The sequence below is a fragment of the Autumnicola patrickiae genome (genome assembly GCF_031846525.1).
Classification (GTDB): domain Bacteria; phylum Bacteroidota; class Bacteroidia; order Flavobacteriales; family Flavobacteriaceae; genus Autumnicola; species Autumnicola patrickiae.
In genome coordinates, this window is sequence record NZ_JAVRHM010000010.1 from 115,343 (window position 1) to 161,271 (window position 45,929).

At 37.9% G+C, this 45,929-nt stretch carries 36 protein-coding genes and 2 tRNA genes (1 of these 38 cut by a window edge); 20 read left to right on the forward strand and 18 right to left on the reverse strand.

All coding sequences use genetic code 11. The features are described from left to right. The 3 genes in view from ppk1 to RM549_RS10310 are tightly spaced (at most 24 nt apart) and all read left to right on the forward strand, a layout consistent with a single transcriptional unit that may run on beyond the window. Window positions 1–1,235, forward strand: partial view of a polyphosphate kinase 1 gene (gene ppk1, locus RM549_RS10300; RefSeq protein WP_311684430.1) — the 3' portion only. The gene continues 817 nt to the left of window position 1, outside the view; 1,235 of the gene's 2,052 nt are visible here — the last part of the coding sequence; the start codon falls outside the window, past its left edge; it ends in the stop codon at window positions 1,233–1,235. Continuing rightward, window positions 1,232–2,092, forward strand: coding sequence for a substrate-binding domain-containing protein (locus RM549_RS10305; protein ID WP_311684432.1), 861 nt, complete (start codon window positions 1,232–1,234; stop codon window positions 2,090–2,092). The genes ppk1 and RM549_RS10305 overlap by 4 nt, the downstream gene beginning before the upstream one ends. Before the next feature lie 24 nt (window positions 2,093–2,116). Then, on the forward strand, window positions 2,117–2,692 hold the full coding sequence (locus RM549_RS10310) for a hypothetical protein (protein ID WP_311684434.1): 576 nt from the start codon (window positions 2,117–2,119) through the stop codon (window positions 2,690–2,692). A 202-nt stretch (window positions 2,693–2,894) separates the two neighbouring features. Here RM549_RS10310 and RM549_RS10315 read toward each other — a convergent pair whose 3' ends face one another. Then, window positions 2,895–3,560, reverse strand: a complete 666-nt coding sequence (locus RM549_RS10315) for a uracil-DNA glycosylase (RefSeq protein WP_311684436.1) — start codon at window positions 3,558–3,560, stop codon at window positions 2,895–2,897. A 47-nt stretch (window positions 3,561–3,607) separates the two neighbouring features. On the opposite strand from RM549_RS10315, the gene RM549_RS10320 reads away from it, so the two are divergent. Together RM549_RS10320 and RM549_RS10325 are read left to right on the forward strand one after the other, a co-directional pair. After that, complete coding sequence (locus RM549_RS10320; protein WP_311684438.1) at window positions 3,608–5,791, forward strand: endonuclease MutS2; 2,184 nt, start codon at window positions 3,608–3,610, stop codon at window positions 5,789–5,791. A 106-nt stretch (window positions 5,792–5,897) separates the two neighbouring features. Continuing rightward, the gene (locus tag RM549_RS10325; protein WP_311684440.1) at window positions 5,898–6,317 is read left to right on the forward strand and encodes a thiol-disulfide oxidoreductase DCC family protein; all 420 of its coding nucleotides are present in this window, start codon (window positions 5,898–5,900) and stop codon (window positions 6,315–6,317) included. Between the two features lie 25 nt (window positions 6,318–6,342). On the opposite strand, the gene RM549_RS10330 is transcribed toward RM549_RS10325, so the two are convergent. Then, window positions 6,343–7,656 carry a dicarboxylate/amino acid:cation symporter gene (locus RM549_RS10330; RefSeq protein ID WP_311684441.1) on the reverse strand — a complete coding sequence of 438 codons (1,314 nt, stop codon included), beginning with the start codon at window positions 7,654–7,656 and terminating at the stop codon, window positions 6,343–6,345. Between the two features lie 25 nt (window positions 7,657–7,681). Next, entirely contained in the window at window positions 7,682–8,746 is a 1,065-nt protein-coding gene (aroC, locus tag RM549_RS10335; protein ID WP_311684499.1) for a chorismate synthase, read from the reverse strand. 178 nt (window positions 8,747–8,924) lie between these two features. Between aroC and RM549_RS10340 the strand changes: the two genes are divergently transcribed. Further along, complete coding sequence (locus RM549_RS10340; RefSeq protein WP_311684443.1) at window positions 8,925–9,764, forward strand: UDP-2,3-diacylglucosamine diphosphatase; 840 nt, start codon at window positions 8,925–8,927, stop codon at window positions 9,762–9,764. Window positions 9,765–9,767: 3 nt separating this feature from the next. Here RM549_RS10340 and RM549_RS10345 read toward each other — a convergent pair whose 3' ends face one another. Beyond that, complete coding sequence (locus tag RM549_RS10345) at window positions 9,768–10,145, reverse strand: response regulator (RefSeq protein WP_311684445.1); 378 nt, start codon at window positions 10,143–10,145, stop codon at window positions 9,768–9,770. A gap of 198 nt (window positions 10,146–10,343) precedes the next feature. Then, entirely contained in the window at window positions 10,344–13,292 is a 2,949-nt protein-coding gene (locus RM549_RS10350) for an FAD-binding and (Fe-S)-binding domain-containing protein (RefSeq protein WP_311684447.1), read from the reverse strand. 115 nt (window positions 13,293–13,407) lie between these two features. Here RM549_RS10350 and RM549_RS10355 point away from each other — a divergent pair, with 115 nt between their 5' ends. Further along, window positions 13,408–13,896 carry a hypothetical protein gene (locus tag RM549_RS10355; protein ID WP_311684450.1) on the forward strand — a complete coding sequence of 163 codons (489 nt, stop codon included), beginning with the start codon at window positions 13,408–13,410 and terminating at the stop codon, window positions 13,894–13,896. Window positions 13,897–14,013: 117 nt separating this feature from the next. Here RM549_RS10355 and bshA read toward each other — a convergent pair whose 3' ends face one another. The 7 genes from bshA to RM549_RS10390 form a co-directional block, all read right to left on the reverse strand. Continuing rightward, entirely contained in the window at window positions 14,014–15,156 is a 1,143-nt protein-coding gene (gene bshA, locus RM549_RS10360) for an N-acetyl-alpha-D-glucosaminyl L-malate synthase BshA (RefSeq protein ID WP_311684452.1), read from the reverse strand. Window positions 15,157–15,214: 58 nt separating this feature from the next. Further along, the gene (locus RM549_RS10365; RefSeq protein ID WP_311684454.1) at window positions 15,215–18,148 is read right to left on the reverse strand and encodes a serine hydrolase domain-containing protein; all 2,934 of its coding nucleotides are present in this window, start codon (window positions 18,146–18,148) and stop codon (window positions 15,215–15,217) included. After that, complete coding sequence (locus RM549_RS10370) at window positions 18,148–18,633, reverse strand: ABC transporter ATPase (protein ID WP_311684456.1); 486 nt, start codon at window positions 18,631–18,633, stop codon at window positions 18,148–18,150. Before RM549_RS10370 ends, RM549_RS10365 begins: the two co-directional genes overlap by 1 nt. 460 nt (window positions 18,634–19,093) lie before the next feature. After that, window positions 19,094–19,885, reverse strand: a complete 792-nt coding sequence (locus tag RM549_RS10375) for a (Fe-S)-binding protein (protein WP_311684458.1) — start codon at window positions 19,883–19,885, stop codon at window positions 19,094–19,096. A gap of 37 nt (window positions 19,886–19,922) precedes the next feature. Beyond that, window positions 19,923–21,266: a 4Fe-4S dicluster domain-containing protein gene (locus tag RM549_RS10380; RefSeq protein ID WP_311684461.1), complete on the reverse strand. Its 1,344-nt coding sequence runs from the start codon at window positions 21,264–21,266 to the stop codon at window positions 19,923–19,925. 11 nt (window positions 21,267–21,277) lie between these two features. Beyond that, window positions 21,278–22,228 carry an MlaD family protein gene (locus RM549_RS10385; protein ID WP_311684463.1) on the reverse strand — a complete coding sequence of 317 codons (951 nt, stop codon included), beginning with the start codon at window positions 22,226–22,228 and terminating at the stop codon, window positions 21,278–21,280. A gap of 53 nt (window positions 22,229–22,281) precedes the next feature. After that, window positions 22,282–23,391 carry an N-acetylmuramoyl-L-alanine amidase family protein gene (locus RM549_RS10390; RefSeq protein WP_432264712.1) on the reverse strand — a complete coding sequence of 370 codons (1,110 nt, stop codon included), beginning with the start codon at window positions 23,389–23,391 and terminating at the stop codon, window positions 22,282–22,284. Window positions 23,392–23,528: 137 nt separating this feature from the next. Between RM549_RS10390 and RM549_RS10395 the strand changes: the two genes are divergently transcribed. Together RM549_RS10395 and RM549_RS10400 are read left to right on the forward strand one after the other, a co-directional pair. Beyond that, window positions 23,529–26,243 (forward strand): putative LPS assembly protein LptD, encoded by a 2,715-nt coding sequence (locus RM549_RS10395; protein WP_311684467.1) that lies wholly within the window; start codon window positions 23,529–23,531, stop codon window positions 26,241–26,243. A gap of 48 nt (window positions 26,244–26,291) precedes the next feature. Continuing rightward, entirely contained in the window at window positions 26,292–26,675 is a 384-nt protein-coding gene (locus RM549_RS10400; RefSeq protein ID WP_311684501.1) for a RidA family protein, read from the forward strand. A gap of 159 nt (window positions 26,676–26,834) precedes the next feature. Here RM549_RS10400 and RM549_RS10405 read toward each other — a convergent pair whose 3' ends face one another. From RM549_RS10405 to RM549_RS10415, 3 genes are all read right to left on the reverse strand, one after another. Next, the gene (locus RM549_RS10405) at window positions 26,835–27,200 is read right to left on the reverse strand and encodes a methylglyoxal synthase (protein ID WP_311684469.1); all 366 of its coding nucleotides are present in this window, start codon (window positions 27,198–27,200) and stop codon (window positions 26,835–26,837) included. 3 nt (window positions 27,201–27,203) lie between these two features. After that, complete coding sequence (gene pfkA, locus RM549_RS10410; RefSeq protein ID WP_311684471.1) at window positions 27,204–28,190, reverse strand: 6-phosphofructokinase; 987 nt, start codon at window positions 28,188–28,190, stop codon at window positions 27,204–27,206. A gap of 1,124 nt (window positions 28,191–29,314) precedes the next feature. Next, window positions 29,315–33,721 carry a translocation/assembly module TamB domain-containing protein gene (locus RM549_RS10415; RefSeq protein WP_311684473.1) on the reverse strand — a complete coding sequence of 1,469 codons (4,407 nt, stop codon included), beginning with the start codon at window positions 33,719–33,721 and terminating at the stop codon, window positions 29,315–29,317. 100 nt (window positions 33,722–33,821) lie between these two features. Here RM549_RS10415 and tsaD point away from each other — a divergent pair, with 100 nt between their 5' ends. The 6 genes from tsaD (at window position 33,822) to RM549_RS10445 (ending at window position 39,134) form a co-directional block, all read left to right on the forward strand. Next, window positions 33,822–34,844: a tRNA (adenosine(37)-N6)-threonylcarbamoyltransferase complex transferase subunit TsaD gene (gene tsaD, locus RM549_RS10420; protein ID WP_311684475.1), complete on the forward strand. Its 1,023-nt coding sequence runs from the start codon at window positions 33,822–33,824 to the stop codon at window positions 34,842–34,844. A 3-nt stretch (window positions 34,845–34,847) separates the two neighbouring features. Further along, window positions 34,848–35,555 carry a 16S rRNA (uracil(1498)-N(3))-methyltransferase gene (locus tag RM549_RS10425; RefSeq protein ID WP_311684477.1) on the forward strand — a complete coding sequence of 236 codons (708 nt, stop codon included), beginning with the start codon at window positions 34,848–34,850 and terminating at the stop codon, window positions 35,553–35,555. A 125-nt stretch (window positions 35,556–35,680) separates the two neighbouring features. Then, entirely contained in the window at window positions 35,681–36,325 is a 645-nt protein-coding gene (locus tag RM549_RS10430; RefSeq protein WP_311684503.1) for a DUF4159 domain-containing protein, read from the forward strand. Further along, complete coding sequence (locus RM549_RS10435) at window positions 36,322–36,834, forward strand: TrmH family RNA methyltransferase (RefSeq protein WP_311684479.1); 513 nt, start codon at window positions 36,322–36,324, stop codon at window positions 36,832–36,834. Before RM549_RS10430 ends, RM549_RS10435 begins: the two co-directional genes overlap by 4 nt. 23 nt (window positions 36,835–36,857) lie before the next feature. Further along, window positions 36,858–37,946, forward strand: coding sequence for an AI-2E family transporter (locus RM549_RS10440; RefSeq protein WP_311684481.1), 1,089 nt, complete (start codon window positions 36,858–36,860; stop codon window positions 37,944–37,946). A gap of 9 nt (window positions 37,947–37,955) precedes the next feature. Beyond that, window positions 37,956–39,134: a THUMP-like domain-containing protein gene (locus tag RM549_RS10445; RefSeq protein WP_311684483.1), complete on the forward strand. Its 1,179-nt coding sequence runs from the start codon at window positions 37,956–37,958 to the stop codon at window positions 39,132–39,134. Window positions 39,135–39,206: 72 nt separating this feature from the next. Here RM549_RS10445 and RM549_RS10450 read toward each other — a convergent pair whose 3' ends face one another. The 3 genes from RM549_RS10450 to RM549_RS10460 form a co-directional block, all read right to left on the reverse strand. Further along, the gene (locus tag RM549_RS10450; RefSeq protein WP_311684485.1) at window positions 39,207–40,409 is read right to left on the reverse strand and encodes a DUF2062 domain-containing protein; all 1,203 of its coding nucleotides are present in this window, start codon (window positions 40,407–40,409) and stop codon (window positions 39,207–39,209) included. 69 nt (window positions 40,410–40,478) lie between these two features. Next, complete coding sequence (locus RM549_RS10455; protein WP_311684487.1) at window positions 40,479–40,844, reverse strand: ApeI family dehydratase; 366 nt, start codon at window positions 40,842–40,844, stop codon at window positions 40,479–40,481. A gap of 154 nt (window positions 40,845–40,998) precedes the next feature. After that, complete coding sequence (locus RM549_RS10460; RefSeq protein WP_311684489.1) at window positions 40,999–41,448, reverse strand: hotdog family protein; 450 nt, start codon at window positions 41,446–41,448, stop codon at window positions 40,999–41,001. 415 nt (window positions 41,449–41,863) lie between these two features. On the opposite strand from RM549_RS10460, the gene RM549_RS10465 reads away from it, so the two are divergent. From RM549_RS10465 to RM549_RS10485, 5 genes are all read left to right on the forward strand, one after another. After that, window positions 41,864–41,945, forward strand: a tRNA-Ser gene (locus RM549_RS10465). A 32-nt stretch (window positions 41,946–41,977) separates the two neighbouring features. After that, a tRNA-Pro gene (locus RM549_RS10470) sits at window positions 41,978–42,052 on the forward strand. 227 nt (window positions 42,053–42,279) lie between these two features. Further along, window positions 42,280–43,533 carry a site-specific integrase gene (locus RM549_RS10475; RefSeq protein WP_008612815.1) on the forward strand — a complete coding sequence of 418 codons (1,254 nt, stop codon included), beginning with the start codon at window positions 42,280–42,282 and terminating at the stop codon, window positions 43,531–43,533. A 351-nt stretch (window positions 43,534–43,884) separates the two neighbouring features. Then, the gene (locus RM549_RS10480; protein WP_008612814.1) at window positions 43,885–44,292 is read left to right on the forward strand and encodes a hypothetical protein; all 408 of its coding nucleotides are present in this window, start codon (window positions 43,885–43,887) and stop codon (window positions 44,290–44,292) included. 248 nt (window positions 44,293–44,540) lie between these two features. Then, a complete protein-coding gene (locus RM549_RS10485; RefSeq protein WP_268224940.1) occupies window positions 44,541–45,377 on the forward strand; it encodes a DUF932 domain-containing protein in 837 nt (278 codons plus the stop codon). Window positions 45,378–45,929: the final 552 nt, after the last annotated feature.

Below are 45,929 nucleotides of genomic sequence, written 5' to 3' on the forward strand. Positions count from 1 at the left end.
TTAGAAAACTTCTTGGTCTTGGAAAAATAGATATGATGCCGGGCGGCAAATATCATAATTTTAAAGATTTCTTCTCCTTTCCAGATCCCACAGCCAATCCAGAACTTCATTTTAAGAAGCTCCCTCCTATTCCACACAAAGTACTCGAAAAATCTGAAAATTATTTCACTGCAATAGCCAAAAAAGACCAGTCGTTACATTTTCCCTACATGTCTTTTGATTATGTCGAGAATTTTCTGAAACAGGCGGTTCAGGATAAAGATGTAACTGATATCAAAATTTCCCTTTATCGTGTTGCAGATGAATCCAAACTCACTTCCTGTCTCTTGCAGGCGCTCGAAAACGGAAAAAAAGTCACTGTTTTTGTAGAAGCAAAGGCTCGTTTTGATGAAAAGAACAATATAATATGGGGAAGAAAATTCGAAGAAAAAGGAGCCAATGTAATTTACAGTTACCCAAAAATCAAAGTTCATTCCAAGATAATGCTCATCCAAAGAAGGGAGAATGATGAAATCGTAAATTATTCATATATCGGGACAGGCAATTTTAATAGTGAAACTTCAGAAATTTACTGCGATCATGCAATTTTTACTGCTAATCAAAAAATCGCAAAGGAGTTGCTGCGGCTATTTAAAGTTCTTGAAGGTGAACTTATAGTTCCCAGGGAAAAGAACCTATTAATTTCACCATTTTCAACCCGGCAGGAGTTTACAAAACTTATCTATAATGAAATTGAAAATGCAAGAGAAGGTAAAAAAGCCAGGATAACTGCTAAAATGAATAGTCTGGAAGATCTTGAAATCATTGAACTTCTCTATAAGGCAAGTAACGAAGGTGTAAAAATAAGATTACTAGTGAGAGGATTTACCTGCCTGATTCCCGGAATTAAAGGAATGAGCGAGAATATCTACATCACTAGCGTGGTAGATCGATATCTGGAACACGGCAGGATCTATGTTTTTGAAAATGGTGGGGACGAAAAAATTTATTACGGAAGTGCAGATCTTATGGGTCGTAATCTCGATAGACGCATAGAAGTTATTTCCCCGGTTTTGGATAAAGATATTGCACAGGAGTTTAAAGAATTACTGGATATACAATTGAAGGATAATGTAAAAGCCAGGATCCAGGATGCTTCCGAAGAAAATAAATATGTAGAGCGCGCTGAAGGGGAAAAGCCCATACGTTCACAGTACGAAATGTATAATTATTTAAAAGAAAAACATACTTCATGAAATCTATACGAATAGGCGGTGTGCCGGAACATTTTAATCTTCCGTGGCATCTGTGCATAGAGGAAAATGAGTTCAACAAAGAAGAGATAAACGTGATCTGGAAAGATTTCCCGGGTGGTACAGGTGCCATGAATAATGCGCTTCGTTCCGGAGAAATAGACGCAGCCGTTATTTTAACTGAAGGAATTACGAGGGATATCATTAATGGAAATGAAGCAAAAATAGTACAGACGTATATAGGTTCACCCCTTATTTGGGGAATACATGTAGCCGCAGATTCCCGTTACAGAAATTTAAAAGATCTGGAACATACTAAAGCTGCGATTAGCAGGGAAGGTTCCGGATCCCATTTGATGGCATATGTAAATGCCCAGAATAATGGCTGGAATTTCAATAATCTCGATTTTGAAATTGTTAAAGATCTTGATGGTGCTGTAGAAGCTTTAAAAGAAGATAAAGCACAATATTTTATGTGGGAACATTTTACCACAAAGCCGCTGGTAGATAACCATACCTTTAGATTAATTTCTGACTGCCCTACCCCATGGCCATGTTTTGTAATTGCTGTTAGAGATGAAGTCTTAAAATATGATTCCCAGCGAATCCATACGATGCTAAAGGTCTTAAACAGAAAAACTTCAGGTTTTAAAGATATTCCCGGAATTGATGAAATTTTAGCCCAACGTTATGATCAAAAGCTGGAAGATATCAGGAAATGGTTAAAGGTAACCACCTGGAGCAATAGTCAATTATCTGAGAAAGAACTTAATGAGGTTCAGTCGAAATTGTTACAGTTAAAATTAATTCCCAAACAAGTCGAAAGTTCAGAAATATTATATAGTTTGCAGCCGTTTTAACATCATCAATCAAAAACGCTACAAATGAAAAAATCTCTTTGCCTCCTGGCATTGCTATGCCTTAATTTTACTGCACATGCACAAACTTCTGAAGAAGAAGAAAACCTTCCTGTAGACAGACGTGACATCACAAACAATGAATTAAGCTTTAATGCATTTAATCTTGTTGCATTTGGAATTTTTGATCTGTCTTACGAGAGAGTGATCAACGAAAATTCTACCTGGTCTACCGAATTATTTCTGCACCTTAACAAAGATGATTATTATGACGAAGCTTATTACAAGGACGTTTCTGTAACCGGAAAATACAAGCACTTTTTTAGCTCAAGTTATGCACGTGGATTCTATGTGCACGGTTTTGGAATGTTATCCTCCGGGGAATACGAATCTACCTATTACTTCGACTCTGTTACAGGAGAATCCAGCTGGGATAGAGAAGATTATACCGATTTTGCCATTGGTTTTGGTTTAGGTGGAAAATTCATTTCTTCAGGAGGTTTTCTGCTTGATCTTAGCGGTGGAATCGGACGAAATATATTTACTAGTTCTTCCCCGGAAATAATTGGTCAGTTTATGGTTAATTTCGGCTACAGGTTTTAGGTAAAATAAAAATCGAAGTATAAATAAAGGATCGAAAATTGCCATTTTCGATCCTTTATTTTTCTACTAGTTCGTCATTTAAACGTGTCAGGTTTTCAAAACCTGACACGTTTTGCTTCACAAAACTTCCAAAGCTATTACAAAGGTGGACGATAATTGCCAAATTTCGGGTTAGACTTTTGACAATTATATTTAAAAAAAGTCACCAATCTATAGGCTCTTTTCCTTTGCTTTTCAGGTATTCATTGGCTTTACTGAAGTGTTTATTGCCAAACCAGTAACCTCTGTTGGCACTTAGTGGCGAAGGATGTCCGCTGGTGAGAATAAGGTGCTTAGAAGCATCAATTTTTTTCGCTTTTTTCTTGGCATAGCCGCCCCAAAGCAAAAAAACCACATTTTCCTTCTCTGCAGAAACAATTTCGATCACCCGGTCTGTAAATTCTTCCCAACCTTTGTTTTGATGAGAGCCTGCTTCATGGGCTCTTACTGTTAAAGTTGCATTGAGGAGCAAAACTCCCTGTTTAGCCCATCGCTCCAAATTGCCATTATCGAGTACAGGTTTTCCGAGATCTGTTTCAATCTCCCTGAAAATGTTTTTAAGCGATGGCGGAACCTGCACATCTTCTTTTACAGAAAAAGCGAGTCCGTGGGCTTGTCCTACTCCGTGGTAAGGATCCTGTCCCAGAATGACCACTTTTGTATCTTCAAAACCGGAATTTTCAAAAGCAGCAAAAATATTCTTGCCGGAAGGGAAACATTTATGTTTTGCGTATTCATCTTTTACAAAAGCAGCAAGATTCTGAAAATAAGATTTTTCGAACTCTTCATTTAACTTTTTTTTCCAACCCGGGGCTATTTCTACCTTCATTATAATTGAGTAAATTTGCAGTGCCTCAAAAGTAGGGAAAAATTACTATGATTAAAATCACATCAAAGAGTCTTCTTGATCTTGAATTTCCGGTTGTTCGCGAGCAAATCAGCGCACTTTGCATTACCGGAAAAGGGAAAGAAAAGGCCCTGGAAATAAAACCATATTCCACTTATAAAAAAACGTATTTCGGACTCAATCAGACGAACGAGTACGTAAAATCCAAAACTCAGGAAAGTCCGATTCCCAATCACGGATTCGATAATATCGAAAATGAAATAAAGCTTCTAAATATTGAAGATTCAATTCTTGAAGTGAGCGGCTTCAGGAAAATTGCTTCAATTTCTGAAACTGTAAATATGCAGTTGCGGTATTTCAGAAAATTCAGGGAAGTTTATCCTTCGTTGTATCAAACCACTTCAGAAGTAGAATATACCACTGAATTGATAGAGCGAATAGGTAGAGTAGTCGATAAATTTGGTGAGATAAAAGACGACGCCTCTCCCCTGTTGCAGGAAACCAGGCGGTCCATGAATTCGGTAAAAGGAAAGATCAATTCCAGTTTTACTTCTGCACTTACCACTTATAACGGCTATGGTTATCTTGATGAAATTAAGGAAAGTGTTGTTGAAAACGTGCGGGTTCTTGCGGTTAAAGCTATGTACCGACGAAAGGTAAAAGGCGGGATTATGGGAAATTCCAAAACCGGAAGTATCGTTTACATTCAGCCGGAATCAACTTTTCAATATACAAGGGAACTCAATAATCTTCAGTACGAAGAAAAGGAAGAGATTAACCGCATTTTAAAGGAACTTACAAATTTTGTGCGGCCATACCGGGAGCTGCTTATCGATTACCAGGAATTACTGAGTGAGATCGATGTAATTTCTGCCAAGGCAAAGTATGCGGACAAAATGAATGGTATTCTCCCTAGGATTTCTGAGGACCGGGAGATTCAGTTAAAAGATGCTTATCACCCATTGTTGCTTCTCTCTAATAAAAGGACCGGAAAGAAAACTTATCCGCAGACGATCGAGATGGCGAAGGATAACAGGATAATCGTCATTTCCGGTCCTAATGCCGGCGGAAAAAGTATCACGCTGAAAACAGTTGGTTTGCTTCAGTTAATGCTGCAGAGCGGAATTCTTGTTCCGGTACATGAATACAGCAGAATGTCTTTCTTCGATAAGATCCTAACGGATATTGGAGATAATCAGTCGATTGAAAATCATTTAAGTACGTACAGTTACCGACTGAAGAACATGAAAAAATTTCTTCGGAAGTGTGACGAAAATACGCTATTCCTTATCGACGAATTCGGTACCGGAAGTGATCCAGAACTTGGTGGTGCCCTGGCAGAAACTTTTCTCGAGGTTTTTTATGAAAAAGAATCCTTCGGAATTCTTACCACGCATTATGCAAACCTGAAGAAACTGGCGGGAGAATTACCAGATATGAGCAATGCCAATATGTTGTTTGATTCCCAGAGCCTGGAACCAATGTTTAAACTACGGGTGGGAGAAGCAGGAAGTTCTTTCACCTTTGAAGTTGCCCTGAAAAACGGAATCCCCTTCAGTTTAATTAATCGTTCTAAAAAGAAAGTTGAACGTGGGAAAATAAGGTTTGATCAAAGTATAGCTAAACTTCAGAAGGAAAGGTCTAATCTTCAGAAAACCACAGATTCTTTAAAGGATAAAGAAATAAAAGCCGCCAAGGAGAAGGACAAACTGGAAGAAACAAATTCCCGCGTTCAGCAGAAACTGGAGAGCTATCAGGAACTTTTTGATGCCAATCAGCGTCTTATTTATATTGGTCAAAAAATTAATGATATAAGTGAAAAATACTTTGTTGATAAGAAGAAAAAGGAACTTATTGGTGAGTTCCTGAAGCTTGTGGAAATTGAAAATTCCAAGCGCAAAAAAGAATCAGCGAAACAACGTAGAGCGAAGAAAGCTGAAGAAAAGAAAATTCAGCAGGAAGTAGCTAAAAAAATTGAACCGATAAGAAAGCAGAAAAAGGAAGAAAAAGAGAAACAGAAAGCTGTAGCCAAAAAAGAAGCCAATAAACCGAAAGCGACACTTAGAATTGGGGATCGCGTAAGGCTGGAAGACAGCAAATCTGTTGGTACTCTGGACAAAATCGAGAAAGGGAAAGCAATAGTGAATTATGGAATGTTTACGACTTCGGTTTCTATAGACCAACTGGAACTGGTGCAGGCCATGAAAAAGTAATGATCTGTAAAGGAAAGTTGTACCTTTAGAAAAAGGCTAAACATACGGACCCGGACCAAAAAGGTTCGACAGAAAATGAATTCAGATCGTTTTTAAAAATATATCAATGACTTCTTTACCAGAAAATAAAAAAATAGTTCTTTTTGACGGTGTTTGCAATCTTTGCGACGGTGCAGTAAAATTTATTATTGAACATGATAAAAAAGATGTTTTCCGGTTTGCGTCTTTACAGAGTGAATTCGGACAAAAACTTATAGCAGAAAGAGGTCTGGATCCGGAAGAGCTGGATTCGGTGGTGCTAATTGAGCCTGGAGTAGCTTATTACAGAAAATCGACGGCTGCACTGGAAATTTCCAGAGAACTTTCCGGAGGTTATTCTTTGCTAAAAAATTTTCTGCTTCTACCTGAAGGATTTCGTGATCTGATTTATGATTTTGTAGCCAATAACCGATACAAATGGTATGGTAAAAAAGAAAGCTGCATGATCCCCACTCCGGAATTAAAAGCTAAATTTCTGGATTATTGAAGATTCAAAAATTAATTTTAAACATTTATTTTTTGTCTTCTTCGGGATAATTATCATCCCAATTTTTTACGTTTGGCTCCCCCATTTTATCTACAGATTTTGCGACCATTAAAGAGACAGCTGCGTCACCGGTTACATTAACCATCGTCCTGCACATATCGAGAGGGCGGTCTACTGCAAAAATTAATGCAAGGCCTGCTTCAGGAATTCCTGCCTGGGCCAATACAATAACCAGCATCACCATCCCTGCACCGGGAACTGCTGCAGAGCCTATAGAGGCCAAAGTTGCCGTGGCAATTATTCCTAATTGTGCTCCTAAGGAGAGATCCATTCCAAAAGCCTGAGCGATAAAAACTGCGGCAACTGCCTGATAAAGACTTGTACCGTCCATATTAATAGTTGCACCTATTGGAAGAACAAAGCTGGTAACTTCTCTGTGCACCCCCATATGCTCCTCTACTCTTTCCATCGTTACCGGTAAAGTTGCCGCACTGGAACTGGTCGAAAAAGCTAAAAGCTGAGCGGGCGCAATTCCGTTAATAAAGAATGAAGGAGTGTTTTTTGTGAAGATCCAAACCAGCAGCACATAAACTCCAATCATTAAAGCTAGTCCTATTAAAACCGTTAAAGCATACATCGCCAGTGCCGCAAAGAGATCTGTACTTGGTGATTCGACTACAAGAGCTGCCAGTAAAGCAAAAACCCCGTAAGGAGCGGCAAGCATGATAAGATCAATCATTTTAAGAATAACCTCATTAAATCCATCGAAGAAATCCTTTACAGGTTTGGCTGTTTTTTCAGGAATTAGAATGAGTCCAATCGCAAAGAAAATTGCAAAGAAAATGACCTGTAACATATTAGCATTATCCCCGGCAGCAGCAAATATATTGCTGGGCACCAGGTCTTCCAGGGCCTGTAAAGGTCCGGCTTCTTTTTGTTTTTCGGCATTTAATTGTATACCCGAAGCATCGCCTTCATAACTGGTAAGCAAATCCTGACGGGTATCTTCAGTAATTGTATTTCCCGGCTGTATAAGGTTTACCATTCCCAAACCTATGGAAACAGCAATTACAGTGGTAAAAATATAGGTGACTATTGTCCTGGTACCCATTTTGGATAGCTTCGAAATATCTTTTAAATCTGATATTCCTTTAATAAGTGAAGCCAGGATAAGTGGAACTGCAATTAACTTAAGGGCGTTGATAAAAATGTTTCCGAAAGGTTTGATCCAGTCGCTTACAAATTCGGCTCCCCAGCTAAAATTGGTTAATATTAATGCAAAGACAACACCCGCAGCCATTCCCAATAATATCTGCCAATGCAGTGCAAGTTTCTTCATAATAATCTATTTCAGGAGAATTGAATTATAGTTTAGATGTTTTATTCTGAAGCATATAATCTGCAATAACCAATGCTGCCATTGCCTCTACAATAGGAACAGCCCTGGGAACCACACAGGGATCATGTCTACCTTTCCCCTGCATTTCCACAGATTCTCCCTGTGCATTAATCGTCTCCTGATTTTGCATTATCGTAGCGACAGGTTTAAAAGCTACATTAAAATAGATATCCATTCCATTGGAAATTCCTCCCTGTATACCGCCGCTAAGGTTTGTTCTTGTAGAACCGTCATTATTAAAAATATCGTTGTGCTGACTCCCTTTCATCTTTGTGCCTTCAAATCCGCTGCCATATTCAAATCCTTTTACAGCGTTTATGGAAAGCATGGCTTTTCCAAGTTCGGCATGTAATTTATCAAAGACAGGTTCACCCAAACCCTTAGGAACATTTTTAATAACGCATTGCACAGTTCCTCCCACTGTATCACCTTCAGCCCGTATTTCTTTAATGTATGCCTCCATCTTCTCGGCAGTTGCTGTATCGGGACATCTTACCGGATTGGTCTCAATTATATTAAAGTCAAGTTCTTTATGGCTCTTTTGAAGTTCAATTTCCCCGACAGAGGCTGTATAGGCAGTTATTTCAATTCCAGCCAAAATCTGTTTTGCAAGTGCACCTGCGACCACCCTACAAGCTGTTTCACGGGCAGAAGATCTCCCTCCGCCACGATAATCCCTTACTCCATATTTCTCATCATACGTATAATCTGCATGAGAAGGCCTGTAAGTATCTTTTATATGGGAATAATCTTTCGATTTCTGATTGGCATTTTTAATAATAAAACCAATTGGAGTTCCTGTGGTTTGTTCTTCAAAAATACCTGAAAGAAATTCTACCGTATCTGGTTCTTTTCTCTGTGTAACGATTGCCGACTGTCCCGGACGACGACGGTTCAGCTCATTTTGAATTTTTTCCAGATCTAATTTTAATCCCGCCGGACAGCCATCTATAACCCCTCCAATTGCCTGCCCGTGTGACTCACCAAAAGTGGTTAGTCTGAATAATTTTCCGAAGGAATTCCCCGCCATAGTTGTGATTTTGAACAAATGTAATTTTTTAACACCACTTTTGAAAGGCTAAATTCAATTAATCTACTGGTAATGTACAGAGTCGATCTTTAAAGTACGGGTAAGATTTTCTTAATTCTTGGCTAAAGCATTTCTAGCAATAATTACTGAATTTTATTTGTAATAAATTAAAAAAAATTTGGCACAAAAGAGAAAGCTGGATGTTGTTGTAATTTCTGATGTGCACCTTGGTACCTTTGGATGTCACGCAAAAGAACTCTGTGCTTATCTTGACAGCATTCAGCCTGAAAAATTAATTCTAAATGGAGATATTATAGATATCTGGCAATTCCGGAAAAGGTATTTTCCAAAAGCTCACATGGAAGTAGTTAAAAAGATTATCGATTTAAGTACCCGCGGCACTGAAGTTATCTACATCACTGGAAATCATGATGAAATGCTTCGAAAATTTAGCGACATCAAGTTAGGAGCATTTAGTATTGTAGACAAACTGGTGCTTGATTTGGATGGGAAAGTAGCCTGGTTCTTTCATGGTGATGTTTTTGATGTTTCCATTCAAAACGCCAAATGGATTGCAAAACTTGGAGGATGGGGTTATGATATACTTATTTTATTCAACAGGTTTCTTAACTGGTACCTGGTGAAAATTGGCAAAAAAAAGTACTCACTTTCCAGAAAGATAAAGGACAGCGTAAAAGCCGCAGTAAAGGCTGTACACGACTTCGAAAAAACCGCCGCCGACCTGGCCATTGAAAGTGGTTATAAATATGTTATTTGCGGACATATCCATCAGCCAAAGATTATCAGGAAGACCAATGATAATGGCACGTGTTTATATTTAAATTCCGGAGACTGGATTGAGAATTTAACTGCGCTGGAATACAACAACAAACGTTGGGAACTTTTTCAATATAAAAACTTGCAAGAGCAAAAAGAAATTGAAAGTAAAATTTTTCCTTTAACTGCCATAACCATATCTATTCCAGGTCAGGAAGATAGCAGAAAAAGGAAAAATTAAATACTAGAGTTTATTTTCTTCTTTTGCCTGCAAAACATGGTCGATTCTGGAAAGGAGCATTTCCATATCAAATGGCTTGGAAATAAAGTCCACAGCACCGGCTTCCTTACAAATTTCTGCCGCATTGTGCAGGGCAGACATCATGATTACCGGAACTTCGGAAACTTCCTCGTCTTTCTTTAAGTTTGAACAAACCTCTGTTCCATCCACACCGGATATTAATTTATCCAGAAGTACCAGTTCAATCTTATTTTTCACAATATTTTCTTTAGTCTCCAAAGGCTTCTGAGAAAGGGTAACTTCATGATCCTTAAATTCCAGGATATCCTTAATCATGTGACCTATTGATGCATCGTCATCTACTATTAAAATTTTCGCCATTTTTTTGGTTGTTTAGTGAGAACTATTTCAAAAATAAAATTTGAGCATCCTTCCGGCTGGTTTCAGGCCTTTTTAAGATTTCCGATGCTATAAAATATAACCTTATTAATGTATAAATCCTAAATTCAAAAGTAATTATTTCAAAAAGTCAGGCAAGGTAGTGCTAATTTTAAAATCATGTACAACCAAAGTTTAATTCTATAAAACTGCCTCTCTTAAAATACTCACAGGATGCCTGGCACTTCTTTGTGTGCCATCTTTTATTTGGTGCCTGCAACTTGTCCCATTGGCTGCAATTATTGTTTCTTTTGATGATTTTCTTACTGCCGGGAATAAGGTTTGCTCCCCAATATTCATACTTATCTCGTAATGCTCTTCTTCATATCCAAAAGAACCTGCCATTCCGCAACATCCCGAGGGAATAATGGTTACATTGTAATTAACCGGAAGATTTAAAACTGTAAAAGTATTTGAGGTGTTGGAAAGAGCCTTTTGGTGGCAATGGCCATGTATTTTAATCGTTTTTTCTTCTGAAGTAAAAGAATTGGCATTTATATTTCCCAAAGCAATTTCCTTTTTTATAAATTCTTCTATCAGCAGGCAATTAGTAGCTAATTTTTCAGCGGCGTTTTTATTATTCGCCAGCCGCAGATACTCATCCCTAAAGCTAAGTATTGCCGAAGGTTCTATTCCTATAAGGGGTGTTTCTTCAGAAATTATTTTTTTAAATATCTCAATGTTTTTGTTTGCCAAGACTTTAGCTTCATCAAGAAAGCCTTTAGACAAATGGCTGCGACCGCTTTCTTCGTGTTCCTTAATTTCAACCTGATATTTTAATCTACTCAACAATTCTAAAGCATCAATACCTATCTCTGCATCTAGATAATTGGTAAACTCATCGTTAAAAAGATAAACCGTTTTTAAAGGATTTTCCACCCGTAAACGTTCTTTATTTTGTCTATAGTAGTCTGAAACAGTTTGTCTCGAAAGATTTGGCAAACTCCGCTCTTTTGCAATACCAAAAGATTTTTTTGCTATTCCTGAAGTCAAAGTATTTTTGAAGAAGAAGTTTGTAATTCCAGGAATCCTGGATCCTAATTTATTCATCCTGCCATTGTTTACAAACATTTTGTTTCTTGTTGTAAAACCATTTGCTTTCTGGTACTGATACAAAAATTCAGCTTTTAATGCGGCAACATCTACGCTGGAAGGACACTCGCTTTTACACCCTTTACAGCTTATACAAAGATCAAAGACTTCTTTGAGCTCAGAATGATCAAATTTATTTTTCTTATCAGAATTAGTTAAGAATTCCCTCAGACCGTTGGCTCTGGCCCGGGTGGTATCTTTTTCGTTTTTTGTAGCGCGATAACTCGGGCACATTGTTCCTCCAGATTCTGAAGATTTTCTGCAATCCCCGCTTCCGTTACATTTTTCTGCCATCCTGAGAATTCCTTCAGATTCAGAGAAATCCATTAAAGTTTCTACTTCTGGCTCCTTTCTGTCTACTACGTAACGAAAGGACGTGTCCATGGGTGGTGCATCAATTATTTTTCCCGGATTAAAGATATTCTGTGGGTCAAAAACCGACTTTACATCTTTCAGGATCTGGTAATTTTTAGAACCAATCATGTACTCAATAAACTCAGCTCGCACCCTTCCATCCCCATGCTCGCCGCTCATGGATCCATTGTATTTTTTTACCAGTTTCGCCACATCTTCAGTAATGCTTCTAAAGAGTTTTACATCTTCAGATTTCTTAATGTTCAAAATTGGTCTTAAATGCAGTTCTCCTGCCCCGGCATGTGCATAATAAACAGCATCCTGTCCATACTTTTTCATTACCTGGCTAAACTCAAGGATGTAATCTGACAGGTAAGGCAGGGCCACTGCAGTATCTTCAATACAGGCTACAGCTTTGCTATCCCCCACAATATTGCCAAGCAATCCCAGTCCAGCTTTTCTTAATTCCAGCGCCAGTCCTATCTGCTCGTCCATTAGCACAGGAAAAGCATATCCCAAACCGGAGCTGTCCAGAGTTTCCATAAGCTCCTGAGTTTGTTTCTGAAGCTCTTCCTGGCTATTTGCTCTTAACTCCAGCATTAAAATTGCTTCAGGATCACCCTGAATAAAAAAACGGTTCTCTTTATATTTGAGGTTTTGTTTCGTACAATCGAGGATGGTTTTATCCATCATTTCACAGGTAAAGAGCGGATGCCTCATTGCCGGCACAACAGCTTGCAAACACGCTTCTATAGAGGTATAGTGGGCTGCAACCATGGATGATTTAGGCGGTGGTAACCGGTCCAGTTGCAAAGTAATTTCTGTGGTAAAAGCTAAAGTTCCTTCACTTCCCGAAAGTAAGTTGCAGAAGTCAAACTTTTTCTTTGATGCCTTGTCGAAAACTTCAGAATATACGAGATCATCTATTGCATATCCTGTATTGCGACGGTGCATTTCCTGTGGCGGAAATTTTTCTTTTATTTCCTTCTTATTTTCTTCCGAAGATAATTTTGCTTCTATTTCCCTGTAAATTTTACCTTCAAGATTTTCAAGCTGAAGTTTTTGCGCGTACTCCTCTTTTGAAAGAGCACCAAATTCCGCTTCACTCCCATCACTTAAAATTGTTTTTAAGGAAACAACTTTCTCTCTTGTTGTCCCAAATTTGATGGAGGTGGTGCCGCTTGAATTATTTCCTACCATCCCTCCTATCATACAGCGATTAGATGTAGAAGTGTTGGGGCCAAAAAACAATCCGTGCTCTTTTAATATTCGGTTTAGGTCATCCCTAATTACACCCGGCTGGAGTCGGACTGTCCTTTCTTCGGTATTTATTTCATAAATAGTGGTAAAATGCTTAGAAACATCTACAACAATGCCTGTTCCTACACATTGCCCTGCAAGCGATGTTCCTGCGGTCCTGGGGATAAGGGAGGTATGATTTTCTGTAGCAAATTTTATAAGCAGTTTTAAGTCTTCCTCATTTTTAGGATAACACACTGCCAGTGGGACTTCTCTGTACACAGATGCATCTGTAGCATATATCGAACGCCACAAATCATCATGATACAATTGTCCTTCTAAATTTTTAGATAAATCAATTAACTTTTCTTTCATAATAAAAGAAGCTAAAATACGTTTTTTCATGAAAATGACTTAACAGAGCATTAAAGAAAATTAACAATAGATTGGGGAATGTAGGTGTTTTCGCTTTATCCTAACGATTACATTTGCTTCTTTAAATAGAAAAACACAGGATAATATGAAAAAGTTCATCTTACTGGCAGCACTTACAATGGGTGCAGCATTTACAGGAGTTAAAGCTCAGGAAATTGCAGACAATGCCATAGGTCTTCGTCTTGGTGGAGGAAGTGGTTATGGAGCTGAAGTTTCTTATCAAAAAGCAGCAGGTGCTAACAATCGTTTGGAATTTGATCTTGGCTGGAGGAATGACAACAGCTTTGATGCTTTTAAACTTGTAGGATTATATCAATGGGTATGGAACCTTGATGGAGGTTTTAACTGGTATGCAGGTGCGGGTGCAGGTGTAGGAAGTGTTAACGATAAGAGAGATGGCGATTATAACGACGGTGCTTTTCTTTTAGTAGCCGGAAACCTTGGTATCGAATATAATTTTGACATACCACTACTCCTTTCCCTGGATTTACGTCCTGAAATAGGTTTTAACGATTATGATGTGGTAGATGGATTTTCACCAGACATTGCACTGGGTATAAGATACCAGTTCTAAATAATACATCTGTTGATGATAATAAAAAAGTGGGAATTAAATTTCCCACTTTTTTTATGCCTTATTATTTTAGCTACTTATGAAAACGCAAAACTTTTTTATGGAATTATTCTTTCTTCAGGAAGATATTTTAGCTTTTTCTAAGAGGTTTTGATAAAGAGCCTCATACTGGGGAACTACTTTTTGGATATCAAATTTCTGTGATTCCTTGCGTGCATTTGCTTTAAACTGATCTAACTTTTTTTCATCTGAAAGCAGGGAAATAGCATTTTCTGACATTTTTTCTATATCTCCCACATCATTAAGAAAACCAGTTACTCCGTCTATATTAACTTCAGGTAAGCCGCCGGTATTTGTGGAAATCACAGGTACGCTGTTAACCATAGCTTCTAAAGCAGCAAGTCCAAAACTTTCTTTTTCTGAAGGAAGCAGGAACAAATCTGAAAAGCAAAGGATTTTATCTATCTCATGGCTTTCTCCTAGAAACATCACTTTGTCCAGAATGCCCAGTTCTTTCACCAAGTCTTCTGCCATTTCTTTTTCCGGGCCTTCGCCGACCATCATTAGTCTGGATTTTACCTTCTTCTGAATTTCAAAGAAAATTTTAATTACATCATCTATTCGCTTCACTTTTCTGAAGTTACTAATGTGGGTAACGATTTTTTCATCTTCCAAAGCCATCATTTCACGCTGACAATCGGTAAAAGATTTTCGCTTATATTTTGTAACATCTATAAAGTTGGGAACGACTTCTATTTCTTTTGAAATCTCAAAAGATTTCAGCGTATCTTCTTTAAGACTCTGGGAAACAGAAGTGACTACATCGCTATTATTAATACTAAATTTTACAGCAGGTTTGTAAAAAGGATGCTTTCCTACCAAGGTAATATCTGTTCCATGAAGGGTGGTGACCATGGGAATAAAGATCCCTTCCTCTTCCAGCATTTTCTTGGCCATATAACCGGCATAAGCATGCGGAATAGCATAATGTACATGCAAAAGTTCAATCTCGTGAAGTTTAACCATATTCACGAGCTTACTACTTAGTGCCAGCTCATAAGGCTGATAATGAAATAAAGGATATTCCGGTACATGTACCTCATGAAATCTCACATTGCTGGATAGCTGATCCAGCCTGACGGGTTGTTTGTAGGTAATAAAGTGAATTTCATGCCCTCTCCTGGAAAGTGCAAGTCCCAACTCTGTGGCAACAACGCCACTCCCACCAAAAGTAGGATAACAAACAATAGCAATTTTCATTAATTTTCTTTCATAAAGGGCTCCTTAAAAGCCAGTTTTCGCAATAGATATTACTTAACTAATAATCTATAGCTTCGTATATCACTTCCTGTATTTTCGACCTGATGTCCGCTCTTATAAGTTTCCGGTTATTGGAATCTGGATAGGTTCGATTGGACAAAAATACATATATAATTTCTTCCTCGGGGTCTGCCCATGCTAAAGTTCCTGTAAAACCGCTATGTCCAAAACTGGTCAAGGATACACAACCACAGGTGGGGCCGGCACTTCCAAGTTGTGGTTTGTCGAAGCCTACACCCCTTCTTACATCCTGTTCGCAATAATAGCAGGTATTAAATTTAGAGATAGTTTCAGGTTCAAAGAATTTTTCCCCACCATAACTACCGCCATTCATATACATTTGCATGATTTTAGCAACATCATTTGCATTGCTGAATAAACCGGCATGACCACCAATTCCCCCCTGCATGGCTGCTCCCTGATCATGGACGTAACCATGTATTTTCTGAGCTCTCCACAATTTATCATCTTCTGTAGGCGCTATCTGGTCCAGACCAAAACGTGTTACAGGAAGATAACCCGTAAAATTGGCTCCCAAAGGCCTGTAAAATTTCTCCTGGGTAAGACTGTTTAATGTAGTGCCATAATAAGCTTCAAGATAATATTTAAGAATGTAGAAAGGCAAATCGCTGTATTTATACTCTTTCCTCTTTTCCAGATCACTGTCCCTTATCACACTTAAAATCGTATCCTGTGCATCGTTACGTATATACAAATCTTTAGCGACATGAGTATTAAATGCTTCGGAAGGAACTTTACTATAGAATACATCTGAAGGTTTTCGAGTAGTCTTATCGAGCGTGGAGATATAAAACGGAATCCACACCTTTAGCCGGGCGTAATGCATAAGCATATCCTGCAACCTTATATCTTCCTTATTGGAATTCTGAAAAACGGTTAGCATTTCTCCCAGTGTTGTGTCAAAGTTGACAATTCCTTTTTCTTCCTGTTCCATAACCAGTGGTAAAGTCGCCAATATTTTTGTAAGGGAAGCGAGGTCGTAAACCGTAGTGTCAGTTACGGGAAGTTCTTCATCATACGTCTGATATCCAAAATTGCGGTTGTAGATAACCTTACCTTTACGTGCTATAAGAATTTGTGCACCGGGAGTCATTTTTTTTTCAATAGCTTCAGAGATAATAGAATCAATCTTTCTTAGTTTATATGAATTAACCCCTACAGTTTCGGGGATACCATAACTAAGCCGGTTAAACTCTTTGCTTCTAAGGCCAGAACCTTCAGGAAATTCGTTGCCAATGCTTACCGGTAGTTTACCACTTGCTTTTATAGCTCCAAACAGTACTTGTGCAACTTTTTGTTGTGCAATCTCATTATTCTGATAACCCACAACCACTCCTTCCAAATCTGTGAAAGTTGGGATATTCAGCAAAGAATATGGACTGGTAAAAACATTTAAAACAGTAGTGTTATTTCTGGCAATTTCATAAATCCACCGCAATTCATTTTGAGAAAACTTGTAAGAGGTCCAGGGATTATGATCTGGTTTATGAAAGCCAACAATAACGCGATCGTAATCCTTTAATCTATCCAGCAAACTCTCTAGAGTAATACCAGTCACCCAATCTACTTTTGTATATTTCCTTAGCTGGGTTAGAAAAGCGCTACCGTCCCCATCTCCAAAATTTACATACGCAAACTTTTTGTCTGCCAGTTTTTTAAAAGGCAAAAGTCCTGTGTTGTTTTTTAATACAGTAATAGAACTTTCTGTTAGTTTTTCAAAAAGCGCATCATCACGAACGCTGTGTAATTCTGAAATGAGATAGGTGGTATTTACAGGAGTATAATTATTAAGCCCTACCTTATATTTTGCAAATAATATTTTCTTTACTGAATGGCTTAAACGCTGCTCACTTATGGCTCCATTATTATAAGCTTCAGCAATTTTCTGTATCCCTTTTGGCACGTCTTCAGAAATTAGCAAAACGTCATTTCCAGCAAGAAAGGCGGCAAGATCTATATCTCCCGGATTGCTGAAATTAGAAGCCCCTTTCATGTTTAGGGCATCAGTAAAAATGAGTCCGTTAAAACCAAGTTCCTTCTTTAGAAGATCGGTAACCACAGTTTTACTTAAGGAAGAAGGTGTTCCTGTTTGCTCTTCTAACGAAGGCACATTTAAATGCGCCACCATCACGCTGGAAAGCCCTGCTTCTATTAGCTTTCTATAAGGATATAACTCAATATTCTCTATCCTTTTCCTGGAAAATGAAATGGTAGGTAAGGTCTTATGGGAATCGGAATCTGTGTCTCCGTGACCGGGAAAATGTTTGGCACTGGAAAGAATTCCTTCACGGTGCATTCCTCTAATAAAGGCGAGGGATTTTTGGGTAACGTTCTCTTTTTCCTCGCCAAAAGACCTGTTGCCGATAATTGGGTTTTCGGCATTGGTATTAATATCTACAACCGGCGCAAAATTAATATGTACACCCAGGCGCTTGGAGTGCCTGGAAATAGCAGCACCTGCTTCTTCAATTAATAGAGTATCTCTAATCGCTCCCAGGGCCATATTCCATGGCAGCGAAAAAGTGGAATCGAGCCGCATGGCCAGCCCCCATTCTGCATCCATTCCTATCATTAAAGGAATTTTTGAGGCTTCCTGAAATTCATTGGTGAGTTTAGCCTGTCTTAAAGGCCCACCTTTAGAAAAAATAATCCCACCAATATGATGTTCTTCCACGAGCTTTTTGATCTCATCTGTTTTCGATTCCGGTGCATTGGAAAAAACATCCACCATAAAAAGCTGTCCAATCTTTTCCTCCAGGGTCATCGCATTATAAACGCTGTCCACCCACTCTTTTTGAGCAGGAAAGTCGTCACTAATCAGCGGATTCCTTTGTTGAGAAAATAGATTAGTAGTGAGAAAGAAGAAAAGTGTAATTAGTACTGAAAACTTTGGGGCTACCTTCAACTTCATTAATTCAAAAAGCGGTTATGCCAGCTCTCAGATGCTGGAACTTCCCAATCTGAAAGATATTCGGCTTTAGTATTTACAAGATTATTAAAAACAATGGTTTTTGGAGAAACAGCTTTCTCTTTAGCCATTTTTCTGAAATCTATAAGGTTTTTATAGGCTACAAAATCCCCCTGTTTATAGGAAACATTCATTTTGTCCAGAAGATCAACATCATATTCTTTTTCCAATTGCTGAATGAAATGAACTGAAGCATCTATGGAACATCCTGAAGCTGAATTAATTTCCTGGTCCAGAGCAATTATAATAAAGCGCTTGTACTTAATCTCGAAACCAGCTTTTAACTCGGCTCCATGTGCAGTCCATCTCTGAACAAAAAGCTCAAGTTTTTCAGTGATTTCCTGAAGTTCTTCTTCTGTAAAAGATCTGTTGGATTGATAAATCCACACGCGGGAACTTTCGGGTAAAGTATTAAAGGGTACTAACATTTTTTATCTTAAATAAAGTTATACAAAACTACTTTATATTGCTGTGCCTTCAAATATAGTACCGCAATTTAACTTTTGAAATATCATCAGACTTCTTTTGGGTGAGGGTCGAAATTTGACAATTTTCGCAATGCATTAAAATTAAGAACCTTATCAGGATCTTCAGCTTAAAAAACAGACCGTAGTACATACTATCTGATGAGTAATATGTGCTTTTCTACCTCTATAACTTCAGTTTAGCCACTAAAAAGCTCTGATACTATTTTTTTTGAACACCAGAAAGGAATTCTGGTATTGTAGATAAGGTCAAGCCTAAAAAATGACAATTTTCGACCTTGTAGTTATACTAAAAACCGGATTATTATAAAGTATAATAACGGAGAGATGCTTAGAATTGAAATTTTAAGGAACAATATCCTAAACCTTCAGCTGAATAAAATCAGTAGTCAATTTTGGCTATTTACAGATCCTGGGCATCTGCAATCATTTCGGCAATATCCATTACAGCGATACTGTCTTCCTTGTCTTTACTCTTAACACCATCTGTCATCATCGTATTGCAAAAAGGGCATCCCGCTGCGATAACTTCAGGTTTTACTTCCATCGCTTGCTCTGTTCGCTCAATATTTACATCTTTGGTTCCCGGCTCCGGCTCTTTAAACATTTGTGCGCCACCCGCACCGCAACAAAGTCCGTTACGTTTGCACATACGCATTTCCACAAGCTCCACTTCAAGTTTCCTTAGAAGATCGCGGGGAGCTTCGTATTCTCCGTTCCCGCGGCCAAGGTAACATGGATCGTGAAAAGTTATCCTCTTTCCCTTAAATTTCCCACCTTCAACCTTGAGCCGGCCTTCGTTTAGCAGGGATTTAAGGAATTGCGTGTGGTGCATTACTTCGTAATTTCCACCAAGGGCAGGATATTCATTTTTTATGGTATTAAAACAATGCGGACAAGCGGTTACCACTTTCTCTATTTCATAACCGTTGAGCACTTCTATATTAGTAACGGCCTGCATTTGGAAAAGAAATTCATTTCCTGCACGTTTAGCAGGATCGCCGGTACAACTTTCTTCTGTACCCAAAACTGCAAAACCCACACCTGCTTTAGTTAAAAGCTTTACAAAAGCTTTCGTTATTTTTTTTGCACGATCATCAAAGCTACCCGAACAGCCGACCCAAAATAAAACTTCAGGTTTTTTACCTTCTGCCATGTATTCGGCCATTGTTGGAACTTTTAATGTTTCTGCCATTGCTTTTATCTTAAATTATTTATGAGTAAGATTCAGTTTAATTGTTCTCTTTTGCCCAATTAAGTCTATCCATTTGGTTATATGGCCATGGAGCACCATTATTTTCAATATTCGTCAAAGAAACCGCCAGTTCATTTGGGGCCGCACTCTGTTCCATTACAAGGTATCTTCTCATGTCCATTATAATGGAAAGCGGATCTATTCCCACAGGACAAGCTTCTACACAGGCATTACAGGTTGTACATGCCCATAATTCTTCTCTTAAAATATAGTCATCCAGCAATTGCTTGCCATCCTCCTGAAAACTGCCATTTTTGTTGATGTTCTCTCCTACCTCTTCTAACCTGTCACGAGTATCCATCATGATTTTTCTTGGAGAAAGTTTTTTTCCGGTTTTATTCGCCGGACATTCTGAAGTACATCTTCCACACTCCGTACAAGTATAAGCGTTTAAAAGTTGGACCCTGTTTAGATCCATGACATCTGAAGCTCCAAATTTTTCAGGTTCTGCAGTACCATCGCCTTCGGCCGGTGCGGCAAAAGGATCAGCATCCGGATCCATCATTAATTTCACTTCATCTGTAACCGATTGTAAATTGTCAAATTCTCCTTTAGGTTGTAATTTGGAAAAATAGACATTCGGGAATGCCAGTAGGATATGAAGGTGCTTTGAATAGTATAGATAGTTCAGGAAAAATAATATTCCGAGAATATGTAACCACCAGGCAGCACGCTCAATTATAACTAACGTGGAAGAGCTCATTCCATCAAATATCGGAAGTAAAAACTGGCTTATAGGAAAACTCCCCATTAGGCCGGCTTCATTATAATAAGGTTCCACCTCATTTATTTGCAGCTGGTGATCTGCAGCATTCATGGTTAGAAATAAAGCCATTAGAATCATCTCAAAATAGAGAATATAATTAGCGTCATTTTTTGGCCAGCCTTTTAATTCACGGCCAAGAAACCTGTAAATATTAGAAATATTTCTTCTTGTCCAGAAAATTATCACTCCTAACAGTACAAGAAATGCCAGGATTTCAAAAGCTGCAATTAAAATTCCATATAAATCCCCCATGGCAAATAAAACCCTGTGGGTACCGAAAATACCATCAATAATGATTTCCAGAACTTCGATGTTAATTATAATAAATCCTAAGTAGACAATAACATGCAGAATTCCAGAAACAGGCCGGCGAACCATTTTACTTTGTCCAAAAGCTATCCGGGCCATCTTTGCAAAACGTTCGCCAGGATTGTCTTTACGATCTATTTTTCTACCGAGGTTAATATTCCGGTATATGAGTAGTATGTTTTTTACAAAAAAGGCAATACCTGCCACAAGGGCAATAGTAAACAAGATTTGGGGAATAAAATCCATTTGGTTTTAGATTATCTTAGAGAATCCTCGGGTTCTGTATATCCTTTAGATCTTTTTCCAAATATAGAGAAATGAACGTAACGTTTAGGGTTAAGTTTTACATCCTGAAGAAGCTCCTCCAATTGTTCCGTAGCACGCTCCAGATTATTATAAACATCATCATTGTTTAGCAGTTTCCCTGCTGTTCCTTCTTCACTATTGATTTTATTAGAAACTTCTTCAAAATTGGCTATAATATCTTCTATGTCTCGGGACATTTGAGCTACATCAATTTGAGAAATAGAATCTGAAAATTTGTTGAAATTTCCGGACATTTCATCCAGGTTTGTAAAAGTCCTGTCCAGTTTACCGGAATTACCTTCTACAATACCTTCAAGAGTTTCAGCTGTTCCCCTAATAGATCTCGCTGTTTCACCTATATCCCTAAAAGTAGTTCTAATATTGTTTCTGGTGGTATCGTTAAGGATGACATTGAGAGCTGTAAGTAAAGAGTCTGCACTTACAATGGTATTCTCCACTTTGGTTTGAAGTGGGGTTAGCCTGTCGTTTACCAGTTCCATTAAACCTTCTTCGCTATCTCCCTGAAGCGTATCACCAGATTTTGCCAGGTTCCCCTTTTCATAATTTGGAACAATAGCAAGAGATTTCCCTCCTATAATATTACCTCCATAAATCTGGGCTACACTATTTTCTGAAAAAGGAAATTTATTATCGACAGTAAATGATACTACCAGTAAACCAGTTTCGTTCAGGAAATCTATTTTTGTTACCTGTCCCACTTTGAGACCATTAATTGTCACGGCAGAAGAAGGAGATAAACCTTCAACATCATCATACACAGCATGAAAGATTCTGCTAGAATCAAGAAGATTTTTTCCTTTCAGGAAACTATAACCAAAAATAAGAACAAGTATTGCAATAACAGCCAATATGCCGGTCTTCACCTCTTTAGAATACTTCAAAAGCTAATTTTTTAGAATACGAACAAATTTAGAAATAAAATGGAAGAGTAGCTCTAATTAACCTTAGATTTTAACGCCTCATTAACTGTAATCTTCCTGCCTTCTTTAAAAGCAACTATATAACTGGAAGTGTATCCACTTTTTATAGCATTCTGGTGTGTTTCCTGAATTTTAAGATAGTCTGAGGTTTCTCCCAGATAATATTTGTAGAGTTTCCCTTCTTTTTCTCGGGAAACGTTTTCAAGACCTCTAAAATTATAAGGTTTTGTCTCTACTTTTTTAGAGCCGGCAGCAAGTTGAACTTTAAAAGTTATCCCATCATATATAGTTGAAGCCACAGGAGTGGCTTCTATATTGCCACGGGTCTCTGAAATACTTTCCAAAGAAGACAGGTTTATATTCTGGCTATAATTGATTATTGCTTGTGAAATTGCAGCTGCCATTTTATTCTGCCCATTTCCGCTGTTAAGAAAAGCACCTTCCTGATTATTTGTAAGAAAACCTGTTTCTATAAGTACACTTGGCATAACCGCCTCACGGAGAACAAGAAAAACATCCTGCTTCACGCCACGGTTTTTTCTACTAAGTTCGTTAGTAAACTTTTTCTGAATAAAATCTGCCAGAAGAATACTCTGATTTAGGTATTCTTCCTGCATTAATGCTAAACCAATAAAAGATTCAGGGGAATTTGGATCAAAACCATTGTAAGTAACCTCATAATCATCTTCAAGATAGATTACAGAGTTTTCCCTTTTGGCGATCTCGAGGTTGTCATTACTTCTCCTTAAACCCAAAACAAAAGTTTCGGTCCCGCTGGCCTGTGAACTATGGGCGTTGCAATGAACAGAGACAAAAAGATCTGCCTTGGCTTCATTAGCAATTTGAGTTCTCTCTTTAAGCGGAATAAATATATCGGTTTTACGGGTGTAAATAACCTCTACTCCCTCACTTTCCAGTTGCTTACCAACTTTAAGAATAATACTTAAGGCAATATCTTTTTCTTTATAACCGTTACCCATATTGCCGGGATCTTTTCCTCCATGGCCGGCATCAAGAACGACAACAAAGCGATCTCTTTCCGGCACCTCATTGGCATAGAATTGATTTACGGAAAATGTTACAAAAAGGAATAATATGAAAAATTTAATCTGGCTCATCTTCATAAATAAAGTAACGCTAAAATTGGGGTGAATATTTTATTGCTATTTTTCACTTGCTCACAAAACTCAGGTGGAAAAATATATGTAATTTTGAATTCGCAAAAAGCAAGCCACTCTTTACAAAAATAGTACTTAAAGCATTGCAAACAAATATACCTTATATACTTTTTTGCTGTATTTTCATACTGTTATCCCCTTCATTAACAACGGCTCAGGAAATAGATACAACCAGCGGAATCAGAATAGAAGCTGAACGGGATACACTCGTCTCTGTAGGTGAAGGTATTCCATTAGCACAAACAATAAAACTGCAGGATAGTATAATTGCAGACTCTATTCCGCAGCCACAGGGCAACAACCTTCTTTCTGATCGTGTTGATTATAAAGCTACAGACTACATAAGACTGAGCCAAAAAGAAAACCGAATGTACCTTTATAACAATGCACAGGTTACATACGGCGATATAATTTTAAATGCAGGGTTAATTGTTATTGATAATAACAAAAATGAGGTTTATGCTTTTGGTATTCCAGATTCACTGGGTGATTATACTCAAAAACCAGTATTTCAACAAGCGCAGAAAACCGTTGAGCCAGATTCTATCCGGTTTAATTTTGATACAGAAAGGGCTCTAATCTATAATTCCAGAACACAGGAAGCCAATTTTAATGTAAGAGGGGAAGTCACCAAGAGAGAGAATGATTCCGTTTATTTTATGCAAAATGTCCGTTTCACAACTTCTGAAGATGTGGATAATCCCGATTATTACTTTTACGCCCGACGCATAAAATTCGTACCCGACAAGAAAATTGTATCAGGACTGGTAAATATGTACATAGCAGACGTGCCTACGCCTCTGGGATTGCCTTTTGGATACTTTCCTATGACTGAAGAGGAAACTTCCGGGTTTATAATACCGTCTTTTGGGGATAGTAATAATCGTGGATACTTTCTACAAAATGGTGGTTACTATTTCGCAATTAGTGATTATGTAGATCTTTTGGCTATTGGCGATTATTATACTAATGGCAGCTATGCAATGAATTTGGAATCTAATTATAACCAGCGTTACAAGTTTCGGGGAAATTTTAGTTTCAGATATGAAAAGCTACTGGAAAGTGAACGGGGATTTCCTGATTTTGCTGAAGGTTCTAATTACAATATTCGCTGGTCTCACAGTCAGGATGCTAAATCCAATCCTTCTTCAAGATTTAGTGCTTCAGTAAACCTTGGGAGTAGTGATTATTACCGTGAATCTGTAAATCAACAGAATACGGGTAACTTCTTAAACAATACCTTAAACTCTTCTGTTTCCTATTCTAAAACTTTTGAAGGGGAGCCTCAGGTAAATTTGAGCCTCGCAGCCAGGCATTCTCAAAATACAAATACCGGAATTGTTAATTTAACACTTCCCACCCTTAATGCAAGTATGACCAGGATTTATCCTTTTGAACCAAAAGTTGGAGCAAAAAAAGGTATTATAGAAAATATAAATTTTCAATATAATTTAAGGGCAGAAAACAGGATTAGCACTTATGATTCCATTTTTTTTACACCGAAGATGTTTGATGAAGCTATCTATGGTGCACAACACCAGATTCCTATCAACACAAATTTTAAATTATTTAATTACCTGAGCGTAAGTACCGGAGCCAGTTTTGAAGAGAACTGGGTTTTTGAAACTTATGAGCGTTCTTATGATGAAGAAACCAATGACGTTGTAAGGGACACAATAAACGGGTTTGATAGATTCAGCACCTATAATTTTAACGCAAACGTAGGTACAACCCTTTATGGACTGGTGAACTTTGGGAGCGATAAAAAAATCCAGGCAATCCGGCACGTGATGCGTCCCAATATAAGCTATAATATTAATCCTGCTTTTGATCAATATTACGACCAGTTTGAAGAAATTAATCCTGCAGATCCAGATCAAATAAATCTAATTGATTATTCCCGGTTTGACGGTACTTTGTATGGGGCTCCGGGAAGAAATTTTTCAAGTTCTATAGGCTTGAGCCTTAGTAATTCCCTGGAAGCAAAAGTAAGGGACAAAGATAGTACAGCTACAGAGCCAAAGAAAGTAACGCTTTTAAATAATTTTAGTATTGGCACCTCTTATAACCTGGCAGGGGATTCTTTACGCCTATCCCCTATTGCTTTAAGGGGAGGAATTCCGATCATTGAAAATAAGCTAACTGTAAACTTGGCCGCTCAAATGGATATTTATGCATTGGATAATAATAATCGTAAAATAGACCGGCTTAACATTAATAATGGAGGAAGCCTTTTCCGGTTTACCAATGCGAACGTTAGTTTTGGTTATGCTTTTTCCAGTAAGGATTTTTCTAAAGATACCGAGAATAAAGACGAATCTGAAAATGAAACATACAGAAACGGTGGCAGACCCGATGATCTATTTGGGAAAGGAACCAATCTTGACGGAAGCTTTTATGAAGACGACGAGGACCCTTTTGAGGATGGAGAAGAAAGGGAAGTTAATAGTGAATGGTATAAATATGAAATCCCGTGGGATTTACGGTTAAATTACACGATGACCTATAGTAATAATGCCAGACAGAATGAAATCACATCCCATTCTCTAATGTTCTCCGGAAATGTTGAGCTTTCTCCTAAATGGTCTATTGGAGCTTCATCGGGTTTTGATATTAGGGAGAGAGGATTTACTTTTACTCAATTGCGTTTTGCAAGGGACCTGGAAAGCTGGAGGCTCAATTTCAGCTGGGTTCCATTTAGCCAGAGAAAATCCTGGAATTTCTTTATAGGCATTAAATCTTCTATTTTGAGTGATATTAAATACGAAAAACGAAGGGACAGGGATAGAAGGTTGTAATTGTAATTCCGAATAGTGAGTAGTATAAAATAATCAATATATATTATGATGAAAAAAATTATCAAAACTGAAAACGCACCGGCACCGATAGGACCTTACAATCAGGCGGTTTTAAGTGGAAATATGCTGTTTATCTCCGGACAAATTGCTATAAACCCAAAAACCGGAAATCTTGAAATTGATGATCTTGCGGAAGAAACAAAGCTGGTGATGGAAAATTTAAAAGCTATTCTTACTGAAGCAGGGCTTACTTTTAATGATGTCATTAAAACGTCAATTTTCATAAGTGATATGAATAACTTCGCTAAAATAAACGAAGTCTACGGAACCTATTTTGATGCTGAAACCGCACCAGCCAGGGAAACCGTAGAGGTTGCCAACCTTCCGAAGTTTGTAAATGTGGAAATAAGCGCAATAGCAGTAAAGAACTAACAACAAGTTCTTAATTATATTTTTTTAGGATCAATTAAAATGGATTTAATCCAGATGAAATCCATTTTGAGTTAGAGAAGAGCTTCAGTGAACTCTTTTGATACAAGGATTTAAATACAAATCTTTATTTACCATTCTCCCAAAATTGAAGCTCTAGCTCTAGATGCCCTGGATAAGCAAACGGGCGGTGGCGGGATTAGTTGCCAGTGGCACATCGTGTACATCGCATAATCTCATTAACATAAAAATATCAGGTTCATGTGGATGTTTATCTAATGGATCCCTGAAGAAAATCACCATATCTATTAAGCCCTCTGCAATACGGGCGGCTATTTGTGCATCGCCGCCAAGCGGTCCAGACAGCAATTTTTCTACTTTAAAACCTGCGATTTCAGTTTTCGCTCCCGTGGTTCCCGTAGCGATCAAGTTTATCTCTTTGGACTGAAGTGTTTCTCGGTGATTATTCAGAAACTGAACCATTTCAGCTTTTTTCCCATTATGGGCAATAATTGCAATTGTTTTCATAAATCAGGTAGATAAAATATCAGAAATCCTTAGTAAATCTTTATTAACAGTATGTTCGGTTTTTAAAGCTTCAGAAATGCTGGTATAGGTAATATCGTTATTCACTATACCCACCATCACATCACGTTTGCCATCCATAAGTAATTCCACAGCTTTTACACATAGCCTGCTTGCCAAAACCCTGTCAAAACATGTTGGCTTCCCTCCTCTCTGGATATGTCCCAGGACGGTTACTTTTGCGTCATAGTATGGCAGGTTTTCTTTTACGTATTCTGCCAGTTCAAAGACATTCTTTCCAATTTTGTCACCTTCAGAAACCACAACAATACTTGAAGTTTTGCCAGACCTTCTGCTGCGCTCAAGAGAATCCAGTAAACGTTCCAGGCCCAAATCCTCTTCAGGAATAAGAATTTCTTCAGCACCAGCACCAATACCACTGTTTAAAGCAATAAATCCGGCATCTCTGCCCATTACTTCAACAAAAAAGAGACGGTTGTGAGAACTTGCTGTGTCCCTTATTTTATCAATTGCTTCCACAACTGTATTTAGAGCAGTATCATAACCTATTGTAAAATTAGTTCCCGAAATGTCATTATCAATAGTACCTGGAACCCCAATACACGGAATATCATGTTCTTTACTTAAAGCAACACCTCCACGAAATGTACCATCTCCTCCTATTAACACCAATGCGTCCACTTCTGCTTCCTTCAGCTTTTCTGCAGCTTTGGCCCGCCCTTCTTGAGTTTTAAATTCTTTGGAGCGTGCAGATTGAAGAATAGTCCCACCATAGGGCAAAATATTACGTACACTTCGCGCATTTAGAGCAATATAATCCCCTTCAATCATCCCTTGATAACCGCGGTAAAAGCCTACACATTCGGTGTGGTAATATGCGCATGCGCGCACAACAGCTCTTATTGCGGCATTCATTCCAGGAGCATCTCCCCCGGAGGTTAATACTCCTATCTTCTTAATTTTTTTGGCCATAGAAAATTGTACTTAATATATGGTGTTCTCGGTATTTGACGTAAAACTAGTTACAAATACCTTGAATGCAAAATTAATTTCACCGGAAGAGAAATTTTCTTATATCTGGTAACATAAGTAAAAAAATTGCGTCATTTTTCAAAAGTATTTATACTTTCTATGGCCCTCGCGTCACAAAAGTAAAGCTGCAAATTATAGACTTTAAGTAAGATTATACCTGCATGCTTGTTCTGTATGTAAGAATAGTAATTACACAAAATATTGTAAATGTGTTAGTTATATTATCATTTAAGATATTCGAAATCCAGCAATTTACCTTTCTTTATTCCCAGAAATTAACCATTCTATTTTTATGACATCTTTCTTAACTACAGGAATGAACTTCTTTATTTAAATAGTCTGTAAATTTTGCAATCCTATTTATCTCGCTAAAAAAGAATTATTAAATAGAAATTTAAAATTTTACGGTCAGTTATATTTGGGGAGATATAAAGACCACACAAGGGGATAACTATTTTTAGATATCCCCTTTTTTAAATTAATTATTCTCAAATTTTATTTGCATAGATTAATATTAGAATTCCTCTCCTTATTAACATCATGTTAACTTATTGTAAATGTGATTGTTAAATTAAAAAGCTGAGAAAAAATTTATTATATTTAAATATCCTTAAAGATTGCAACCTTAACCTTTAGCCTTATGATTTACAAACCAACCACGGGGTTCCTTTATCTACCTCAAAGCCCAAAGCCTATATTTAAAGGCGCCAGCGAAATTCAGTTCGATTATTATTTCACTGCCAGATACTTTGATGAAAGTATCATTCTGGATGTGACAACAAAAATTTTTTCTGAATATGATCACGTTTTTACGCGAATCTCATCCCATAGCATTAAGAGAGGAGAAGTGAAAACTTGTATAAAGGAATGTCTATTAACACATTTTTTAAGAATGGGAGTATCCAGAAAAAGGGCCAATTTTATTCTTAAAGATTTTAATCTAAGTTTTAGAAAATTTCAAGTAAATAAAGAACAAGAAAAGAGCCTGGCTCATTAATTTCGGCATTTTCAGTTCAAATTTGAAGGAGTTGTTGTAAAATTTTTGAGCGGGTCTTTTTAGGTATTTAATTTTGTCCGCCCTCGGGAAAACTTATATAGTCCGGGGCCAATGAATTGCGTGTTTCCTCCTCCTCTTCTTCCTCTTTCAGCGCTTCTGTTCTGGCCAGCTCAGCATCAGCAATTTTCCGGATTAACTCCTTGAAAGTATCAAAGTCTACCGAATATGATAATCCCACTCCCTGGGTAAATCCTATTTCCTCACCTATAAACTGGATATTATTTTCTCTGTTAAATACTTTTGCTCTAAGGCTGCCGTCCTCATTAAGTAAAAAATCTATTTCCACATCCCCGATAATATAGGATTCTGTCATTCCTCCTATAGGCACCCCTACCTGTCCATTTATAAGGACCCTCTCACTAATTTGGGTAGAAAGTGTAAGGCCAAACCGATCTACTGTTTGTTGATCTGGAGTACGATCCCCCTGTACATAATTCACACCCACCTGAAATTTTCCGTCTTCGTCTGCAAAGATATCATTAACAAGACCAGAAGCCCGTTCTGCAAGCGTTCCTGTTATAGCATTCTGACGCAGTCCGAATTCACTGTAAAACGCATTTTGGGTCACTAAGAACAAAGCTTGTAACTCTTTACTTGCACGATCATCTATCCTATATTCCAGTTCTGAACGTACAACAGAACTGGCATTAGGAAATCCGATATCGAAAGTGATATCTGGTTGTACCAATTGTCCCTGAAGGTTTATAATTACTTCTACCGGTATTTTCCTGTTTACTGAAGGGTTTTCCAGAAGAACTGAAGGATTTGCATCCACCTCGTAAACAGCACTTACATCCAGCTCTGCCTGGACGGGATTTCCATTCCAGTTTATACTTCCACCAGATTGTACCCTGAAAACTTTTTGAACCAGCCCCGCATATTTAAAATTATATACACCTTCATAAGCTATAAAATCCCCCCACATATTAAATTTTCCATTGGTGTTGATCTCCAGCAACAGGTTTCCGGCACCACGGCCCCGCAAGGTACTTCCGCTGGTTTGATCTACCACCACTTCCACTTCAGCATCGTTAGTAACATCCAGATCAAAAACCATTTCAATACCTTTTACTTCAGGTAAAATAACCTCTCTTCCGGCTTGTTTTGCAGCCTTTTCTTCGGGGCTAAGAAAATGGATATAAGAATTGTCCCCAACAGATTCGGTATCGCTTAAAGGAATTTTGAAAACTGTACCACGTTCTGTGGTTGCATTTACATTTATGGATAATTCATCTGTAGGACCTTCAATAGACGCTTCACCACTTATAAAAGCTGTTCCGTAATAAAGTGCATCTTCTTCAGCATCTGTATCGAGTACGAGTAACCTATCTGTAGTAACACCAAGATTTAAAAACCATTCCGAAAAATTACGGTGGGAAATATTTCCGTCGAGGACACCACGTGTATCAAATTTTGTATCGGTAATACCAATATTGTCAAAGTTAAATTGTTGTTGGGTAAGGTTCACTACAGACTGTTGATCAAAATCCAAATCAATGTTTAGGTATGGCACACTAAGTCCTGCATTATCAAGAAGAAGCTGACCAGAAAATTCCGGATTTTTATAGTTTCCAACTACCCTTGCATTACCACTAATCTTTCCTCGTATATTACTTATAGCCACTCCTCCCAACGGACTAAAAGCAGCCATGTTTAAATCTTCAAGATCAACATCAAGGTCTATGGTAGGTTGATTACCACTTACATCTATGTTTCCCACGGCATTCAGGGATTCAAAATCTCTATTCCTCAAATTGGCATTAATTGCATAATTTGTGAGGTTCTCGTTTCCTTCCACATCAATTATTAGATTGCCTAACATATTGTTATTAATGTTGAGGGAATCAATTCTTAGGGAAGTATTTGGATAATATGCGCCATTTTCCTGTAATAAATCCAAACTACCATTTAACCTTCCTGCCAAATCAAGGCTATCGATAATAGGCGTTATCTTATCAATATCGACATTTTCAAATTCCATAGAGAAATTTTTGTAGGTGCTATCCCGCATTACCCCGCTAAGACTAATTTCCTCATCGGCATGGTTCATCACCAGGGAATCTATAGCAATATTTTTGAAATTATTTTCAAAAACTATCTTATTGCTTTTATTCCTTTCTTCGTTTATATACCACACATTATCTTTAAATTTAAGATCCGAACGCTGAATCCCCACTACAGATTTGTTATCCTCATTGATCGTGTGATACAAATTGATGTTAAAAACATCGGTATTATTTTTACCACCCCCAAATTCAGATCTAATAAACAAGGTGTCCCGCTGCGTTACATTAATAAAGCTGAATTCAGAAAAATCATAAAAACTGGTTGAAACGCTATCGGCTTCAAAATAGGTATTGTAAATAGGGTTTGTGTTATCCACCCGAAGATTTATATCTTCCAGAAGGTTGTTAAAAGCCACAATTTCCGGAGAGCGAAAGTTCAATTTAAATTCAGATTCGTCAGACTCTACCCTTCCACGAATGTAAGTTTCCGGGGCTACACTAATTTCAGGATAAAAAATTTCCACGATCTGGTTAGAAATATCAAAATCAAATTCCATGTATTGATTTGTGGTAATCGTTCTTGGCTGGTAATTGGTATAAATACTTCCAAGTGAATTCTGAAAAAGTGCTCCCACTTCCCGCAACTGAAAAACCCCTTCTACCTGACCATTAATAACATCTGGCGAATTAATGGCTATAGTACGTTCGTTTCCTTCAAATGAAGATACAATGCTGAAATCTTCAAAATAATAAAGGTTATTTTGATTCTGATAAGACGTGTTGAGCAGCAGAATACTTCCGAAGGCATTATCTACTGTAGTACCTTTCATATTCATAATCACATCTCCCTTAAAAACAGAAATACTGTCGCGGGAAACGAAATTTAGCGCATTTAAATCGGCATAATTTACAGCAGCTTCAAAATCATAGACATTAATCTCCTGGGATAGATCTGCAAGTCCGTTAAATTCCATTTTCAGGTTAGGATCATTGGAAACAAGATTTCCATTAAAAACTGGATTCCGAAGGTTTCCTATTACTCTTATGTCCTTATAAGTATAATTATTATAATTTATTTTAGAAATTGCACCACGTAACTGAGCATTAATACTTTCAGCATCAAAACCAGTTCCATCCACATCCAGATCAAAACTTGTTTTTCCTAAAGTGGGATTATTGACCAGCCGACCTACATTAAAGTCGCGAAAGATTAAATTTCCTTTATAAGTGGCGGCGCTGGTATTGTCGAAATTTCTAAGTACAAAATCGGCGTTGGCAGATCCCAATTGGGTAGTAATTACCAGATCTGCATCTAATGAATTGCTTCTTAACAAAGCATTTCCCCTCATCCTTACATTTCCGAAATCCCTAAGATTTTCCGGCAATTTGCCCTGAAGTGCCTGCGGAAGCAAATTCACAAGATCATAATAATTGGAGGTAAACTGACTAAAGTCACCGCTAATCTGAAATTCATCAGTTTCCTGCGGGAAAATTCCCTGCACCACAAAATCTCCATCTACAGCACTTCTATCCATTCCTGTAAGCTGAAGATTAGTGAGAGTAAAATCATTAAGCGTACCATCTAAACTTGTATTAAAAGAGAGTACCTGATCTGTCCCAAAACCATCGTAGAAAACTTTTAGATCATTACTGGAAATCATAGATTCAGTAAAATCTGCAGTGACCTGCACCTCGTTCACAAAATTGGAAAATTGCTCTGAAGTATATTGAAAATCTAGATTCCCAAGAATTCTGGATTCAGAGGTTTCCAAGACCAGGTCCTGCAACTGCATTTGGCTGGAGCTGTAGTAAAAGGAGGTCATCAAATTACGAATACTTAAGCCGCGACCTTCTTCAGCTGTTATTCCGGTAATATCAACAGCAATAATATCTCCATCAATATTTAAATCTTCAGCAAAAATAGTCAGGTCGTCAAAAACCAAAATGTCGGGATTATCCAGGTTTTCGTCCCTGTAGCTAAAGTGACTATCTAAAATTTGAACATCATCTACATTTAATTCAAAAGTAGAAGGTTTTCCTGTAGGTTCTTTTTTCAGCTTGGAAATCAGCAGCGACAGGTTATCACTTTCCTCACCTTCGTACCGCTTCATATTTAGCCTCAGGTCTCTCACTACGGTATTTCCTAAAGTAGGATTATTAGTCATGAGATTTCTGAGACTAAGAATAGAAGTTCTAATTTCCCCGGCAGTAAATAATGTATCGAGATGATGATCTTCAACAAAAATCCCGTTAATTTTTACGTTTCCAAAATAGGTTAGGCTTACCCTGTCTATGCTGGCGTTGATATTGTTGCTTTCTTTAAGAGAATCTGTGATGCTTTTGGCTACAGAAGTTTGTACGGCAGGGATGGAAAATACAATCAATAAAAGGATAAAAAACAAAAGCAATCCTACTACAATCCTTTTTAATATTTTCCAGAATTTTTTGATATGCTTTTATGTTTTAACTTTGTACGAAATTAACAACTTCTATGCCTATTTTCCTCCGATGACAGAACAAGATATTTATATACTCGCCATAGAATCTTCTTGCGACGATACCGCTGCTGCCGTACTGTGTAACGGCAAAATCCTTTCTAATATTGTCGCTACGCAGGAGGTTCACCAGCAATATGGCGGCGTTGTGCCAGAACTTGCTTCCAGGGCGCACCAACAAAATATTGTTCCGGTTATCCACCAGGCCATTAAAAAGGCAAATATCGACAAAAAAGCGCTATCTGCAATCGCATTTACGCGCGGGCCTGGATTAATGGGTTCCCTGCTGGTAGGAACGTCTTTTGCCAAATCTTTAGCCATGGGACTTAAGATTCCATTAATAGAAATCAACCATATGCAGGCGCACATCCTGGCGCATTTTATCGAAGAGGAAGGTTTTAAAAAACCCGAATTTCCATTTCTGGCGCTTACTATTAGCGGTGGCCACACTCAAATTGTAAAAGTTTCAGATTATTTCGATATGGAAGTAATTGGAACTACTACAGACGATGCCGTGGGCGAAGCCTTCGATAAAAGCGCAAAAATTATGGGTCTGCCTTATCCCGGCGGCCCTTTAATTGATAAATATGCCAAAGAAGGAAATCCGAAAGCTTTTAAATTTCCTAAACCCAAAGTTCCCGGACTAGATTTTAGCTTTAGCGGATTTAAAACTGCGGTATTGTATTTTATTCAGAAGCAAACAAAGGAGAATCCCGGTTTTGTAGAAGAAAACCTGAAGGATATCTGCGCTTCCATCCAAAGCACGATAATTGCCATTTTAATGGATAAGCTTAAACTGGCGGTGAAAGAGACCGGAATAAAGCAAATTGCTATTGGTGGCGGAGTTTCAGCCAACAGCGGAATACGAAATGCACTTAAGGAAGCCGAAAATAAATATGGGTGGACTACTTTTATTCCGAAGTTTGAATATACTACAGATAATGCTGCAATGATCGCCATTGCAGGGCATTATAAGTTTTTAAAGAAAGACTTTTCAGATTTTTCCATCACCGCACAAGCGCGCTATAAATTTTAATCTATGCAGTTATTCTATCATCCCGAACTTGAGGAAAACGATACCCAGGTAATTTTTCCGAAGGATGAAAGTAAGCATATCGCCAAAGTTCTTCGGAAAAAAGAAGGTGATGTGCTGGAAGTGACCAACGGAAAGGGCTTTTTATTTTCCGTAGAGCTTATCCAAACCGGAAATCAGGCGTTGGCCAAAGTTCTTAAAGTGAAAACTGAAGAATCTGCGCCCTATTACCTGCATATGGCAGTCGCTCCAACAAAAATGAATGACAGGTTCGAGTGGTTTCTCGAAAAAGCGACAGAAATTGGAGTGCACGAAATTACACCCATTATTTGCGACCACAGCGAACGTAAAGTTGTTAAACTGAATCGCTTTGAGCGGGTATTACAGAGCGCGATGAAGCAATCCCTGCATTTTAGAATTCCGAAATTAAATGAACCGCAAAGTTTTTCTGAATTTTTAGCTACTCATGCTGAAGGAGATCGGTTTATTGCACATTGTGAGGATGATAAACAGCGATTTTTGCTAAAAAACAGCATAAAACCTAAGTCAAAGTCTATTATGCTTATTGGTCCTGAAGGGGATTTTTCTTCAGAAGAAATTCAGAAAGCGTTGGAGCAAAACTGGCAGCCGGTAAGCCTTGGGGACAGCCGTTTAAGAACCGAAACTGCCGCAATTGTTGCCTGTCACACCTTTGCGCTGGCAAACCAGGAATAATTTTTCTTGAGAAGTAAATTTTTTAGTTTTACTTAATTGTTGAATACATGTCGAAAATTGCCAAATTAACCACACCTTTAAATGCCAATTATCGGCATTATATTAGCGGAAACCTGTTGAAGAAGATGAAAAAGATATATATGCTGATAATTGCCATTTTTTGCAGTGCGCCTTTAGTCGCGCAAAAAATCGCAGTTTTAAAATACAACGGCGGCGGCGACTGGTATGCAAATCCCACGGCCCTGCCCAATCTTATAAAATTCAGCAACAGCAATATCAACACCGCAATAAATCCTAAGCCTGAAACGGTGACTCCGGGTGCCACAGACATATTTCAGTATCCTTATATCCATATGACCGGCCACGGAAATGTTTTTTTTAGCGATGATGAGGCTGAAAATCTAAGAAATTACCTCCTAAGTGGCGGATTCCTTCATATTGATGATAATTACGGGATGAATGAATACGTAAGAAAAGAACTGAAGAAGGTTTTTCCTGAAAAAGCCTTAACCGAACTTTCTGCCAATCATCCTATTTTTAGTACCTCCTTTAATTTTCCAAATGGTTTGCCAAAAATTCATGAACACGACAATGAGCCACCGCAGGCTTTCGGACTTTTTGAAAATGAGCGGCTAATTTGTCTATTTACATTTGAAAGTGACCTTGGAGACGGTTGGGAAAATCCGGAAATCCACAATGATCCTGAAGAAGTGCGGATAAAAGCATTACGAATGGGAGCGAATATTTTAAAATACGCTTTTGAAAATTGAAAACACAACTTTCACACCAGCAGTCCAGGTTTAAAAAAGAAGAGTCACCTGTAATTCTTATACTTGATAATGTATCGGGAGAGGCCAATATTGGCAGTATTTTCCGGCTGGCCGATGCCTTTGGAATAGAAAAAATTGTCTTCTGTGGCACATTTCCAAACCTTAGTAGTAACCGGTTAAAAAGAACAGCCAGAAATACACATGAATACGTAAAATTTAAAGTTTTTGAGCAGACAAAAGAGGCGGTGCAAAATTATGAAAACCATGGCTACACTCCGTTTGCTTTGGAAATTACAGCTCAAAGCACTGCTATAGAAACTGTTGACTTTAAAGGATCATCAAAAATCTCGTTAATTGTTGGGAATGAAGCCAACGGAATCCAGGAAGAAATTCTTTCCCTTTGCAAAAATGTTTTCCATATAGAAATGTTTGGAAACAACAGCAGCATGAATGTGGCACAGGCAACAGCAATTGCCCTGTACGAAATAAGAAAAAGCATAGGTCTTTAAATTAGAAATAATATATTTACGCTGTGAACTCAAAGGAACTTTCTTACGGAATTTTGCGTGCGGCCGGTATCATGCTGGGAATCATTCTGCTACTGTATTTTTTATATGAAATTCAGTCGGTATTGGTATACATAGCTATAGCAGGGGTAATTTCCCTTATTGGTCGACCCGTAGTTATTTTTCTAAAACATAAGTTAAAAATACCCAACCAGATGGCCGTGGTTCTCGTGCTGCTAATGGTGCTTTCTTTTTTTATAGGGGTAGTTTTTGTCTTTGTTCCAATTGTTATAGAACAGAGTCAGCACCTTGGGCAGATAGACATGGAAGCCTTCCGGAGTGATTTAAACGATCTTAACACTCAAATTAATTCGTACCTGGGGATTGAAGAAATCAATATTATAGAAGGTCTGAAGGAAAGTGAATTTGTGAGAAATTTTGATATTACCGCAATTCCGAAGTTTCTCAATAATGTCTTCGGAATTCTTGGTGCAGCGCTTATTGCTATCTTCTCAATCATTTTTATATCCTTTTTTCTGTTAAAGGACAGCAAGTTAATGATTAATAGTATTCTTGTGTTTGCAAATCAGGGAGATGAAGGTAAGTTTCAGAGGGTTTTTAATAAGATTAAAATTTTGTTATCACGATATTTCGTAGGACTTACCATGCAGGTGAGTGTCTTATTTATTTTATATACAATCCTGTTAAGCGTATTTGAGATTAGAAACCCAATTGCCATTGCATTTATATGCGCTACTTTAAACCTGGTGCCGTATTTGGGACCATTAATGGCTGGGATTTTAATGGCCCTTTTTGTAATTTCCAGTTATTTGGGAGCCGATTTTACAGTCATCATTCTACCGCGCCTTATTTACGTAATGATGGGTTACGGAATTTGCCAATTGATCGATAATTTTATTTCCCAACCTCTTATTTTTGGGGCAAGTGTACGCTCGCATCCTCTGGAAATTTTCCTTATTATTCTAATTTCCGGACTACTTTTTGGCATTACGGGAATGGTTGTAGCCGTTCCTTTTTATACAGCTATTAAAGTAATTGCAAAGGAATCTTTAAGTGAATACAAGATTGTAAAGAGACTTACCCGCGACCTATAAATTTCAGTTTTGAACAAAAATTTACTACGTAAGGATGTTCAGGATTTTATACAGGAGAACCTTAAAACAGATCTTTCAAAGTTAATCCTGAAAGGGAGCCCGTTTCCAGAGATTACGGTTCAGGAGCTTGCTGTACAGATAAAAGGTGTAAATACTGCTAAAAAAAAGCTACCTACCTGGTATAAAACCCACGGAATTATTTTTCCTCCAAAACTGAATCTAGAGCAGACATCTTCAGAAATAACGGCCAATTATAAAGCTGAAATAATTAACGGGGAACGTCTTATCGATATTACCGGCGGATTTGGAGTAGATACTTACTGCTTCTCAAAAACCTTCAGAGAAGTCATTTATTGTGAAATGAATCCCGAATTAGCTGAAGTAGCAACGCACAATTTCAAAGAGCTGAATGCAGAGAATATCCAGGTATATGCCGGAGACGGAATTCAAATTTTAGAAAAAAACACCTCCCAATATGACTGGATCTTTATAGATCCCGCTAGAAGGGATAATCATGGCGGCAAAGTGTTCCGGCTTCAGGATTGTCTTCCTAATGTCCCCGAACATCTTAAATTGCTTTTTTCTCGTACAGACAATATTCTTATCAAGACATCTCCCCTACTCGATTTAAAAGCCGGACTGGAAGAACTTCAAAATGTATTAGGAATCCATATCGTTTCAGTTGAAAATGAAGTAAAGGAATTACTGTGGGTATTGACTAAAAATGGTAATACTGAAGTCCAAATAAAAACAATAAATTTTCAGAAAAAAGGAGATCAGATTTTTGAAGGATTTTTTGAAAATGAAGTGGTAGATATAAAATATACCCTGCCAAAAAAATTTCTTTATGAGCCGAATCCGGCCATCATGAAAAGTGGATTATTTGCTACACTTGGACAACAAACTCAAACTGCCAAACTGCATCCTAATTCCCATTTATTTACATCGGAAGAAGAAAAAGAATTCCCGGGTAGAACGTTTAAAATAATTGATATAAAGCAATTTACCAAACGTGAGTTAAAGAAAGAATTTAAGGGTGCAAAGGCTAATATCACCACCAGGAATTTCACAGAAACTGTTTCAGAAATTAGAAAAAAGCTTCAGATTAAAGATGGCGGTAAAGATTATTTGTTTTTTACCACCAACCTGGAGAATGAAAAAATCGTTATAAAGTGTAGGAAACTGTAGCAGCTCTTTAAATGAATTCAGAAGAAAAGAAGCCTTCTTAATTTCCATATTTTCGACTATTAAATGATGCTGCTAATTCTTTATAATATGCTTTTGTTCAGAATAAGAAAAAAACAAATAGAATACCACCCACAGGACGAGTGCCGTTAATCCTGCCAGAGCAAAACTTCCCACGACGTACTGCCAGAGACTCTGAAAAATTTCAGCAGAAGAATCGAAGTTTTCAAGACTAAGTTTCCAGTCGAAACCATTTCCCGACACCAGAGAGCCCATTTGATAACTTCCATAAATAATAAATGGAATAAGTGGCGGGATGCTGATATTGGAAAATAAAAATGCAATTACTTTATTCACTCTAAAAATGGCACCTAACGTAAATACCAGAAGCGTATGAAGGCCCCAAAACGGTGAGATACCAATAAAAACGCCCAAAGCAATGGCTGCTGCCTTCTTGTGCGCAGGCTCCTGATTTTTAATGATGTCTTCTTTCCAGAATCTTTTAAAACCTTTTTTCTTGAAGTCCTGGTATTTGTTGCGCGGGTGAATATAAAAGAAACTCACCAGCACGAACCACATATAAAGCAAAGTGATTCGAGTAATGTCCCAAAATGGCCGGAAATGAGTTACCCGGTTTTCTTCGTAAAAAACTTTAATCGGAATATTTTTCACCTCTACCCTTCTCCAGGCTGTTTTAACAATAATTTCAATCTCAAATTCGAATTTGCGCGTGTAAAGCGGGATGTTATTTACAACTTTAAGAGGATACAATCTATACCCACTCTGCGTGTCACTTAGCTGTGTTCCTGTAACCACGAGAAACCAAAAATTTGAAAATTTATTTCCTGTGGAACTTTTTCCCGGAATGCCATCACGGCCCATGTTCCTGTCACCAACAAGAAGCAACTCCGGATCTCCCTGTTGTCTGCTTTCCAGTTCGCTTAGAAATACATCCAGATCATCGGGATAATGCTGGCCGTCGCTGTCTATGGTTATAGCATACTCGTAGCCAAGATCCTCAGCAAATTTGAATCCGTGTTTAAGTGCAACGCCTTTCCCTTTGTTCTCTTCAAAATGAAGTATTTCAAGATTAGAAAAGCTCTTCAGTATTTCTTTAGTGGCATCTGTAGAACCATCGTTGACCAATACAATATTATCGGTATACAAGAGCAGATCCTGAAGAACGCTGGCCAAAGACCCCGCATTATTATAAGTGGGAACTAGCACACAACAGTTAAACTTGTTGAACCTGGACTGATATATTGGTGATTTACTCAAATTATAAACTTTACAAAAAATGCAAAAATATTATTTAAAACCAGAAGTAAATATAACTTTTATAGAAAGTTAGATCGAATTATAAGTAGCGTTAATTTTTAATGCAGCACAACCATTATTTCTGGCTATTCCCTTTAGATTAACAACATCTCCGCTCACTTCAATTTTGGATTCCAGTACCAGAACATTATCAATATTTGGATCTACAACAGCCGAAAATTTCACATTGCTTGCATTCGAAAACTGTAATGTTCTCCCGGTCTGCCGCTCCAACTCTTCCTTAAACATCTGCATTAGAATAACCCCGGGAGTCACAGGCCGATCTGGAAAATGGCCTTTGTAGAGCTCATGATCTTTCCTGATTTTAATTTCAGTAACAAAATGTCCGTTTTCTTCTCTTGTATTTATTACCGAGTAAAATTCTTTTAAAAGCATTGCTTGTTGTTAATGTTTAAATAGTCATCAATTAAATTCACTGAGTGCGGTAGAGATCAAGACCTGTCTTATACAAAAGAACTACAGATCGAAAATTGCCATTTTAGAACTACCCTTTTTCTTCATCTGAATAAAAAAACAAAAATCCTTAAATTTAAATTACAGTAACGGTTCGCATATCAGAAGTGGCTACTAATTTACCATTTTCATCCTCAGTCCTCGCCGTTACCATAGTAACATTCTTAATTTCATGTTGAATATTGACATAAGTAGTAAGTTTTGAGCCTGCTTTGGGCAAAAAATGAACTTCAACAGACTTGATAGAGCCTATAAAACCGGTTTCCGGCTTTTTTAGTCCTGCAAGAAAACCCCTGTAGCCTCTGTGCAGTGACATACTCTGGGCCATATGTTCGATAATGCCCGGCTCAGAAAAAAAGCCATTTTTGACCAAAATATTATTATCGGGGATTACAAACCCCATCTTTCCGGTAAGATGACTGTATTCATACAAGCTATCGACCATTACAAATGGTGGTTTTTGGGGAATAAGCTGTATAATTCTTACAGCATCAAGTATCGGTTCTTCCAGTACGTTTTCTGTCATAGTATTTACTACAGATTATAATGCGATATAGAAATGCGTGTCATCCAGGTTTGATTTTGTTTCGGTTTTCAATATAATATTTTAAAAATCCATTGCAGCTCTTTCTTCTTACAAATTAATGAGCTTTTATAATTTTTAGGATGATACAAGTAGTCCAGAAGAACTATTTTAATTTATTAGAGGAAAATCTTAAGGAGCATTTACGGAAATACAGGAATGGTTGATTATAGTAAGTAAAAGTAAAAAATAAATTAAAATTTTAATTGATATAATTTTCTGAAGGCAAAGCACTTAAAAATGCGTTGGTCTTTTTAGCTTCACTTCCTTCGGAAAAAAGGTTTAAAAGGTTTGGAAGGTAAGTATGTAAAAGCTACATTTGCATCCGCAAAAACGATTGCGAAGTTCATTATTTAACGGAGAGGTGGCAGAGTGGTAATGCAGCAGCCTGCTAAGCTGTCATCCTTCGGGATGCCCGGGTTCGAATCCCGGTCTCTCCGCTAAGTTATTTTTAGTGAAATATTTTCACCTTCGGGGTGTAGCGTAGCCCGGTTATCGCGCCTGCTTTGGGAGCAGGAGGCCGCAGGTTCGAATCCTGCCACCCCGACAATTACGGTGTCAATAGACACTAAAATATAGCTAATCTTATGAAAATCAATGATTTTCATTTTTCTTGAAATCATAAGATTGGCTTTAATATCAATTCAAAGGTTACCTATTCGGTTACCTAAATTGTTACCAGAATTTTCACTACATTGGTAATTCAATAGACTTGACTTTCGCAGCGATTTGACTTTCGTAAACAAATCGATTATTAACTTAAAGCGAGAGTTTATGCAGACTTCCAAGACTTTTACCATTCATTTTTGGCTGAGTATGGCCAAAGCAAAAGATGATTTTGCACCTATTTATGCCCGTATTACGGTCGATGGAAAACGTGCCGAAATCAGTTTAAAACGATCTACATCGGTTACCTATTGGGATACCCGTTCCAAGAGGTCAACGCTAAGGACTTCCGATGGAAAGTCATTAAACGTTTACCTTGACCAGGTGTACTCTGATTTATTGGAATGCCACAAACAGCTTCTGGGCGAAACCAAATACGTTACCGCCCAGGCCATCAAAGCCCGATATCTTGGGGAAGATGAACAGCACAAAACGCTGCTTCAACTGGTTTTCTATCACAATAAGAATATGGTTTCGGTACTCAAACCCGGCACCTTGAAAAATTACTTCACTACGGAACGCTATATCAAACGGTATCTGAAGCACAAACTAAAGACCAATGACGTTTTCCTGAAACAACTGTCCTATAAATTCATCATTGATTTTGAACAGTTCCTACGTAACGGAAAATCCATAAACCGTTCACAGCCCCTAAAGAACAATGGGGTTATGAAACACTTGGAACGCTTGAAAAAGATGATGAACCTTGCCCTTCGGTTGGAATGGATCGAAAAAGACCCTTTTGTAAGGTTCTCGCTGAAGTTCACAAAACACCAACGGGCATTTCTGTCCCAGTCGGAACTTGAAGTTTTGGAATCTGGTCAGCTTTCAAAAGTGATGCACCAGAAAACGAGGGATGTATTTGTTTTTGCCTGTTATACGGGACTGTCCTATATCGATGTAAAATTACTTTGCGATGACCATATTGTACGAGGCATCGATGGAGATTACTGGATATTTACAAAAAGGGAAAAGAACGATGAAGCCGTAAAAATACCACTGTTGGATAAAGCCCTTGACATACTGAAAAAATATGACCAAGATCCTAAAAGCAAGCAAGAAAAGCTGCTTCCGGTATTTTCCAATCAGAAAATCAACAAATATTTGAAGGAAATAGCGATAATTCTAAAAATCAATAAAAAGCTTACGTTCCACGCGGCCAGACATACGTTTGCCACTACAGTTACGCTTTCAAATGGCGTACCCATTGAGACCGTTTCAAAATTGCTAGGTCATACCAAGCTTTCCACAACGCAAATCTATGCCCGGGTTATCGAGCAAAAGGTATCATCGGATATGCGTTCGTTACGCACTAAATTAAACACCAAGGACACGGCCGAAACAAGGGTGCATTATCAATAATTCGGTTTGGAAAACAGCTTTTAGGTTCTAATCCAGTCGGCACTCTTATTTTTTCTCGTCAAATCCTTTGCAGATTTTGGTTTTTTATTGAGCCATAAATTTCTGCGTTAAGTCATTTTTTGTTTCGGTCAGCTGAGGCAACCAAAACCAAACCGTGGGCAAATGTAGCCACATCCCACCGCTTGGTCAAGGCCAGGCCCTTCGGGATGCCGAACATTTTTCTGCGAAAAATAACCGCTCATACCTTGCCCCTTCCTACCTGTGGCTGTTAATGCCCTGTTTTGGTATTGCTCGTTGCCTTACAAGCTACCAAAACGATTTAAAATAATGTTTAATTTAAAAATTTTAATTATGGCAACAACAGTAAAACAAAACGGAACTGCAAAAAAGGAAAATGCATCCGTTAAAAAAGAAGTACAGAAAAAACTGACCGATGAAGCTATCGGAAAAACCGCTTCTACAGAAAAAGCGGTAGCATCCAAAAAAGCTACCATCAGTTTGGATGATCGAATCCAAAATTTTGAAAAACTGAGAGGATTGGCCACCCAACGGGAACGGTTATCCCAAACCTTGAACGAGTTGACGAAATTCAACTACAACCAAGGGGATTCAGCTTCATTTTATATCCGGGATTCCCACAATTTGGAGTTTAAAACGACCAATACGAACCTTATCAAATTGGTCACAACACACTTACAGTCCACTTTGGAGGAACGAAAATCCGAGATTGAGGAACAAATTGTAGAGTTTGAACTCTAAGGTAACTTTAAATCTTTTAAACAGGAAGCCTACTCGCAAGAGTAGGTTTTCTTTTTTCCTTAAAAAAGGGAGGTAAAGTATTCAATCAATATGTGCGCAAAGGTAAACTCGTAAAATACTCCCATCAAAAGACTACGGCATAACCGGGCTCGTTCCTCACTCCTTTTATTCCGTTTCCTTTTGAGCCGAGATTTTATCTTCCGTTTGGCTCTAGCTTAATATTAATTGTTTAACTAAAATCAAATGTTATGTATTTATCAAATTTACAGCAGGATGAAATCTTCGTTCCATCAGAAATGAAGTCCTTGAAAAGTCTGACCCAGATGGAATCCCGAAGGGGGCTTGAAAATGTCATTGTATCAAATGGCAAGATTGTCAACGTGGTATCGAACAGCTATGGCCACGTACCGAACGAATTGTACTTCAAAAAAGCCGAGGAAATGTTGACCGGTGCCGGACTGAATTATCAGAAGCGCACGATCAATAGGGATGACCGGTCTTTCATAACCGACTTTATCATCGATGACAACAGCCAATTCTCGGTCAAGAATGAAAAAGACCTGATACTGCCAATGCTACGGTTCAAAAACTCCTATGATGGTAGCGAAAAAACGTCTGGGCATTTTGGATTTTACCGTCAGGTATGCTCCAATGGACTGCACGTTTCACAATCAGAAATTGAGTTTTCAATCAAGCACAGTAAGAACAATACCGACCTGATAATGCCACGGTTGAGCAATCTGTTCGATAAGTTCTTGGACAATGAGTTTTACACCATTACCAAGAAATTCGACAGGATGAGGGAATTTAAGATCATCGACACCAAAGAATTTGTGGAGGATATCTTGCACAGAACTAAATTGTTTCGGTATGAATGTAGTGACAAGAACAATGATCCTTCAAAGAAATCCCGGGAAGTCCTTGAAATTCTGGATAATGAAGCCCTACTACTCAATGAACAACCCAATTTATGGATAGGCTATAATGCCTTTAACCAAATGCTTCACAATAAATTGAAGAAAAGCTTTTCACAACAGGAACGCTTGGACAAAAAACTGTTCAATGCTGTCTATGAAATGGCTTGATGTCATTAAAGGTTCATCCGGTACCTTAAACTGGATTTTTTCTATTTTCAGCAAAAGAAATTAATTGAAAAGTTGGCTTTGCAATCCCACTCAGCCCATTTCCCTGCATTTCGCAGAAAAAGCTCCATTCCGGGAAAAGCGCTTCATTACAAAGATCTTAGACACAACTCCAAAGCTTCCGATTCCCATTGCACTAATCCTGCTGAAATACGCAGGAACGCTCCATTCCCATCTACACCTTTGAAGTTAAGTCCGCTTGAAATCCTACTTTAAGAGGATAATCCGTTTTTATAATCCGGTCAGCACATTGCCGCTCCATTTCGCGAAAAGCTGCATTCCGGGCAAAGAGCTTTCCTGCAAAGGTCTTGGACACAACTCTAAAGATTCCGATTTCCATTACGTTAACCCTGCCTGAAAAACGGCAGGAACACTTCATTCCCAATCTACATCTTTAAAGCTAAGTCCGCCTGATAGGAATTCCATTTTATCATTTAGTCCCGCTTCCTATGTTTTTGTACTTCACAAAAGGCATTTAGACCTACTCCCGAACCG

Bases quoted from the DNA above. Each gene is read 5' to 3' on its own strand.
- RM549_RS10455 (WP_311684487.1), bottom strand. From the start codon at position 40,844: ATGCTTTTAAAAGAATTTTACTCGGTAATAAATACAAGAGAAGAAAAC.
- RM549_RS10475 (WP_008612815.1), top strand. From the start codon at position 42,280: ATGCAGACTTCCAAGACTTTTACCATTCATTTTTGGCTGAGTATGGCC.
- RM549_RS10380 (WP_311684461.1), bottom strand. From the start codon at position 21,266: ATGGATTTTATTCCCCAAATCTTGTTTACTATTGCCCTTGTGGCAGGT.
- RM549_RS10480 (WP_008612814.1), top strand. From the start codon at position 43,885: ATGGCAACAACAGTAAAACAAAACGGAACTGCAAAAAAGGAAAATGCA.
- RM549_RS10305 (WP_311684432.1), top strand. From the start codon at position 1,232: ATGAAATCTATACGAATAGGCGGTGTGCCGGAACATTTTAATCTTCCG.
- tsaD (WP_311684475.1), top strand. From the start codon at position 33,822: ATGACAGAACAAGATATTTATATACTCGCCATAGAATCTTCTTGCGAC.
- RM549_RS10355 (WP_311684450.1), top strand. From the start codon at position 13,408: ATGAAAAAGTTCATCTTACTGGCAGCACTTACAATGGGTGCAGCATTT.
- RM549_RS10390 (WP_432264712.1), bottom strand. From the start codon at position 23,391: ATGAAGATGAGCCAGATTAAATTTTTCATATTATTCCTTTTTGTAACA.
- RM549_RS10325 (WP_311684440.1), top strand. From the start codon at position 5,898: ATGACTTCTTTACCAGAAAATAAAAAAATAGTTCTTTTTGACGGTGTT.
- RM549_RS10345 (WP_311684445.1), bottom strand. From the start codon at position 10,145: ATGGCGAAAATTTTAATAGTAGATGACGATGCATCAATAGGTCACATG.
- RM549_RS10405 (WP_311684469.1), bottom strand. From the start codon at position 27,200: ATGAAAACAATTGCAATTATTGCCCATAATGGGAAAAAAGCTGAAATG.
- RM549_RS10365 (WP_311684454.1), bottom strand. From the start codon at position 18,148: ATGAAGTTGAAGGTAGCCCCAAAGTTTTCAGTACTAATTACACTTTTC.
- RM549_RS10375 (WP_311684458.1), bottom strand. From the start codon at position 19,885: ATGGCAGAAACATTAAAAGTTCCAACAATGGCCGAATACATGGCAGAA.
- RM549_RS10350 (WP_311684447.1), bottom strand. From the start codon at position 13,292: ATGAAAAAACGTATTTTAGCTTCTTTTATTATGAAAGAAAAGTTAATT.
- RM549_RS10485 (WP_268224940.1), top strand. From the start codon at position 44,541: ATGTATTTATCAAATTTACAGCAGGATGAAATCTTCGTTCCATCAGAA.
- aroC (WP_311684499.1), bottom strand. From the start codon at position 8,746: ATGGCGGGGAATTCCTTCGGAAAATTATTCAGACTAACCACTTTTGGT.
- bshA (WP_311684452.1), bottom strand. From the start codon at position 15,156: ATGAAAATTGCTATTGTTTGTTATCCTACTTTTGGTGGGAGTGGCGTT.
- RM549_RS10310 (WP_311684434.1), top strand. From the start codon at position 2,117: ATGAAAAAATCTCTTTGCCTCCTGGCATTGCTATGCCTTAATTTTACT.
- RM549_RS10330 (WP_311684441.1), bottom strand. From the start codon at position 7,656: ATGAAGAAACTTGCACTGCATTGGCAGATATTATTGGGAATGGCTGCG.
- RM549_RS10315 (WP_311684436.1), bottom strand. From the start codon at position 3,560: ATGAAGGTAGAAATAGCCCCGGGTTGGAAAAAAAAGTTAAATGAAGAG.
- RM549_RS10425 (WP_311684477.1), top strand. From the start codon at position 34,848: ATGCAGTTATTCTATCATCCCGAACTTGAGGAAAACGATACCCAGGTA.
- RM549_RS10460 (WP_311684489.1), bottom strand. From the start codon at position 41,448: ATGACAGAAAACGTACTGGAAGAACCGATACTTGATGCTGTAAGAATT.
- RM549_RS10430 (WP_311684503.1), top strand. From the start codon at position 35,681: ATGAAAAAGATATATATGCTGATAATTGCCATTTTTTGCAGTGCGCCT.
- RM549_RS10400 (WP_311684501.1), top strand. From the start codon at position 26,292: ATGAAAAAAATTATCAAAACTGAAAACGCACCGGCACCGATAGGACCT.
- pfkA (WP_311684471.1), bottom strand. From the start codon at position 28,190: ATGGCCAAAAAAATTAAGAAGATAGGAGTATTAACCTCCGGGGGAGAT.
- RM549_RS10320 (WP_311684438.1), top strand. From the start codon at position 3,608: ATGATTAAAATCACATCAAAGAGTCTTCTTGATCTTGAATTTCCGGTT.
- RM549_RS10370 (WP_311684456.1), bottom strand. From the start codon at position 18,633: ATGTTAGTACCCTTTAATACTTTACCCGAAAGTTCCCGCGTGTGGATT.